This is a genomic window from Halomonas sp. I5-271120, assembly GCF_030553075.1.
GTDB classification, from domain to species: domain Bacteria; phylum Pseudomonadota; class Gammaproteobacteria; order Pseudomonadales; family Halomonadaceae; genus Onishia; species Onishia taeanensis_A.
On record NZ_CP130701.1, the window covers coordinates 3,718,750 to 3,776,420 of the forward strand.

The window sequence follows — 57,671 nt, forward strand, 5'->3', positions numbered from 1 at the left end:
TGATGCACGCCTGCTGGAGCGCCATGGAATCGGCCTCGCGCAACCAGCCATACTTGCGCGACCTCTTGGCCACCGGCAGCAGCTTTTTCATGTCGTGCTTGGCATTAAGCGACTGGCCATGGACACGATAGCGGTGAGAGAGGATATGCAGCGCCTTGTTGTACACAAATCGCACCGCCCCGAACTGCCGATTCAGAAAATCGGCCTGTTCGGCGGTGGGGTAAAGACGAACCTTGGTGGCCTGTCGCATGGCTATCTCGCCGCTCATGACTGTATATGCATACACTACTATAGAGGGTGGGCATCAGGCCCGCAACCCGGCAACGCTATCGCACTGCCCGCTTTCCCCCCCGCCCGAATGGGCGAGGGTTCTCGCGGTTTTATTGCTGAAGGCTTTCAACAGCGAACGACAGTTGAGGCTCCCATTCATCCTCCCCCTGGTTCTGGTCCACTCGCAATGTGAGCCACCGCATTGGGTGTTTGGCGATGCGATCATCCGGGACCCAGTAACTGTTGGGTCCCGGATGATTGATTAAACGCTTGGCAAACAGCTCTGGCCGCTTGGTCTGCCCTACTTTCATCGCTGCAATTGGTGATTGATGGTTCAGCGCCTAAACACCCCATATTCCAGTCGCATGATAAGGTCGTAAACGCGTTGAGGGTCTTCAACCACCACATCTGCCGGCGTGCGGCCTCGGAGAGCAATTTCTGGGCTCGTCATCCAGCGTTCGGCGCCTTCTCGACTTTCAAACAAGCGCTCGGCGGCTTGCCAGATATCTGTCTCGGTAGGCGCCTCCAGGATTTCGCGTCCAACATCGGGCATGTCCTGCCAGGCTTTTAGCTCATCAGGGTTTGGAGCCTGAGGATTGCACTGTGCCAGTAGCTGATCGAGTGAGTAAGGTCGCTCTTCCGCGGGAACACCCTTAGTGGTGTCTACATCACGTCGCGTGAGCGTTTTCCTCAGCCAGGCCTGCACTTTCGCGCACACCGCATCATTTTCTTCAAGAGGTACGAGAGTGGCGTCGAGCTCGCAGCCGCGGCGTATGAAAAACTCGTCAGGGATTGTCAGGGAATTACCACCGCGCAGGTATGCAATGATCTCGCCGCTCATCGCGGCCATGTAGGAGCGTTCGCTCTGCAGGCATTCCAGTGCCTCGCGAAAGCTCTCCAGAGGTTGGGGGAAACGGTCACGGAGGTCGATGGCCCTGTAGGCAAAGATCCGGGCTAGCGGGTCTTTGGGAGGATGTGAGGACGGTGTCATGGGGAGGCTGCCCAGCTGATGATATGACTATCAGGGTAGCCCACGGTGATACTCGATCGCTTACCAACAAAAAAGCCGCCTCGATGGGCGGCTGTAGAAAGGATTCTGGAGAAGAGGAGGATCAGGTGCTCTTTGCATGGCGCGGAGGCTTGATCAAGCTCTCTGCCGGGATCCCGAACATTTCGTGGAGCTTCCAGACCATGGCCAGGGTCAGGTTGCGCTTACCGTTGAGGATCTCGTAGACGCGGTTGCGCTTGCCGATAGCCGCCTCCAGATCCTTGGCGGTAAGACCTTCCTGCTCCATCCGAAACTTGATGGCCTCGATGGGGTCCGGCAGATCCACGGGGAATTGCTGCGCTTCGTAGTGCTCGATCAGAGTCAGCAGGATGTCGAAGCGATCGCCGTCCTCGGTGCCGGGCTCAGGCTCGTTGTCGAAGTACGCAGATACCTCGCGCAGGGCGGCCTTGTAATCGACATCGGTGCGAATCGGGCGAATATTCATAGATCACTCCATCTCAACTGTCTCGGCGTCCACCTTGTCGTACTCCGCATGGGTGCCGATGAACTTGATATAGACTGCGCCGAACCGATACGCAACGCTCACGATAAGCCGGTAATCGTTGCCCTTGATGTCGAAAACGACGCGCTTGTTACCCAATATGCTGGCTCTTGGGTATCTCGCCTTGATGTCATGCGAGCTCTGCCACTCCGAGTGCTTTACTTCGTCTGCCCAGGCCTCCAGCGGGCCCTTAGCGTCGGGATGCTGCTCCCAGAAATCCCTGAGGTTTTTGATTGCTATTATTCTCATGCCACCTCCTTGTCAAGCATATTGTCCCAATTTGGGACTACTGTCAAACCTTACAGTTCATTCCACCTCAGCGTTCGAACGACAAACGTGACAGCATGCCCGGCCAGGGCTTCGCCGGGGTCGCCTCAGGACAGAACTGTCCTCCGCCTTGGCCGCTCCGCCCTCGACCAGGGTGCGTCCCTTCGGGGTCAGGGTGCCGTCCACCTCGAACAGGCCGCTCTCCGCCCAGCTCTCCAGCGGCGTCGCCAGGTCATCGCGAGCCACAGCCAGACGCCACGCTGCCACGCGCTCGCCATCTTCCAGTCGGGCCAAGGCCTCCTCGCGTTTGCGAGCCTCTTCGGCCTCACGACGTTGCCAGCGGCACTTGCGGGCGTTGGCGGGCCACGCGTTCTAGAACCAGAACGATGGACCCGACCAACCGTGGCTGGCATTTGCCCTCACTCTGGGAATAAGCGTGAAAGTAGTGGGCGAGAGTTATCGTCAAATCTGGTGTACGGCGGTCAGGCCGCATTCCTGTCGGATTGATCGGTTACCTGCTCCCCGTCCTGGAACTTGACGTTGCTGACGACCAGTTCCAGCTTCTGGAAGTTGATGCGCCTCCATCGCTTTTGGGCGCTCTGAAGCAGCTTGAAGACCATCGCCAGAGTCATCGCCCGAGAGCCGCAGTTTCGGCTTCGCTTACTGCGTAGGCGGACCGTGGCGAAGGTCGATTCGATCGGGTGGGTGGTGCGGATATGCACCCAATGTTCGGCCGGGTAGCCATAGAACGCCAGCATCTCTTCCTGATCCTTGGCCAGGCACTCCATCGCTTTTGGGTACTTGGCTTCGAAGCGTTTTAGCGTGCGATCAAAGGCCTTGAGGGCCTCGTCGCGGGTCTCGGCCATCCAGATGTCATGCAGGTCGGCCTTGACCTTGGGCTGAACGGATTTCGGCAGCTTGTTCAGCACGTTAGCGGTCTTATGGACCTAGCAGCGCTGATGGTCAGTTTCTGGGCAGATCTTGCTCAGCGCCGCCCAGAACCCCATGGCGCCGTCACCTACTGCTAGCTTTGGGGCTTGCGTCAGGCCACGCTCTCGCAGCCCCGTCAGCAGCGTCTTCCAACTATCCGCCGACTCCCGGAAGCCATCCTCGACCGCCACCAGTTCCTTGCGGCCCTGCTCGGTGACGCCGATGATCACCAACAAGCAGAGGCGATCATCCATTCTGACGTTGCTGTAAACACCATCGGCCCACCAGTAGACGTAGTGCTGGTGGGCCAGGTCCCGCTGTCGCCACTCAGCATGTTCGTCTTCCCACCGCTTCTTGAGCCGTGACACCGTATTGGCCGACAGGCCCTTGGCCTGGTCGCCCAGCAACGCTGCCAAGGCTTCCTGATAGTCGCCGGTGGAGATCCCTTTCAGATAGAGCCACGGGATCAGCTCCTCGATGCTGCGAGCGCGCTTCAGGTAGGGCGGCAGCAGGCTACTGTTGAAGCGAACCCCGTCACCGCTGCGATCCCGAACCTTGGGCACCTTGACGGCGACATCACCGATACCTGTCTGAACGGTACGCTCCGGCAAATAGCCGTTGCGCACCACCGCCCGTCGGCCGTCTGCCATATTCGTGTCGGCATATTGGTCAAGGAAGGTAGCCAGCTCGGCCTCCACCGCCTTGGCAATCAGGTCTTGTGCCCCTTGGCGCAACAGCTCGTGCAACGGGCCGGAGATCTCGGCTTCTGGCTGTGACAAAGCTCGGAGGGTAGAATCGGTCATGGCGTATCCGCTTTTGTTGATTGAGATCTTGGTCGTGATCAATCAACAGGATACGCCACCCTTCCTATCTCCTCCCGTACACCAGAAATCACCATAGCTCCCGCCTGATCCCGAAAGACTACGTGCTAGGCATCTACGAGGCGGCGTCGAGCGCCATTGAAACCATAGCGCTTGATGCACTGCCGGAAGGCTCGGATCGTCACCCTCCGAGGCATGATACGCGACGGATGGGAACGAATTTTCTGAAGGCCGGCAAACCCCTGATTCTCCTTGTACCCAGTACCGCGGCCGCAGGCCTCGATCAAATCGCCGTAGTGAATCCGCACCACCCCGACATCGGAAAGATATGCCTCATCAGCACCCAAAACCGGGTCTATAGCCCGAGGTTATTCCAAGGGATCAAATGAAGGGTTGGACGTAGGCTACCTGTATGGCCATGATGCATTTATGTAGCACTTTCGCTGCATTCCTGTGGGGAGGTTAGGCTATGAGTGCTGAAGCAATCATCGAACCGTCCGACTATGATGCTCCCGACACCTTCGATCAGTTCATTTCTGATCTGAAAGCTCGCGCACGTCATGACAAGAGCCCTATCATCAGCCCTAGGATGTTTTGCCGTGCCATGGGCATGGACGTTCAGACGCTTGCTGCTCGTGCCCACGTCCACCGCGTAACAGTGAACCGTGCCCAAGGGTCTGAGAAGCTGCAGACCTATCTACGGGACGCAGTACGAGTCATGGGCGCCGCGGCTGCTGTGAATGACAATTTACAGGATGCCGCGTTCTGGTTCCGCAATGAGCCGTTGAGCGCGTTCGATTTCAAGACACCTGAGCAGTTGGTAAGTGATGGACGAGCCGATGACCTATTGGGCTACGTCCAATCGCTTAGCGCTGGCGCTGCCGGATAATCCTTATCAATTTGCCAGATCAATCAGCATATTGTGTTCATGCCCCTCGTTGGGCGATCGCGCCAACCAGTGCATCCGGATTAGAGCTTCTGCGAGCCCCTTGCGCTGCTGGTAGTACAACGAAGAGATCAAAACGCTACACACGATAAGTGATTGTTATCGAAAAGCCCCAATCCGCCTACAGGCCCCGTGATAGAGCCTTCCGTGGATTTTGGCGCCGGTAACGGCGTTTTGAGACCAAAACAAGACATTCGATTTCAAACCCCATCACGCGCCATTGACATGTCTTTGAAACCGAAGCCCGCCAGGTGCTCGCCTTTCAGAATCAAAGCCGCAGATTCAGTTCCAAAGCTTCTGCCGCCCTATTGCCCTATTTTCGGTTTCAAAAAACAAGCCGGTTTGCCGGCAACGTTCGTATGCCATCAGGCATCTCCCACAAGCATAATCTCGAGATATTTATAACTAACCAGTATGAATGCGCGCCTTGCCACTTAATGTTAACCTGAATCAACCCCTAACGCGGCAATCGACAGATGCAGAGTTCCGTGTCGTCATTGGGAATATAGGGGGCATACCGAGACAATATAATAGGCCGGAGCATACTAAGGCATCTCGCCAACTGTAATAAATGAGCGACTTATCCTTCATATACATAGTGCTGCTTCCGTCCAGAATGCAGAACATTACGCGCCGGATGATTTCCACGACATCGTAGTCACTGGTTTTGGCGTCGAGCACCTGTGCGACATAATGCAAGATTGCCGCTTTATATTTATGCTCGTCATAAGTAACCAAGATATACGCACAATATTTGATGCCTTTCATTTTCTTGGCGAATACAGAACCAGATAAATAGACACCGTGGTGGCCAAGAAGCACGTCACGTTTCCATTGCCCTATTCGCTAAATCGCATGCCGGCATGCCTCAACCTGCAATCAGCGTAGCGAGAGTGCTCTCAGTACTTAACTCTCAGCACGCATAGGCGTTGGCACTCATCATGCATCACCTTGCTGCGCACTATATTGGGTAGATGATACATACAGCTCGCTATGTGCCAGATGCATCATGGCAAGAAGTAACGATGTGTCTCACCGAGAATAACGGTACAAGTGTGGGCGTAATGGCCGAGGCCATCCCATCGCATAATGTGTACACCGGTAGTCTTTATCAAGACGGTCGTCTGGCAAGGCTTTACCTGGGCGCACTCAAGCAGGCGATCAATGCTCTTTTAGCTGATCGAGATGTATTTGTTCGTCTTCTCGTTGTTTAGTCCCGGCGTCCTGCCCCGGCAACGAGAATGGTATTACAGGCGCTTGACGGAAGTGCGTGCACCCGAGAGATCTCTGACTACGGACTCCTCCACTTCCATCAGCACGACAGCCACGAGGCGTTTTACTCCACAACGCCCGATGCCTGCCAAGCTTGTTGGCACTTTGAATAAGGCAACTTCTAATCCTTGATCGCGTTAATCAACGGGTCTTCCTGGTTCGGATACAGCCAGACCGCCCGGGGCAGCAATTAATGGCAGGTGTCACTGCTCCAACGCCCAGGGTGCTACCGACAGTCATTGGAGACCCGAGGGCGTCTGTATGACGGGGTGATATTCAGTCGCTGCAGTGTCGCCCGGCGCATCGACCCCTTCATGGCGGAGCCGTTATCTGCGTGCAATACCAGTGGCTGGTTAATGCAGCTGCGCAGCACGGCACGCTGGATCACTTCGCTGCTGTTGGGCATGGACTGCTGGTCGAACACCTCGGCCTCAACAATCTTGCGGCTGTAGATGTCGACGGTCATCAAGCAGCATCCGAGGAGGCGTAATGGTTGAGGTCAGGAGTAGCAAACTATCGTGTAGCACGAGGCCGCCATCCACAGTTTCGGCGCCAGTGTGCAAAACCGCCCTCACTCGAATGCCATGGCCTTTCACTACCCTTCAGCGTGGCACCGCCTGACAGGGCCCGACGTTAATGTCACGGCAATGTTCCATGCCACGGCGTTGACCTTACCGCTGAAATAGGTCTGCCATCGATGTGAACACGCTTTCCTTATTGCACACCGCTGGGCATAGGCAACGAGTAGCAGATAGCCCAGCAAGCCGTAGGCCTGACATCATTGTGGTGGGCGCCCCGTTGGTCGATTTCCTGCCTTGCACCGGCAAGGCTCAGAAACCCGTCCTGGTTGGGACAACCGTAACGGCACGTGACGTTGAATCTGTCGATGGAAGCATTCTGAGTAGATGTTGCCGGGTAGAGAAGGTCCCGCGTGACCTTTCATTCGCGTGACAAAACGCTGCCCGGTAGGGATGTCTCTTCCCGTGATCCGACGCGTTGCCGCTCGACGTCATACGCAATATTCAGCACACGCAACCGGTGACCTACGGCTCGCTGATCCAAGACAACGTCCTTCGACAGCACTGGTTGGGCCTCGTCGTTCTCGACCGCCCCCTAACTTGCGTCACTGGGCGCAGTTCTGCCGCCTTACCTCACCATAACGACAGTCAGTTCGTCGCCGATTGATCGCCAAGCCCTCCCTCCGCAACAGAAAACACCATCACGTCAAGACCGTTCCAGCGCAGATATAACGCCTTGGGTTAATGCTGAGCGGGCGTATGGAGTCCAGTATTTGACGAAAGATTCGTTGTTCACTTCATCTTCTTGATCGCGCTACTGCCTCCTCTTCCAGCTGAAAGGGACCACTCAGACTGGTCCGGTAAACGCCGTCCGCAAAAAAATTCGCTCCCATTAGCGCAAAGATACCCGACTAGGCCCCTGTAAATAATCCGACGGCGGATGAACCGTCGATACATACAGGAAAAGCGAAATGAAAACATCTGACCCACGCCTAGTATCACTGACACCAGAGAGCAATCTTTTGATTCCTATGCAGTCCACTACCCTCCACCTACGAGACCTCAACCAGGGTGACGCATCAGGCCTCCTCGATGACACACCGATCGATATCGGCGCACTCCGACCCACAGGATTTCTGCATCAGAGTGGGGAGATTGAGATCATCAATAGCGCGTTGTTGAACGACTGGGCGGACCGCCTGCATAGCGAACAGCAGGTGTGCTGTGACCTGATTGACCACAGCCGTCTGGATGCCTCTCTAGTGCTAGTGCTGAGGTTTTGGTTCGGAGAACGTGCCTGGTGCCAGCATCATCGCCACTCCCGTTACAATGCGAAGGGCAAAAGCTGGCACGAGGTGGTCGACGTGCTGCTAGAGAATAGCGAGCTGGAACAGTCGGTTGCTCGTTGTCTGTTCGGTGTGAGCACCCTGACGCTGCATCACTATCGTTTTCTCTGCGCCGAGCGGGTCGTGGAGGGGACAATCTGTTCATACAGAAAATCACCTAACGCATAGCCATGCTAAGCAAGCTGCTGTGAGGCCAGCCTCAGAGCAGCTTGACTTGAGAGGACCACTGACCATGAGCCTGACCACAACCAAGCGCCATCGACTCCCAAACGAGATCATCAACGATTGGGATACGACACTAGACCAAGCCACGACATTGTCAGAAGGCCAGCGAAATTTGGTACGAGCTAGCATTAGCTATGCGCTGCCACCCCTCAGTCGATCGGATGTGCTGCAGGCACTGCAGTTTTATCTGAACGACCAAAACGTCCCTACGACATGGTCCGTCGAGACCCTTGTCGAACAACTGCCCGTCCAGGCCGAACAACGCCGTTACATCGCCACATCTCACCCGCTATACCTGGCGATGACGAAGATCACAGGAAGCCACACGCTACATCACAGCTTCCGAAAGGCATGCCGACGCATGATGAGTACCTATTTCGCTCGCGTTTCTCAGGATGCTCACCCGCAAACACTGTACACCGACGTCGTGCAAACGCGGGATGTCCTGTCGAAAATCGCCAATCAGGATGATAACCAACCTGAAGAGGGTGAGGCGGAGGATCACTTCCTTATGGGGCGGATCAACTGGTATCTCGCCAACGCAGCTTCGGTACCTCAGAACTGGCGAGACAAGGCAGGCAGGTTCCAACGATTATTCCGTGGCATGAACCGTATCGTGGGTGATGGCACTGCATGCAAACCTGGTGTTCGCCAGCAGAATCGCGCTGCCCAGCGTCGTCGTCGGCGAGGGGGGCAGCGTGATGACGCCCTCGATAAGGAAATGCAGGAAAGCGTGCGCAAACGAGCGGCACGCCACCAGCAGCCAACATCTCGCCCGTCAATGGATCGACAGGACCAGCAGGAAGGAACGAGATCCAGTAGCGAATATAGTGGGCTCGTCGAACAGGGGCCCTATCGCCAGGTCCCATCCGCCAGGGCTTCGAACCATGGCGGGGAGGCAGATGAACAAGAAGATCTTCTGCAGCGGACCACGCCAAGCACCATGAGTGTTGACGATGATCGACACGTCGTCCAATACGCTCAGCGGATGTCCTTGGTCGATACCCTGACATCGATGACCGACATTCATCGCCTGACCACTGGCCAGTTGATTGAAGCACTGACCAGTTGTCGACATGATCCCGCACAGTGGGCACTGAGTATTCTGCTGCTGTGCACCGGGATGCCCCTCGAGAGGCTGCAGTCGCTCACGGTCGATACGACACCGACATGGGAAAAAAGCGCGGATGCAGACGCCCCTCAGGTGGTCGCGGATAACACGTTATTGACTTATTGTCTGCTGGACGGTCCCAGCAGCACTCCAATGAGCCACGACCACCGCTGGGTCACGCTGGCACTGCCCGACGTGCTAATACAAGCCATGCGGCAGGCTGTTGTTGAACAGGGGCGTCAGCCATTTAGGCGTACTGCAAAAACACTCAAACGCCACTGGACGCCAATGTCACGCCGTACGGCTGGCCTACCACCGACGCCGAACCGACTGGCGGCTACCAGCTGGATGTTGAAACGCCCCGCGGCACAGGACGATGTGGCGGCCAGGGCGCTCAGCGGACGTTTCGGCATGGCCCTATCAGCACCGGCAGCTTACCGTGCTCTCGCCCCCGGCGAACTCGATGCCCTCTTCCACAAGGTAGTGTCATACCTCCTGCCCAGCCTGTCGCCTCGCCCTAGCTGGCTGACAGGGCCTCCCGTTGCCTGGGCTGACACACCGAACCCACGCGCGGCGAACTGGCAGACAGGTTCTCCACATGCCGTGCCTGTCGCCGAGTTCCGCCCATGGTTCCAGTGGCTACAAAAAGGGATGGGCCGAGCAGCACGGCAGTTCATCAATCCTCTGAACCCTCGTGAGCGTTCTCCGCAAGCCCTGCTCGAGGTCATTGCCATCTCCGCAGCGCACAGCTACCTCTTGATGTTGCTGACAACGGGTTGCCGTCCCCATGGGACTCGGGTTCGTTGTGAGCGAGTCGGTGACTACCTGTGGCTAGCTGACAAGAATTCGCCGCGGGCTCTTGAGAGTCGCTGGATTCCCGCAGCCAAAGAGCTACAGGCAAGCCTGGATGCGCATCAGCGCCTCGTGGCGGACGCCACCGGCTGGTTAGAGCGCCAAGGTTATACAGTGAATGAGCACCGTCTCGCCGGGGAATTCTCCCTCTGCGCTGAGATCAATGAGACCCGCCGCACACAGATGGCGGTGGCTCCCATCACTCACCGGCGCTTTATTCAGCAGTTGACCACCCTACAGCCAAGCGACGCTGAACCACGTCTGGTGCCTGACGACGCCGTCCGCAATATCACCCGCCATAGTATGGCCACTTACTGTAGAGGGCTGTTATCAGAGACGCAGCTAGCGGCGTTGTTGGGCCATGTCAGCGGATTTCGCCAACAGGGGCCCGGGAGCGCCGCGGCAGGTCCCGCTCGTAGTGCTTGGCAAACCGTTATATCAGACCTGCTGAAAGAAGCGGGACATCAAACACTGACCCGGAGCTCACTTCAGCATGCCCTCCGCCACTGAAAACATGTCACACCATATCTGGAGCTATCTGGAGGGCAACCACGTGAACCAAGACCGCCCTGATGACAGCGTTGCCTCCCCTCAGTCCGATCTGTGTCGAAAGGATCGCACGAGCCGTTCAGCATTGGTCTGGCAGATCAGCCAGCGCTTGCCTGCCCATGTCAACGCCGACGGCGTGGTAACGGATAAAGGGGTCCGCCAGATTACGGATGAGCTATACGAATGGCTGAAGGAGACCCAGCCTACACCGCCAAGGCGTCGCCACCACCAGCGCCGAGTCGAGGCGATAGTCGCCTCACTCAACGCCCTCCCCGAACTGACGATCCTGCTGCCTACCCGGGCAGTGCCGATGCCTCGCCCCAGCCACGCGCCGACGTCAATACAGGAAACACAAGGACTGGCCGCCATGCAGGTGGTAGATCGGCACCTCGATGCCTGGCGTAAACAGACCCATCACCCAGACCGCTGGTTGCTGACCTTGGCGATCCGGATGGGCTGCCGGCTAGGGATGGGACCGAAGGTGCTGGTGGGTACCCTGGCCTTGCTGGGTACGCGTCATGTCGATAAGGCCAATCGCAGGGTTAAGCTACCGTCACAGTTCCAGAATAACCAACCGCTCCAGGAGGCATGGGAGAACACGGGGACCCCTGGCGCCCCTACGGGAGGCAAGCAAGGAAGCAGGGGCCTCGAGAATGATCCGGCTCATCAATCGATGGGCTATTATACCCTCCAGCTGCCGCGGGCGGTGATGGACCCCCTCACCCATCTGCTGCATGTCGCATCAGGCCAGCGATGTGAGTGGTTGGCGCTGGAGCGCCCCGGCAAGACAGTGCCCAAGCCCCATACGCGTCAACAGCAGCTTCAAAAGCGACTGGATCACGCTGCGAAGACCTTGCTCAAAGAGATGAAACAGGCATACCCTCAGCACCGCTCAACGCTCAACCGGCTGTCGAGTTGGTCCACCATGGGCCGCTACGCGGCGCTTGTTGCGCAACACAAGGGAATCGCCTCTGTATGGCTGGACATCCTGTCAGACTATCCTCTGCCGACCGACTCAGGCGAACCGATCACCTGCGGGAATGGCCGAGACCGCTACGCACCTGGCGGCCGGGGCCACAGGCATGAGACAAGTCACCAGCCCGAGGCATTGAATCACCATGTCAGCGACGCTGCTTTGCTCAGGCCGAAGGGGCGGGACAGTAGGCTCAAGACAGATGATCTCGCCGTCACGACGCCAGGCGGAACCGATGGAGACGTGCAGCCTTTGTCCATCGATCAAAGCTATGCGCTTCGTCATGCCGTCTTAAGGTTTTCAGGTCAGCTACAGAGTCTCACGACCGTCAACAAGCTGAAGGCTCAAAGGTACCAGGCTCCCCTTCGGCAACTGCGCCATGACACGATGAAAAAGCTCACCGAGATCGTGGGAACCGAAGATAGCTTCGGGCACTGGCTGGTGGCTTTCGCCTGCAGCCAACTGGTCCACCATGAGAGTAAGATTTCGAGCGTTCGAACCTATCTGTCGCGCCTGATGCCGCCGCCTCTGCTGCTCCATGATGCCATTGCCGATGTCCCCGGTTGGGACCAGGACAGCGTTGATGAACTCTGCAATGAGGGACAATCCTATAAGCGCTGGGGGCATAACACTCGCCAGCATTTTTTGCGCACGATGGGAATGTTTATCCAATTCTGCCAGGACTACCACATCCTCGAGGACGTTAACCCCCCTTCTTCCTCAGAGGCACACCTCTCTACTCGTCGGACACGGATGGTCAATCCTTTGCAGATGGATCAGGCCTGGCGGTCATTGGTCGGACATACACATCCCAGCCAGACCAACACCCAGTTTGCCTTGAGCCTTGCCCTGGGCTATTACGCGGGCCTGCGTGCCTCGGAAGTCTGTCAGCTGACACTGCGTGATATTCGGATCGAGCAACCGGACCTGCATGGTGAATGGGCAGCACTTCATCAACACTTCGCCAAGGGATTACAGGCGTCAGCGACGCCCGACAGCAAGGTGATGCTTGAGTGCTGGGTCTATATCCGTTGCGGAAAGACGTCCTCGGCCCGCCGGCGGCTGCCACTCCACCTGTTGGCGCCACCCGAGGTCACGCAATGCCTGGTCCGCTGGTGGGACACCCGCCGCGACGTCGCCCCGACACACGACCTGAAAGATATTGGGCTCTTTGGCCCGTTGTTCAGCCCACTGGCTTACCAACGTCAGGGCTTGATTGATCCGCTGCTGGATTGGCTCCGTCAACGCTGGGGGAGCGGTATTGATTTCCACGGGCTCCGCCATAGCGCGGCTTCCTGGTGGCAATTGCGCCTGCATGCCGCCCAACATGCAGACTTTCGCGAATCACTGCACTATCGGTTCCACTGGATGTTCCAACCGGAAGCCCTGGAGCATTTCCTGGTCTATCTGTGTGGTGCCGAGGGAAGCGAGTCGATCGAGAAAGGCTCGCTGATCGGCCAGCTAGCCAAGTTGATCGGTCACCGGCACGTCAACACCTTGTTGCATACCTACAGCCATTCGCTGGGCTTGATTCACAGTCATGCCTTGGACATGACGTGGTCTAACCGACGTGCGACCTCTTGATGCCGCTCGACGGGCCGCCATGCCGGCATCGCCAAGGCACGCAAGAAAGGTATCTGACGCGGGATGACCAGAAAAGCATGACAGGCATGGCGCCTGTCACCAAAATGCCATCAGCCTCACCGGAACTGAAGATGGGGTGATATCTGAATGACATACCTGATTACCCCCTTTAATCGACAAAGCGATAAAAGGGAATAATCTTTATGAATCATTCAGCTTACCCCAAGCCCAGGGCGTCCCAGCTCCCTGCAGCACGCCCACTCCTTTCCTTGTTAGTCGCACTGACAACAGCCTGAGAAAACGAGACAGCCAGCATGGTCGGCGGGTAGACCGATATATGTGCCATATCCCATTTACCGGGAAACAGCAATCTGCTAACTTATCTGTGTCGAGTCAAATTACTCGATCGGGTTTGGCGACCCGATTCAGGAAGGCGCACAAGCGCCCTACCATGGTTGGCGCTTTTTTTGTGTCTGCCATGCGTTATGGCGGTCGTGCGTGGGAGACCTTCGGGTCTGCCGGTGTCCTTTCTGACCGGTTCGCCAACCTGCGTACGGCCGCCCCCATCACTGTTTGGCGACAGCGGGGACGGCTCCATCAGAAAGGAGCTTTACCCATGGTCAAGTTGACTGTGTCCCCTCATCGCAGCGATCGCCGTGCGCGTGCTGCCGCCCATCGCGCCATGGCCATGTCGGCCCTGGCTTCCAACTGCAGTGAATCCGTCCGCTACCGGCGCTATCACGCTCATATGCGCAAGGCCCATACGCTGGCCCTGCTCGCCGACCAGGAAGGCAATGATGCCCTCTGGGAGGTGACATCATGAGCACGCTGCCTCCCTCTGTGCCCCAGGCATCACAAGCGCAATACGCCACCTCGATTGGCACGCGTATCAGTGTGCAGATGGACTGGCTCATCGCTGACTATGCCGCAAGCGGCGAGCGTTTCACGGTCTGTGAATGGCGTGACCGCTTGATCAAACTTCCAGAGCTGGCTCGCGCCTGTCCCAAGTCCTTGCGCTACCGCATCCGTGACCGGATTAAGGCACTGCAACAGCAGGGGCTGGCCCATCAGGTGGACTTTCAGGGCAAGCGTCGCCCCGTCTTCGTGCTCGAGCCTGCGGCCTGTCCCGAGGATCATGTGCCTGCCTCTGGTGATCTCGAGACACAGGCGTCGGTTGATGCCGCCCATCCTGCATCAGCGCTGCCCTTTGCCGAGTTTCTGAACCAGGAATGCCATCGCCTCAAGCTTGATATGCAAGCCGCGCTGGGTGAAGCAAGCCACTACGCCTACATCCTGCAGCAGTATCCCGACCAACGCACGGTGATCGAGCCGCTGCATCAAGCGGCCTGCCAACGTGGCAGCGAGGCAAAAGGGGCGCTGGACGCTGTGGTGACCCTACGTCAGCAGATCGTTGAGGAGGCAACATCATGACCATCAGAAAAACCAACCGGTTGCTGCCATTGACCGATTGCCCAGCACTGCGGCCTTGGCAAGCTCGTTGTATCGAACAGGCCTTGCAGACCTTGTCGGATACGCACCCCCACTTTCTGTGTCAGGCGACGCCGGGGGCCGGCAAGATGCTGATGGCGGCGGTGCTCGCCGATGAACTCATGCAAAGCGATGCCATCGACCTGGTGATTTACCTGGGGCCCACCACCGCAGTGGTCGAGCGCGCCCAAATCATCTTCGAGCAGATAACAGGCCGGGCCATGCACGGACGTCTGGGCGCGGCCGGGGCGGCCTTTACCTACCATGCCTTGCATCATCGCCTGGCTGAACTTCAACAGCTCAGCCAGCAGGGACGCGTGCTGTTGGTCTGGGATGAAAGTCACCATGCGGCCAGTCATACGGGCAACATGGCCGGTGCCAACCAGTGGGGATTGGGATTGCTGGCACTGGAACGGCTGGTACGTTTTACCTTGGCGCTCTCGGGTACCCCATGGCGCTCGGATGGTAGCTGCCTGCCGTTGCTTCGCTATATGGAGAGCACCCGAGACGATGGCCCTTCAGAAGATGACCAGGATACAGCCACGCAGCAACATCAGCTGGTGCCGGATTTTGTCTACTCGTTACAAGAAGCAATTGTGGATCGGGTTTGCCGCTACCCACGTGTCCATTTGATCGACAATCGCGATATTCAGCTATCGACGTTTCAGCCCAAAGAGCAGCAACGGGCGACGCATCACTACGCCAGCATCCCTCACCTGCTGCGTCACCCAGCCGTCAGTTACTCGGCACTGCTCAGGCACACCGAGCCACTGGCGCATGTGCTGTCTTTGGGTTGCCAGCGGCTGGCGCAGCTGCGTCAGCACGATCCCGATGCGGCGGGGTTGGTGGTCGCGTCAGACATTGCGCATGCCGAAGACCTCGCGGAGCACCTGGAAGACCTTGGCCACACCGTGTGCCTGGTCACCAGCAAGTCACCGAATGCCCATGCACGACTCAATGCCTTTCGAGACGCCCAGACCCCTTGGATTGTATCGGTTGGCATGGTCAGCGAGGGCGTCGACATACCCCGCCTTCGCGTCTGCTGCTACTTGAGCCACGTCCGCACTGAGCAATATTTCCGTCAGGTGCTGGGACGCATCATTCGCCGAGAGGACACCGATGATGCCGACTGCTACCTCTATGCGCTCAACGAACCTTACCTACGCCGTTATGCCCGTCGCATCACGGATGACCTGCCAGACGATCTGGCCTCGGTCACGCTTGGTCAGGCGTCTCACGGGGCGGATGCAAGGCGGGACTATCCTGGCCATCTCCCTGACGATGAGCCCGATGCCTCGCACCTCCCACCCGTGGGTGAAAACGATGACGTCTACGCCAACCCCGAGATAGAGGCCAATCCGAGCTCACCCGAGGTGCAGCTGAGTATGGGTGGTGATGGCAACCACTCCATCGCGACAGATCCCGACTTGGCCTTCTCGCAGGCGTTTATCGCTCGGCTCGTTGCCCTCCGATTGCCCTCGTCTTAGCAAGGGCCATCCCGTGCCGCGTTCGACCTGGTACCTCCTGATGTAGTCAGCAGCAGGTATCCGTCATGGGCGTCAGGCGCACGGGAATCAGCCGGGCTAAAGGTTAATCCCCATGCCTGCCATGCATGAGGGAGAAGCGACGTCATCGAATAAGCAGGTAGTAGCAACAGGGGTCAATATGAAACGGACATCACCGCAACATCAGACGACTAACCCGTACACAGCCAGCGACAGGAAAAGCGTAACCGCCCATCCTGAAGGGCTGACGTCGGAAGCACGACGGTTGCTGGCGGAAAGTGTGTCGCCCAACACCGTACGTGCCATGCGCGCCGACCTGCGGGTTTATCGTCAATCGGGGGGCCAACTGCCGGCCACCGAGACGCAAATTGCCAACTATCTCTCCAGCCAGAATGCATTGGGCAAAAAGCCGGCCACTCTTTCGCGCTATGCCAACTCGTTGCATATGTGGCACCGGTATATGAACCTGCCGTCTCCGGTTAAGACCATGGCCGTGAGAAGCGTCTTGCGGGGAATCAACAAAACACGCGATCGCCGACAGGCTTCAGCGCCTGCCCTGCGGCTACGCGAGCTTCATACACTTCTCGATGCACTCGACCGGGGTACGCTACATGGTCTGAGAGACAGCGCCCTGTTCGCCCTTTGCTTCTATGGTGCCTTTCGCCGCAGCGAGATCGTTGCCATGGAACTTGACGATATTGAGTGGCGCCCGCAAGGCATTACCATCACGCTTCATCAGAGCAAGACCAACCAAGGGGGCAGAGTCGAGACCAAAAGCATCATGCGAGCACCGAGTGGCACTCGCTATTGCGCCGTCGCCCTGCTCGAGAAATGGCTCAGGGCATCAGGTATCAAACGCAAGGCTGTCTTTCGAGGTATTAGCAGCAAGGGCCGACTGTCCTCGGGGCGCTTGTCCGATCATACCGTATACCTGCGGATGAAACAGGGGCTTGAGAAGGCTGGCCTGTCGGAGATTGGCTATACACCCCACAGCTTTCGCGCTGGGTTTATCACGGAAGCGCATTTGAGGGGCAAAAGCGATATACAAATCAAGCGGGTCAGCGGGCATCGTAGCCAGAATACCTTCGAACGCTATATTCGCATTGCCGATGAATTCGAAGACAGTGCCGGTGATTTCTTTTAACTGGAGTGGTTAAGCTCCAAAACGCAGTAGCCCGGCGCCAAGGCCGGGCTACTGAAATGATGGTATGAACTCAAGGCTCACTATGAGCTGTAACCCTGCGGGTTCTGCTCCTGCCATCGCCATGTATCCTTCATCATGGCATCAAGGTCTCTTTGTGCTTTCCATCCTAATTCACGCTCAGCCTTGGAGGGATCAGCCCAGCACTCAGCAATATCACCTTCCCGACGAGGAGCAATGCGATATGGAACGTTACGACCTGAAGCCACCTCAAAAGCCTGAACCATGTTGAGTACGGAATATCCTTGCCCTGTTCCCAAGTTCCAGATGCCGATCCCAGACTGCCGCGCAATGGCCTGCATGGCACATAGATGACCATCCACCAAATCACTCACATGAATATAATCACGAACGCCAGTACCATCCGGCGTTGAGTAGTCGTTGCCATAAACAGAAAGCTCATCACGTCGACCGATAGCGACCTGAGAAATGAACGGAACAAGGTTGTTGGGAATATCGTTAGGATCTTCTCCGATCAAGCCACTCTCATGAGCTCCAACTGGATTAAAGTAACGCAACAAAGCAATCGACCAACGAGAATCTGCCTTGGCAAGATCCTTCAGCACCTCTTCCACCATTAGCTTGGAACGGCCATAGGGGTTGGTTGGGGTGCCGGTGGGCAATCCCTCGTGTATGGGCATCGTTGCCACCTCGCCATACACGGTGGCCGAAGAACTGAAGACCAGTCGTCTAACCCCCGCAGCGTCCATGGCCTGGCATAAGGTCAAGGTACCACTGACATTATTTTCGAAGTAACGGAGAGGTTGCTCTACGCTTTGCCCAACCGCTTTCAGGCCAGCGAAGTGCAGTACATCTGAGATGTCATGCTCAGAAAATAGCTGATCGAGCAATGCGCGATCACGGATATCGCCTTCGACAAAAATCACAGAATTGCCAGTAATACTTTCTACTCGACGTAGTGCCTCAAGAGAAGAATTCGCCAGATTATCCAGCACCATTACATCATGCTGATGCTCCAGTAGTGAAAGCACCATATGGGAGCCAATATAGCCAGCACCCCCAGTCACCAAAATGGACATACAAACCGTCCTTGTTTAATTACATTGAGAATCACTTGGCCCCGAAGCCAGTAACAATAGTTTTAATCGTTTTCAAAACAATCAAAATATCTATCCACAACGAAAAGTGCTTGATGTAATAAAAATCATGCTGAATTTTTATTCGCGTATCATCAGCATCGCTAGCATAGCCTTGTACAACTTGGGCCCAGCCAGTGATCCCCGGCTTAACAACATGGCGGTATATATAGAACGGTATCTCTTGATCAAACTGCTCAACGAAGGAACGCTGCTCCGGTCTCGGCCCAATCAGGCTCATATCGCCCTTGACGACATTGAAGAACTGAGGGAGCTCATCCAACCGTGTTTTGCGAATAATCTTGCCTACCCGGGTAACACGCATATCGCCGGATTGGGCCAGTTTTGCCCCATCTTTTTCAGAATCCTTGCACATGCTACGGAACTTGTAAATCTTATAATCCCGATTACCTTGCCCCACACGATTCTGAATAAACAAAGCTGGACCGGGGCTGTCCAGTTTGACGGCAATGGCGGTTAGCGCCATGACAGGCATGGTAATCGGTGCCGTTATCAATATTGCCGCGATATCAAAGAAGCGCTTGAAAAAGCCGTAAACACCAGAAGGCAGCAACGAACCAAAGTCGTTTTCAGCCAGGTGCTCTATTTGCACCCTGCCCGTGATTGACTCGCTAATTTGCTTAACGTGGTAGACAGGAATATGGCAAAGAGTACATCGGGCCAAGAACCGCTCCCACTCAGGTGTTAGTTCATCGGAACGCAGATCAGCCACGATGCCATCAAAGCGAACCCCGCTAAGGTCAGGCGAACTCAGCATTCGTAATTCAGTACCCTCGGCTGACAGAAGATCTTTTGCGGCTCCAAATGGTACGATGGCGAGCTTCAAACGGCGATACCGTATGCCGATAAAATAACCCGCGAAGCACCAAGCCAGCGTTAACAGATAACCAACAAATAACACTTGGCGAGAATAGCCTTCCCGTGTAAAGAACAACAAAGCAATCGCAACCAGAAAAACACTGGTCACGGTTGGCACAATGTACGAAACAATATGAGCACCCGGAAAACGGAGCAACCGTCTCTGGGTTAAAATAATGGTAATAAATGAAAGGGCGATCGCAAGCAGTGTATTACTACGAACCTCGTTCATTTCATACCAAAAGCCCCACCCCCAACGCTCAAGGCTGGGCAAAAGCAATACAAATAACAGCCCTACCAACAGGTGGAAGGGAAGCGCTAGTAGGGCCTTTTCGTACCACCGCGAGTGGCGACGTTCGTATGAGTATGTCACTTCCATGCCTTTATCGATTCTCCGCGTCCAATTGCATAATACATGAGGCCAGCATCCTTGACGGCCTTCGGCGAGAACAGGTTGCGACCATCGACCACCACCGGCATGGCGAGCTGCACCTTGAGCCAATCGAAATCAAGAACACGAAACTCCTTCCACTCGGTGCAGATGACCAACGCATCGGCGCCCTTCACTGCTTGAATCCGGTCGGCCACCAGCACCAGGTCATCGCGATCGCCATAGATGCGCCGACACTCCTTCATGGCCTCAGGATCATAGGCCTGAACCCTGGCACCAGCGGCCCACAGCGCTTCCATGACGTCGCGGCTCGGCGCGTCGCGCATGTCATCGGTGTTGGGCTTAAATGATAGTCCCCATAGGGCGATGGTCTTGCCGGCCAGGTCGCCGTCAAAGGCCTGATTGAGTTTGGCAAACAGCGTGCTCTTCTGGCGACGGTTGACGGTCTCGACGGCATGGAGAAGATCCGCGGGGTAGTCGACTTCACTGGCGGTACGCGCCAGCGCCTGGACGTCCTTGGGGAAGCAGGAGCCGCCGTAACCACACCCCGGGTAGATGAAGTGATAACCAATGCGCGGATCGCTACCGATGCCCTGGCGTACCTGTTCGACATCGGCGCCCAGCCGCTCGGCCAGATTGGCGATCTCGTTCATGAAGCTGATCTTGGTTGCCAGCATGGCGTTAGCGGCGTACTTGGTCAGTTCGGCGGCCCGCACATCCATGAATATCATCTTTTCATGATTACGGTTGTAAGGGGCGTAGCATTCACGCATCCGCGTCTTGACGTGTTCGGCGTCGGTCCCCACCACGATGCGGGCGCCGCCGCTAAAGTCCTCAATGGCCGCGCCTTCCTTGAGAAACTCCGGATTCGAGCAGACATCAAAGTCGATCTCCACGCCTCGCTCAGCCAAGGTATGGGCGACAGCGTCGCGGACACGGTCGGCGGTACCCACCGGCACGGTGGACTTATCGATGATGATCTTGGACTCGTTCATGTGCTCGCCGATGGTCTTGGCCACCGACAGCACATACTTAAGATCGGCGCTGCCATCTTCGTCCGGCGGCGTGCCAACGGCAATGAACTGCAATTCCCCATGCGTCACAGCCGTCGCCGCGTCCGTGGTGAAGCGCAGCCGACCCGATGCCACGTTGGTTGATACCATCGCCTCAAGACCCGGCTCATAGATCGGAATGTCACCTTGATGGAGGCGCGCGATCTTGTCGGCATCCACGTCCATGCACATGACGTCATGGCCCACATCGGCCAGGCAGGTGCCGGTAACCAGGCCTACGTATCCTGTGCCAAATATAGTGATATTCACGCTATCCCTCTTCCTATTCCTTACGATGAGCTTGTGTCGTATCAAATGCTCTTGTTCTCAAGGTGGCCACATGCTGCTGGGGAGGATCTACACTCGACCACATGATTAAAGTCTACTACACCTTAGGTAGCCATACGATCGCTAGACAACTTAAACTTTATACATGTCGCACTATATACTTCATTGATAACGACGCCTACAAATGAAATCGCACGACTGCTCTCCACATGGAGCAACTGCATCCACTTATTAACCGAGCAGAATATCACGAAAACCTTCTATTTTCTGCAGAAAACCGTATTATTAAGCAAGCTATGCAAGCTCCCGCGCTGTCAGCAAATGAAATATACAATATCATGACAAGCTAAAGGAAAGTCAAAAACAATCAAACAGCTAAGTCCCGGAGGAATGGAAGGCAAAGAGACTAACATATTCAGTAAGCGAGTAGCCCATCACTCGAAACCATGGTGCGGAATTCAAAGACCTCTTCCGCTCAACCCAGAGCTCAAAGCATTTTTTAATCTTGTACGTCGGGAAGCACACCTACTCTCCGTGCAACGCTAGGCATCTTACTTCGCAAGAGGCCGCGAACGGCATAGTTAGAAAAGAAATATAGAGACGAAAAAAAACTAAAACCCTCAATATTTCTGTAGACATGCCAATTGCCAACTGACATTAAAATTTTATTAGAACTACCTTGGCCTTTATAAACCCTATAACAAGCAAGGCACTCATTTAGCCCATAAGAAAAATCTATTTCCTTAAGGATACTCAACCATGTAACAAAGTCTTCGCGAGAAGTATTGGTAGGCATTTTAACTTTTCCCAGCATTAAAGAATCATACATGGCTGTTAAGCAGCCAATATGGCAGGTTTTCAAAAGATCATTGTACGAGACCTTTTCTGGGACCCCTACCTCACCAGAAAAATTATCCCACTCATCAATTTTAGAATATGCAGAATAACATAAATACACGCCATTATTTTTCATGAAAAATACTTGCTTTTCCAACTTGCAAGGAAGCCATACATCATCACTATCTAAAAAAGCTATATATCTTCCAGATGCAGCTTCTATCGCAGTGTTCCGTGCTGTAGCCACGCCTGAATTTCTCTTTAGCTTTATCAAATTAATTCGACTGTCTTTAGCTAAAAAATCAGCCAAAAACTCAGCAGATCTATCAGTAGAACAGTCATCTACAACAATTAACTCCCAATCATGAAAACTTTGATCTATAACTGAACTAACGGCTGAAGAAATATATTCTTGCGAATTATATACCGGCATTATAACTGAAACTTCAGGGGAGCTCATAAAAACCTACCAAAATAAATTAATTAACAATCAATAGCTAAAGGGTTGTAACAATATGTCATAGCATAGGTGGAGGTGATCCCTTAGCAAACACCTTGTACGTCATAGTTGTCATCTCTAAATTTCCCCGGTCTGGTCAGGATCCACTTGCGACTGGCTGCTAACAGAGGATAACTTCTATAGGCGATCTGATCTTGCCCAGCAACAGTGGACATCCCGTTAAGGAAGTACACTGAACGAGGTGTCCTATGGCTAGGCAAGCTACTCCGATGAAGAAACAACGTACCCATTACTCCGATGCCTATCGCGAGGAGGCGCTTTCCCTCGCTGATCGCGTAGGCGTCACCGCCGCTGCTCGTGAGCTGGGTTTACAGCCCAGCCAGCTTTACCAGTGGCGCGCTAAGGTTCAGCAGAAAAAGAGCTCGTCTGAGCGTGAGCAATCACTGGCGGATGAAAACGCCCGGTTGAAGCGACAACTCGCTGAAATGTCGGAGGAAATGGCCATCATAAAAAAAGCGGCGGTGTACTTCGCGAAAAACCTGAAGTGAAGTACACCTTCATCCACGGCCATCGCCAGACGTTCCACATCCAGCTTATGTGCAAGGCGCTTGGCGTCGTGCGCAGTGGCTACTACGCCTGGTGTAAACGTGGTGGCACACCCTCCCTGAGGCGCCGTCAGCAGGCCATTCTCGACCAGCGAGTGGCGCAGGCTTTCCAGCGGCGGAGGGGGCGCTCAGGCGCTCCCAGGTTGGTACTGGATCTCATCGACGATGGTCTGTCGGTGAATCGCAAGACAGTCGCCGCTAGCTTGCAACGCCAGGGACTTCGCGCCAAGGCGGCACGCAAGTTCAAGGCGACGACGAACTCGAGGCACTCTCTGCCGGTGGCACCCAACCTGCTGAAACAAGACTTTACCGCCAAGGCGCCCAACCAGAAATGGGTCGGCGACATCACGTACTTGGCGACCTCTGAGGGATGGCTCTACTTGGCGGTGCTGATTGATCTCTACTCGCGCAAAGTGATCGGGTGGGCCATGAGTGAACGGATGACGGCGGATCTGGCGAGTGATGCCCTCAAAATGGCGTTGTCGCGCCGAAAGTCGCCCCAGGGAGTGATTACCCATTCCGATCGTGGCAGCCAATATTGCTCAACTCTGTACCAGACACTGCTCATGAAATATGAGCTCATGTGCAGCATGAGCGCCAAAGGCAATTGCTATGATAACGCCTGTGCCGAGAGCTTCTTCCATAGCCTGAAGGTTGAGGCGATCCATGGTGAGCGTTTCGAAACCCGGAATGCCATGCGGCGGCAAGTGTTCGAGTACATCGAGATAGACTACAACCGGCAGCGCCGGCACAGTGCAATTGGGATGATCAGCCCAGAGGCCTTCGAGGCCCGAATGATCGCTTAGATCGGTGTCCACGATTGCTGGGTAAGATCAATCTGATCATCCGGGACCCTACACCTAGCCACTCGTAGCTAAACTGCTGAGAGTCTTCAGTAATTTCACTCACGATGTGGTAGCGAGTCTCTTACCACACCCAGCTCTTTTCATCTGTGACATAGGCATTTCCATCGATGTTGACCACCTTGGCCATGGGGAACGCCGCCTCAAAGGCATCTGCCAGGGCTGGCTGATTTTCCTTCACCGAGAGTAGGTAATCCGCACCTTTCTGCAGGACCTGAGTGGCGATCTTCTTCTGGCAGCCCATGGCATCGATGGTCACCAGGCACCCTTGCAGGTTCAGTAGCTTGAGCAGCTCCGGAATGGCCGTTATCTCGTTGGACTTCTCCGCTGTCTTGACCTGACCCAAGACCACCCCATTTGCCGCGCTGAAGGCGCTGACCATATGGATGGCGCCCTTCCCCTTACCTCGGCAGTACGAGCCGCGCAGTGTCTTGCCATCAATGGCCACCACCGCCCCATCGGTGACGTCATGGCAGGCCTTCATCCACTCGGCAAAGGCTGACTGCAACTGCTCGGCACTCACCAGGGACATCACCCGAGCCAACGTGTCGTGACTAGGAACTCCGGCACCAAAATCACCGTACTGGCTAAGAAAATCCAGTTTTGCATGGCCAAAATCCTCGATTTCGCCCCAGCCCTCGGCACCACAGATCACCGCACAGACGGTCAGAAACAAGATATCCGACAGCTGATGCTGCACTTTCCAAGCCTGGCGGAAGTCGGGAACGATCGATAAATGGTGCATGAGAGACGGTGTCAGCATGGGTCATCCATGAGCAAAAGGCGTTAGATGACCACATTAGCTCCTACTGGTAAAGCGCTACGAAGCCCGTCGTAGAGCGGTTTTTCATGCGTTTTCCCTGCCTTACACATTAGCTGGATGTGGAACGTATGACGATGGCCGTGGATGAAGGTGTACTTCACTTCAGGTTTTTCGCGAAGTACACCGCCGCTTTTTTATGATGGCCATTTCCTCCGACATTTCAGCGAGTTGCCGCTTCAGCCGGGCGTTTTCATCCGCTAGTGATTGCTCACGCTCAGACGAGCTCTTTTTCTGCTGAACCTTAGCGCGCCACTGGTAAAGCTGGCTGGGTTGTAAACCCAGCTCACGAGCAGCGGCGGTGACGCCTACGCGATCAGCGAGGGAAAGTGCCTCCTCGCGATAGGCATCGGAGTAATGGGTACGCTGTTTCTTCATCGGAGTATTTGCCTAGCCATAGGACACCTCGTTCAGTGTACTTCCTTAACGGGATGTTCACTGTTGCTGGGCAAGATCAGTACAATGAACCATTACACTCCGAGACTAAACACCTAGGATACTCAGCAACGACCATACCGATCATCAAAACGCACGACATCATCTTCACCCAGATAAGGACCGCTCTGCACTTCAATGAGTTCCAGCGGAATCTTGCCAGGGTTTTCCAGCGCGTGAACGCTACCCACCGAAATGTAGATTGACTGGTTCTCGGTGAGCATTTGCGTCTTATCGTTTATCGTGACATTTGCAGTACCGGAGACCACAACCCAATGTTCAGCCCGGTGGTGGTGCATCTGGACAGAAAGCTTTTCTCCTGGCTTGACCGTGATGCGCTTAACCTGATAGCGCTTGCCGTTGTCAATGGAGTCATACTTGCCCCAAGGCCGATAGACTTCGCGATGCAGACGGCATTCTTCCCTGCCTTGCGACTTGAGTTCACTCACAATGCGTTTGACGTCCTGTACTTGATGGATGTCAGCGACCAGAACAGCATCTTTGGTCTGGACAATCACGAGATCTTTCACGCCCACCGTGGTTACTAAGGCATTTTCAGCGAGCACATAGGTGTTTTCAGTCTTGTAGTGGATTACATCCCCTTCACAGACGTTTCCGTATTCATCTTTTTCACCCAGTTCCCAAAGGGCCGACCAAGATCCGACATCATTCCATCCAGCATCCAAAGGTATCACCAGAGCCCGGCTAGTTTTTTCCATTACAGCGTAATCAACCGATTCCGAAGGGCACTGTTCAAACGCAACAGCATCGACGCGAATAAAGTCCAGGTCCGATTGGGTTGTCTTCATGGCAGTCTGGCATGCATCGAAGATATCCGGCCGATAAGCCTTCAGTTCTTCCAAGTAACGGTCAGCTCGGAAAAGGAACATGCCGCTGTTCCAGTAATATCCGCCACTCGCCACATAATCGTTCGCTGTGACAATATTGGGCTTCTCGACAAACTGAGCCACCTTGAACAAAGTATCTACGGCCTCCCCACGGCGGATATAGCCATAACCAGTCTCCGCATGGGTAGGTACGATACCAAAGGTAACCAGTTCACCAGCTTCAGCAAAGGGTTCTGCCTGGCGCACGGCTGCCCGAAAGGCTTCAGCATCGGCGATGGCATGATCAGCCGCCAAGACCAGCAAGAGTGCATCAGCGTCAGACTCCAAGGCCGTTTGGGCGGCCAACGCAATAGCAGGTGCCGTATTGCGACCCACTGGCTCCAAGATGATGTTATGATCGAGAAGCCCAATCTGACGCAACTGCTCGGCAGCCAGAAAACGGTGATCTTCATTACAAATGAGCACAGGCGATGCCGTGCCTATGCCATTTAGGCGCTTAAGTGTTTCTTGCAGGAGCGTTTTCTCTCCTACCAAACTTAAAAATTGTTTAGGATATAGCTCGCGGGACATCGGCCACAACCTTGACCCAGTACCCCCTGCCATCACTACAGGATAAATCATGGTTTAGTTGCCACATTCAGTAAGAGAGTGAAGATAATCTTTAGTGTATGAATGAACATCCAGAGATTCAAGAGTCTGATGGATAGACTACCAAGAAAAAGGGCATGCTGATCCTGGGGTAATTCATCAATAGATATAGACAGCTCCATCAACAGACCAATGGGGATATAATGCGTAGAAGGCGTTGGACCAAATACACTGTCGCCGTAGAAGTGTTCGTACATACCCAGATGCTGGGTATCCTTATACTGCATTGCACGTCCTAGTTCAGCCATCACCAGGCGCATAAACGCTTGGCCGCAGAATCTGAGTGCAACACCTGATCTTTTAGGTAAGATGTTGTATCCATGTCCTATTCTAAACTCAGCATTGAAGAGCGCGCCACGATCCACGTCAGCCTTGCTCAAGGCATGAGCATGCGACAGATCGCTCGAATGATAGAGCGCTCCCCCTCGCCGATCAGTCGAGAAATAAAACACAATCAAGAACTTGGTGGACGTTACGTTGTTCATCATGCCCAACGTCTCCGAAAGGCACGGCGAGTCGGGTGTCGTCCGAAGCACAAGTTGGTGCCCGGTAGCGGACGGTTTGAGCTGTTTCTTCACATGCTGCGGCAGCGCTTGTCACCTGAGCAGATCGCCGGCAAGCTCAAGAGGATGACGATACCAAGCCTCAGAGACGCCTACGTCTGCCGTGAAACGATCTACAACGCCATCTATGCACTGCCTGTCGGTTAGCTGCGAAAACAGCTGATTCATTGCCTACGACAGGGAAAATCGATCCGTAAGCCTCGAAAAGGGCAAGTCGGCAGGCGCAATCAGATCCCCGATATGGTCAGCATCCACCTCCGTCCTCCTGAAGTTGATAAACGTGAGGTGCCCGGCCACTGGGAAGGTGATCTGATCAAGGGCAACGCCTCTGCTGTCGGCACCATTGTGGAACTCAAAAGTGGTTACCTGATCTTGGCAAAGATGAATGATGCTACCGCGACGTCAGCCGTGGAGGGCTTCAGTTCTGCTCTCAACCAGATGCCTCTGGCGGCACGCAAAAGCATGACGTATGACCAGGGTAGAGAAATGGCTAAGCATGCGAAGATCACTCAGGAAACGGGGGTGGCCATCTACTTATGTGACCCACACAGACCGTGGCAGCAGGGTGCCAAGAGGATGGCCGCACCCTCAATATCAATGGCTTAATCCGCCAGTATCTACCCAAAGGGACGGATTTATCCGTGCATAGTCAGGAAGAACTGGATGCCATTGCCTTGGAGCTGAATATGCGCCCACGTAAGCGTTTTGATTTCAAGTCCCCGATAGAGGTGATGGGTGAACTGCTGGCAAAATATCAAGAAGATCTATCATCTCTCCAATGCCGCTGTTGCACTCAGAGACTGCATCCGCCGGGTAATATCGGCTATCTGCGAAAACTGTTCATCAGGCACATATGAAGTACCCTTATATTTTACAGACAAAGCACTCATCGCCTAGCGCCTAGTTCGTCAACAACAGATTTCAAATGTCGGATTTCATCTTCCAATGGAACTTGATGATTACCGACAAAAAGGCCGTGCTGGTCAATATAATCCGCAGCCTCAATATCACCAGAAACCTCATAATCAAAAAACTTCAGCACTTCTTCATTTTTCAGAAAATTACCTGTAACGATTGGCCGGCACTCAATCTCCGCCTCACGCAGTGCTGCCACCAGTTCTTGCCGACTAAACGGAGCATTCTCTTTGACAACTAAAGAGAAGCCAAACCAACTGCTCTTACCAACTTCTATTTGAATATTCAGGTAAGGATGGCCATCAAAAAGATCATTAAAAATGGTGGCATTACGGCGCCGTTGCTCAATAAAACCAGGCAATTTCTTCAGCTGCTCAATACCAATCGCGCCGCTCATTTCAAGCGGCCTAACATTGTAGCCGGGCAACACAAACTTGAACGATTCTTCAAAGGGATCGTCGCTTTTCTTACCAGTCACCTGATTGTCGCTGGGTAAGTTTCGGGTCCACCCATGCGCTCGAATGCAAAGAAGTATGTGGTAAAGTTCTTCATCGTCTGTAATTACACAACCGCCTTCCATCGTGGCAATATGATGAGAGAAAAATGAGCTAAACGTGCCCATCAATCCAAACGTACCGGTTTTTTTAGAACCAAACTCGGCACCCATGGATTCACAATTATCCTCGAGCACCACGATATCCTTTCCTGCTACCATCTCTTGGATAGCATAAAAATCGTTAGAATTTCCGAGTAGATTAACTAGTAGAATAGCTTTTGTTTTATCTGTAATGGCTGCTTCTAGCTTACCCAAATCAACATTAAGAGTCTCGGGATCAATATCAACAAACTTTACTTTTAGACCGTATTGCTGAAGGGGAAAGTAGGTAGTTGACCAAGATACTACTGGCACAACCACCTCATCCCCACGCTGCAGGCGTGGTAGTTTGGTAAAAAAAAGAGCGGCAATCATCAACAAGTTCGCCGTTGAGCCAGAACTTGTCATGACGGCATATTTAGTCTCAAAAAAACTGGCAAATTGCCGCTCGTACTCAGCGACATTTTCCCCCATGCTATACATGTCAGAGTCAACCACGCGCTGAATAGCGTCTATCTCATGCTGATCCCATGTGCTGGAAGCAAGGGAATATTTAGCCATTAGTAACTTCCTCTAAAAAAAAGCGATATGTCTTTTCGATACCCACTGAAAGCTCAGTACTAGGCATCCATCCAAGCTGGTTTATCTTCGTACTATCAATCAATTTTTGACGCATACCTACCGGCTTAGACAAATTATGCACAAACTCACCTTCGAACCCGATAACGCTTGCTACAGCCTGATAATATTCATTGACGCTATAATCACGCCCAATCCCAACATTCATCACGTCAGGCACTTCATCACCAATGCGCATTTTTTCGGCAACGGAAAAGACACAATCAGCTAGATCCTCAACGTACATAAATTCACGCTGAGCTTCTCCATCTCCCCAGATTTCAACACTAGATGCGTTTGACTGGCGGGCTTCATGAATTTTTCGGATCACCGCAGGAATCATGTGCGAATTGGCAGGATCAAATTTGTCGTGACGTCCATACAAATTGCAGGGAATGAGCGTTGTATAATGCGCACTTCCACTGATCTGTGAAATGTATTGACATAAGCGCATAGCAGTTATCTTGGCAAGAGCATAACCTTCATTTGTCGGCTCAAGCTCCCCCGTCAATATCTGATCTTCGCTTAAAGGGTTAGGGGCATTGCGCGGGTATACGCATGAACTTGACAGATTGATACAGTGGCTTATACCTGCCCGGTAGGCTTCATTGATGACATGGACACCCATTTGGGTATTTTCCACTAAGAAGCCGACCGGATCAGCCATGTTAGCTTGGATGCCACCGACCCGACCTGCTGCATGAATTAGCAAGTCTGGCTTATTCTCTCGAAGATATTCCGCGACAGCCTCTCTATCGAGCAAGTTTAATTCTCGACTGCGAGGTGCCAGTATCTCATACTCTCTTGCAGAAGCATGGTCCAGAAGGTTTCTACCAACCATACCGGAACCACCCGTTAATAGAATGCGCATGCCTTTACTCACTCCGTGGATACAGGTACATGATGGCCATGTTCCTTGAGAAGCGCATAACGCTGAGCGACTTTCAAATCCTCAGCCACCATTTCTGCACACATATCTTGCGTGGAAATTTCCGGCTCCCAACCCAGCTGCTTTTTAGCGTAAGAAGGATCGCCCAGCAACGTTTCTACTTCCGCAGGGCGGAAGTAGCGCGGATCAACACGGACAAGCACATCCCCCACGCTGACGGCAGGGGCTTTATCTCCTTCCACTGCCTTTACAATCGCCACTTCATCGGTGCCCTTCCCTTCAAACTTCAAGGTGATTCCTAACTCACGAGCTGTCCATTCAATGAACTGACGCACCGAATACTGCTTTCCGGTAGCAATCACAAAATCTTCAGGCTTGTCTTGTTGTAGCATCATCCACTGCATGCACACATAGTCCTTAGCATGGCCCCAATCGCGAAGAGCATCCATGTTACCCATGTAAATGCAGTCTTCGAGACCCTGAGCAATATTAGAAAAACCACGGGTTATCTTGCGGGTAACAAAGGTTTCCCCGCGCCGGGGGCTTTCATGATTGAAAAGAATGCCATTACAGGCATACATGCCATACGCTTCACGGTAGTTCACTGTGATCCAGTAAGCATAAAGCTTAGCTACAGCATAAGGGGAGCGCGGATAAAAAGGCGTAATTTCTTTTTGAGGGGTTTCTTGAACTAAGCCATACAGTTCTGATGTAGAAGCCTGATAAAAGCGAACTTTGTTCTCCAGACCACAAATCCGAATAGCCTCTAACAGGCGTAGTGCCCCCATAGCATCCACATCGGCGGTGTACTCAGGCGACTCGAATGAAACGGCAACGTGAGACTGGGCACCAAGATTATAGACCTCATCAGGCTTTACCTCCTGAATGATACGAATCAGGTTGGTTGAGTCTGTCAAGTCGCCATAATGTAGAATAAATCTCTGGTTATCAACGTGGGGGTCTTCATAAATGTGGTCTATACGCTGAGTATTAAAAAGAGAGCTTCGACGCTTTAACCCGTGGACTTCATAGCCCTTTTCGAGAAGAAACTCAGCCAAATAAGATCCATCTTGACCGGTAACACCAGTAATTAATGCTTTTTTCATTTCGACTCCACTTCTTGCATAAGAATTTTTGGGAGAATATGACGCTCAGTGATTCGAATCTAAACTATCATCGGTGATCTCAACAACCAAGTGCAACACGTAACCCATCATAGTACTGCCATGATCATATCGGTTGAATACAGGATTTGTGGGAGCAAAAAAGATACAATATCAAATTTTATTATCAATCATCCTAATAAATGCATCTTGAGAAAATTTCTCGCTTACATAATCCATCCTTCTCTTCTTGCACGATGAGGATGAAAGCTGGCGAAAGTCAAAATTTTTCAAAATATAATAAAGATGCTCTTCACCTTCGCCAAAATAATCTTCATCATATTGCATAGAAAGATCGGGGACTGGGAACAAAGCTCCGTTTGAATTATAGGAAAAATCAGAGGCACCAACAGATCCCGAAATTATTTCAGATGGACCAGTATTACAGTTGCTTGAAATAACATATATACCATGGAATAGAGCTTCAACCAAAACAGAAGGAAAACCTTCAAAACCACTACATAGAAGTAAAGCATCTGGTGAAACTGGAAACTCATCTTCTATAAATGGATTTTCAGAGTACCCCATAAAAAAAACCTGGCTTTCAACTCCAAGCTTTTTGCTATAATCTTTCAACTCTCCAAGCTCCGGCCCGCTCCCATAAACATATAAAAAACATTGTTCTTCTGAGGATTTTAGTTTTTTTATAACTTTCAAAATAACACCCACACCCTTACCCTGATGCAACCTCCCAATGTATACAAAAATCTTAATGTTATTGTTTTTATTATTTATAAATACAGGCGAGTAATGCTTCGAATAATTGCACACCACTGGATTATAAATGTATCCAGACCTAGACTCGCTTTTAGCATATCTCAAAAGTGCAGACTTTGAGACAAACGTAGCGTCTTGTTCACGCACAAAATAAAGTAGGGACCTTATAAGAATTCTTTTTTTTGAATTTATGTTTTCTAGGTATCCATGCAAATCTGTATGAAAAACAAACAAAACCTTTCTAGCAGAAACCAACCTTGCAATGAAATAATAAGGGAAAGATTCAAAATGATTTAATATTATTACTCCTTTCCTATGACTAAAAATATCCCACCCAATGGAAAGGAAATTTTTCAACAAGAAGGTAAGCTTTGCTAAAACCCCACCCTTCTCAGAAATTAATACATGCTTAACCTTATAAGTCTTATTTGATAAAGCGATACCGTATGCTTCAGATGAGCTCTTAACACCCCCAAGTGGGGTATAAATTATTAAAACACTATCAACCATCATGCACACTCTGCTTTATAATTAACACGATTAAAATTGCTTTTCTAATCTATTAATAGGAAGGTGAAGTTATCCACTACTAGTCAAGGCTTTGTAATGACCCCCTGTTTTCTGCACATGGCGGATGCAGCTTCTGAGTGCAACACCGTCAATGCGTTGATGCCGGAGCTTCATGGTACTGCGCCATCAGTTCGCTCATCATTTCAATGGGGCACTTGAAATCGAAGCGCTTTCGCGGGCGCATGTTCAGCTCAAGCGCGATTTCATCTAGTTCTTGCTGGCTATAGACCGATAGGTCCGTTCCCTTGGGCAGATATTGCCGTATGAGCCCATTGATATTTTCGTTGGCACCTCTCTGCCACGGGCTATGCGGGTCACAGAAATAGATGGCAACACCGGTATTCTGGGTGATCTGGGCATGCTGCGTCATCTCGCGTCCCTGGTCATATGTCATGCTCTTCCGTGCAGCCAATGGCATTCGGTTCAGCGCAGCGCTAAAGCCTTCCACGGCAGCGGTCGCGGTTGCATCGTTCATCTTCGCCAGAATCAGGTAACCGCTTTTCAATTCGACGAGGGTGCCGACAGCTGATGCATTGCCCTTGCCTTCGATCAGGTCGCCTTCCCAGTGCCCGGGGAGTTCACGCTTTTGCACCTCGGGAGGACGGAGGTGAATGCTGACCATATCAGGGATCTGGTTGCGCCGATCGACTTGCCCTCGCCGCGGCTTGCGAGTCGCTTTTCCTTGCCGCAAGCAGTGGATCAGCTCTTTTCGTAGCTCTCCGACGGGCAACGCATAGATAGCGCTGTAGCTCGTTTCACGGCTGACAGAGGGGGCAGCCGGAAAATCGTTGGATATGAGGTCTATGAAGCCGAGACGGGCGAGCTGGCGGCAGAGCTGATTCAGAAGACCTGTTGGCGAGAGCGTCTGACGGATCGCCACAAGCCTTTGATATTGCACTCAGATAACGGCAGTCCGATGAGAGCATCGACCTTCCTGGAAAAACTGTACGACCTGGGTATTACTTCATCGTACAGCCGACCGCGCGTTAGCAACGACAACGCCTTTGCAGAGTCGGCCTTCAAGACGATGAAATACCGGCCGGGGTTCCCCGCCGACGGCTTTGCCACCTTGGTTGAGGCCCAAGCGTGGGTTCAGCAATTCATCGTATGGTACAACCACGAACACCGGCACAGCGCCCTTCGTTATGTCACGCCTGGTCAGCGTCACAACGGTGAAGCAAGGGAAATTCTGGCACAGCGCCGGGAGATCTTCGAAGCAGCAAAGCAGCGTCACCCAGAGCGTTGGTCGGGTGGCATCCGCAACCTCAGCCTGCCAGAGGTGGTGCACCTGAATCCCGAGAGAAATCAGGTGTCGCGGGCTGAAGGATTTTAAAGAATCAGCGCCATGTCATACGACATCTATGTTGACAGGCTCCGTTGCCGACACAATGCAATTGGGATAATCAGCCCTGAGGCCTTTAAGGCCCAACGATCGCTTAGATAGATGTCGACGATTACTGGATAAGATCAGGATCTTCTTCTTGTTTTGGAGCTCTACTTGGGCGGACGATATCTGCTTCATCAGATGGCTCTGTCAGGAGGCGGTAGGATTATTCAGCATTTCCTTCTTCAGAGCCTCACTAACCGAGACTTATATAGAAGCCTGAAAATAAGTAAAAAGCTGCCATCACGCCAATCAAAAGGTATGTAGAAGAAATAATTTTCATACATATGTTACTCAACATCATAAGGATAGGAAAAAAAATACAAAAGGAAAGGTATGAAAAATGCATAATCCTGAATGAATCTTGATAGTTTCTTGCACCTAATATTGAGACTATCAAACTAAACAAGAAAAACATTAATATAGAAAATAAAAAACTATATAGATAGTTAGAGAAACTAGATCTCAAAGAACTCAGCATTAAATAGTAAACAACCACCCCGAAAAAGAAATAAAGCAAAATAATATAGCGGAGATAATAATCACCGCCCCACTTAGCAGATCCTGAAGACACATATTGCTTGATAAAAACATAAAGAAAAGAGATGCAAATTGAAAACACAACCACAACTAAAGCCTTGACGCCAGAAGAACCATTTTTAAAGTGAAAGACAAATATATGAAAAAACAATATGACCGCTATTATTGGAAAGCTCGAATAATGGGTTAAGGTTGCAGCTATAGAAAAAAACGCAGAGTAATATAATCTACCACTTAAAAACAAAAACAAACTTAACAGTGCGAAGGTGTAGGCGATATCAGCGCGCCACAACCACAACATATTCAAATAAGATGGAAACCAAAAAAAAGAAAGAAGTATGGAAAAAAAAATGGCCATGTGTTTTTTGGAAGGAACAAACATCTTAGAGAATAGCGAGATAATGCAAACTGTTAAAAGCCCAATCACCACATAATTGTAAAAAACAAACCAGTAGAACTTATCCGTATGAACCAGCGAACCAAATAAAATAGCATACAATTTGTAAAAAACTAGAATTACAGGCTCAAATTTACCACTGCCATCATAATTCTTCCAGGCAGAGCTAATAAAACCATTGTCTAGAATATCATTGTAATAGTAGAAGTAATTTCTTGCATCAACAATAGTCTCATTACTACTAACTAAAAAAGAATAAAAAAGCACCACGCCTAACAAAAAAAACAAGCTGAGTAAATTCCATGCAAGGTGCTTCCTGTTAAGAAAAAGTCTCATATTACACCAGCGCAAGTTGACGACATGCTAAACAAACTTCCTTATTAGCTTTATAAGCTTACTTGGGGTCATGGCTTTTATTATTATTATCAACCCATGCTTATTAAAAACTCGCTCTTTAAACACTAGCTTAAAAGGCTCTTTGAATTCCTCGCTAGCTATTGCTTTAGCGCCTAAAACAATGGCATTTTTCCTAGCTTCGCCATATTCCGAGCTAGTGCAAAATAAATCTAGAACCTTAACCCTTTGCTCGTGCATAAATTTAAATTTTTTTATCGTGTTGCTTGGATGATCTCTATACTTAACAACAACTTCTGGAAAGGAGTACATCTTCTCTCCACATGAAGTAATTTTAAGCCAAAGATAAAGATCCTCCAAAGCAATATCCTCTTTAAAACCACCCATTCCGCGTATAACATCAGTTCTGATCATGCTAGCAGGTGCAAAAGGAATATTCTTAATAAACAAAAGGTCTTTAAACAAATGCTCACAGTTCAAGATTAAATCTTGACTTTCCGCATTGCTTTTGATTTTTTTTACGGACCCAAAAATCACCGCAGCACTAAGCTGGTGATGCTTACTGATTAGAAAGCTAGTTTTATGCGGCAAAGCCATATCATCTGAAGCTAAAGGAGAAAAGTACTCCCCCTTACACCACGCTAGTGCTTCATTTAAAGTAGCACTCAACCCTTTATTGGGCCGACTTCTGAAGTCAAATCGTTGAAACCTCTTTTCACACAACGGTATCATCTCTTTGACAATTTCTACCGTTTTATCTTTTGACCCGTCGTCGATTATTATTAGCTCTATATTATCATAGTCTTGACATATAACACTTTGGATAGAGTCTTTTACAAACTGGGCGTGGTTGTAACAAGGTATTACTACGCTAACTAAAGGTTTTTCATGGCTTATGCTTTTCACTGCCTTACTCCGAAGTGCATCTTGTTACTGTGATTCGTTTCAAGAAAAACAAGAAATTCGTCACATGGCGAGAATCCTTGACCGCAAATTCTGAGTGCAACACCTGATCAAATCGGTAAGGTGTTGTATCCATGTCATATTCAGAACTCTGCATCGAAGAACGTGCAACGATCCAGGTCAGCCTCCAGCAAGGCCTGAGCATCAGGAAGGTGGCGGCTCTGCTTGAGCGGTCACCGTCGACAATCAGTCGAGAGATACGGCGCAATGGATCCCCTGGTAGCAGATACCGAGTATCACACGCGCAACAGCGTCGCCTTGGCCGTCGAGCCGTCTGTCGGCCAAGGCGCAAGCTGCTTCCTGGCAGTCCTCAGTTTGCCTTGATTCAGCATATGCTGCGTCGGCGCTTGTCCCCCGAGCAGATCAGCGGCAAGCTCAAGCATATGAATATTCCTGACCTTCGAGACGCCTACGTCTGCCGTGAAACGATCTACAGTGCCATCTACGCATTGCCCGTCGGTGAGCTGCGAAAAGAGTTGATACACTGCTTACGGCAAGGAAAATCCACTCGAAAGCCCCGGCGTGGGCAAGTTGATCGGCGCGGTCAGATCCCTGATATGGTCAGCATTCATCTCCGCCCTCCCGAGGTGGAAAAACGGGAATTTCCCGGGCACTGGGAAGGCGACCTGATCAAAGGCAAGGGCAACGCATCGGCTGTCGGTACCCTCGTTGAACTGAAAAGCGGTTACCTGATCCTGGCGAAGAAGAACGATGCGACCGCCACCTCGGCAGTGGAAGGCTTTAGCGCTGCGCTAAACCGCATGCCGTTGGCCGCGCGGAAGAGTATGACGTATGACCAAGGGCGCGAGATGACGCAGCACGCCAAGATTACCCAGAATACCGGTGTTGCCATCTACTTTTGTGATCCGCATAGCCCGTGGCAGAGAGGCGCCAATGAAAATATCAATGGCCTGATACGGCAATACTTGCCCAAAGGAACGGACCTATCGGTCTACAGCCAGAAGGAACTGGATGACATAGCGTTTGAGTTGAACATGCGCCCGCGAAAGCGCTTCGACTTCAAGTGTACCATTGAGGTGATGAGCGAACTGATGGCGAAGTACCATGAAGCTCCGTCATCGATTCATTGACCGTGTTGCACTCAGAAGCTGCATCCGCCGAGGGATAACACAATTTTCTCTTTACCTATAGTGTCTTCATCACATATAATTCCATTTTTTTGGCAGCATCTTTAATTGATTAGTATTGGCGCTTTCATTTAAAAACCAATTTGATGGACTAAAAACATTAAACTCTGGAACCTGACTCAACCAAGCAGCAAAACCACTAAAACCACTATTAGCAATCACATGAAAAGAACAGTGCGTCATCAGCGAAAAGTCTTCATGCGCATTATTACCTTCGACAAAATATGAATTATCAGGAATAAAAGAGGAAAATTCTTTTTTGACCCATTCTATATCGTCAGAGAAAAATAAATATAAACCATCTATATTTCTATCCTCCAACTCCCTCATACACTTCCTATAGTACTCTACATTACATGTGCCATGGAAGTCATTTGTAGATGCGTTATCAACATAGTCGCCTCTTCTCACATGAACGGCGACTGAATTATTTTTATTCTGCTTTATTAAGTTAAGAATCTCTCCAGCTTGCTTAGAAATTTTGCAACTTTTGACACGAGCTGAAACCTCATCTCTAACATCTTCAATAATGTCAAAATTCATCCCAAACTCACCCGAAATGTATATACTGTCCTCATATTTAGATATTAAGTCATCCCTCCACTCCTTACTTTTAACGTCCGAAATATCTACATTATAAACACCCTTATCAAGCATCCCGGATACATAGAGCTTTCTTTCATAATAGCTAAAAAGTCGCTTCAGACTTCCCTGTGAAATACTATCAAGACAAGTAGAGTTACTGATCTTATAAATGCAGCTATTAAATGTGCTGTATCCTTTTGCCTTACATATATCATCATCGCTTGCGATACTTGGCTCAAAGCCCAAGCTAGGCAAATTATAATACATTATGGGGTTAAATCTCAACTGCCTCTTATCAAAGAAAGAGCAATCAACTTTTAAATCACATCCAATTTCTTTGCTGATAGAAAGTGCTACTGAATATTTATGTAACTGGCTTGCCAGCCCACCAACTAGTTTGATAACCAACATTACGCAAAAACCTTTTAATATATTTTGCCCGCCTGTAAAAACCGAACAACATAATGAAACACGTCTTTGTTTGAAAATAAACCATGTTTACATGGCGTTATTCCTGGAATTTTAGATCATATAATCAACCGATTACTATAAATATTTACTCGCTTTTTCCTTTCGCACTTTTCCCTGTCAGTGACTCTAGCTGTACCACTTACGCTCCCCAATGCTCAGCCCAGGGAAAACGCATGAAAAAATTCACACCGCGAGAACATCTGCAAGGTACGTCTCATCCAGCGCCGCTTTCTTCTGTTTTCGCCGAATTCCGCCCTTGAAACGCTTCTTCCCTTTCAGGTAATTCAGCAATATGCCGGACCCTCGCAAGGTTTTCCGCCGCCTGTCCGCGGTGGATTTTCAGGCATCTTCACGGAGAGCAACGTCCAGGGACCAGTGAAGCTTGTTCTCGACAAACCAGTGCTGGCGAGCCGCTTCCGCCAGCTTTTTGGCGCTAAGCTCGGCTGAGCTGATGTAGTAACAGATCATCGGCATCTCTGGCGTTTCGTCACCTTCCTGACGGAAACTCATGACCATGCCTACCGTTTTTAACCCTGGCCACTCATATCTAAGCTCATGAAATTCTTCAGTAAGATCGCTCACAATGTGATAACACGTCGCTTGCCTGCCCCGGTTCTTCTCATCCGTGACATAGGCATCCCCTTCGAAGTTGACCACCTCCAGCTTCTACCTGGTGACACTCAACTCGCAGGGCAAGCGTGAAGGAAAGACCAAACTCACTCGTCCCAAGCTACTGAATTTCATGGTTCAACAACCCGCGTGCACGGTAGCCATGGAAGCCTGTGCTTCCTCTCACCACTGGGCTCGCGAGATTCAAAAGCTCGGCCATCGTGTCCAGCTCCTACCGGCTCAACATGTCAAGGGGTACCTTCGCGGCCAGAAAAACGATTACAACGATGCTCAAGCGATAGCCGAAGCCTGCCAGCACGGCGCCATCCGGCCCGTGGCTATCAAGTCTATCGAGCATCAAGATGAGCAGACCTTTTTGCAGATGCGCAGGCACCTGTCGGCAGAGCGCACGCGATTGATCAATCACGTGCGCGGGCTACTCGCAGAATATGGCTTGGTGCTGAAACAAGGACATAGCGTCTTGAGAAAGGCACTACCCGATATCCTGGAAGATACGCGCAATGATTTGACCGATAGAATGCGCACCTTGCTGCATCGCCAGCATTCACGGCTGATCGCTGTGGACGAGGAGTTAGCTTGGTATGATGATCAACTGAAGCATGACACCCGACAGGACGCCGTCTGCCAGCGATTACTAAAAATTCCCGGATTTGGCCCCATTGTAAGCAAAGCGGTCAAAAGCTGGATGGGCGATGGCAAACAGTTTGCTCGCGGACGTGATGCATCGGCCGCCTTGGGGTTGGTGCCCAAGCAATTCAGTACGGGCGGCCGGAATGTACTACTAGGCATCACGAAACGGGGCGACTCTTACGTTCGAGGCCTAGTTATTCATGGCGCCAGGGCTGCTGTCAGGTGTGCTGCAGGAAAAGACGACGCTCTTCATCAGTGGATCAATCGTCTCGTGGCTACCCGCGGCGTTAACAAGGCCACTGTCGCCTTGGCCAACAAGTTAATTCGGATCGCTTGGGTGATCATCACTCGTGGTGAGAATTACTGTGTGAGACCATCCAGCGCAGCATAAAACCAAACTAGATCGGAGCATTAGCTGGTCATGGTGAGGTAAGACTCACCAATCTCAAGGTTGCGAAGTCACCAGGCACGATGAAAAACAGGTCAGACCGGCATACTGAAAACCTGGCAAGTGCAGTGGCAGCCAATGCCGAAGTGTTGATAAGGACGGTATGCGCGAATGTCTCATCAAGGCCAGAAGCCTCGGGCTTCAACAACAGGCCGGATATATGAAAGCCAACCTGTCCCTTTCTTCAGCCTGAGGCCTTGCAAGCCGGGAGGAGACCATATATGCACTTGGTAGACCGCCCACCCTGAGTTATTTACCAAGTGGGTGGTCAATCACACGGGACACGACACCTACTGCTAATTCGCTACGAAGTCCGTCGTAGAGCGGTTTTTCATGCGTTTTCCTACCCCCTCAATAGCTTTGCACTTGGAACTTGAGACCATCCTTTCAGTATATGCAATTCTTTCTGTTTACGATATTAAATACATCAACAGGAAAAAATCATAAACCCCTCCCCCTACACCGAGAGAATGCCTTCCAGATATATTTCATCCAGAGCCGTTTTTCTGCTCCTGCCAAATTCAGCCTTTAAGAGCTGGATACCATCGCCTTGGAGCTGATCATGCGCCCACGCAAACGCTTTGATTTCAAATATCCAATAGAGGTGATGGATGAACTATATCAAGAAGGTCCATCATCTATACAATGACACTGCTGCACTCAGAATCTGCAACAGCCGGTATTATTCGTATATATCTCTATTTTTATAAAATGAATACTTATTGCTTAAAAAGAAAATATACACCATTGAAATGAGATAAATCAGACCAGAAAACGCATATGACATTGCCGCACCAACAAGACCATAGCTATCAACAAAGACAATCGTCAAAACAAAATAAAGCGCATTGAATATCACTTCCGTTTTTATAAAGATCATTAACATTGATTTGCTTATCATCACAAAAGCCAAGATCCATGCTGTAAGTCTAAGCACCTCGCCTGCAAAATGCCAAATAAACAAATCCCCCATCTTCATAAAATCATCACTGAAAAGAAGAAGAATCAAATTGTCGCGTATTAAGTATACAAAAACTGCAGCACCAACCGAGACAGGGACCAGCAGATACCAGGCATTCACCACCTCATTAACAATCAACTTAACATTCTTTGTCTCGGAAAGCTTTGGCAAAAGATAAACTGAAAGTACAGAGGTGAAAAACATTATATATGCACCACCAAGCCTCTGCATGGCCTCCCACAAACCTGCGCTATCAACGCCAACATTTTCAAAAATATAAGTGCGGATTAAAAAGTTCACAGCTGGCCCTACAGCCACACTAACCAATGACATCAAGGAGTATCGAAAGAGATTTTTTAATACAAAACTGTCAATAGTACCAATGAAATTTCTTAAGCTAAACCAGCTTGATTTATATGTTATCGCCAGAGTGGCGAAGAACGTCAGTGACTGGTAGATCGCCAAGGCAACCAGCGCTCCATAAAGACCTAATTTGACAGTCATAACGGTGGTGACCGCCAGCGCAAATAGGCTACCGGATATGTTGGCCATCACATAGCGGTGAATTTCTTTTTTTCCGTTAAGAATAGCAAGTAACAAGGTGTTGAATACAAATAGGACAAGTGTTGTGGCAAACCAGATAAATATACTGCCGAGACTTTCATCTTTGAGGAACCAGCCCGCCAAGAATTTGTTAAACGTGATTAAGCCAATAGCAACTATAACTGACCCGATTATCGAAATCGTTCCTGCTGTGCGCCAGACTGCATATTGCTTAACTTCGTCTCCGTGATATTCGGCCGTATATTTAGTTACACCTTTGCCGATTGCACCACTGGCCAGAGCTGTGCAAATTTGTACGGCATTTTGAAAATTACCAATAGCTGCATAACCTGATGGACCAACATAAATAGCGAGTATTTTATTAATACTCAACATTGTTAGCATTTTGATTATGACTGCAATCCCATTCAGAAAGCTGGTTTTTAGCAGCGTCACAGATTAACCCTTTCGTGCATGTAAGTGCTTATTCTTAAGTTTTGCGTATTATCTGTATAAAACCTAGTGGATCGGATAATAACATTGCATAGCGTCGCTTCTTTTCAGAGGAAACGCATAAAGCTTTCACACACGGGACCCGACACATAGGAAATTAAGCTGAGCGCTTGACCGCCTCGACCACTTGCTTGGCCTGTTCCGGGTACAAATGAGGGCCCATCGGCAGGCTAAGGACCTCGCCGGCAAGTTGGTCGGCCAGAGGCAGCACCTCCTGAGCGACGCTATGGCCGGCATAGGCCCGCTGGCGGTGTGGCGGAATCGGATAGTGAATCAGCGTCGCGACCCCCGACTCCTTGAGGTCGGCCTGAAGCGCATCGCGCCGCTGACTGCGCACCACATAGAGATGCCATGCCGGGTCTGCCCATTTGGGTACATAGGGGAGTACCAAACCGGTGCCGGAAAGCGCATCAGAATACACAGCGGCGATAGCACGGCGGCGTTCGGTCCATTCATCCAGCACCTGCAGCTTAACGCGCAACACAGCAGCCTGAAGCGGATCGAGGCGAGAATTGAGTCCCTGCACTTCGTGGACATATTTCTCCCGCGAGCCGTAGTTGCGCAACATTGCCACGCGGTCGGCTAGCTCGGCAACATGGGTAGTGATGGCGCCGGCATCGCCCATGCCACCCAGGTTCTTGCCGGGGTAGAAGCTCCAGCAAACGATATCGCCATGGCCCCCGATGCGTTGCCCTTTGTAGCGAGCACCGTGAGCCTGGGCGGCGTCCTCCACCACCCTTACGTCATGGCGTTTTGCTAGAGCAAGGATGGGATCCAGGTCAGCCGGCTGACCGTAAAGATGCACCGGCAATAGCACCTTCGTGCGAGAGGTGATCGCCGCTTCAATGCGGGCAGGGTCGATATTATGAGTGGCGGGGTCTGGTTCTACAGGCACCGGGGTGGCACCCACGGTGGATACCGCCAGCCAAGTAGCGATGTAGGTGTTCGAGGGGACGATCACTTCGTCATCCGGGCCCACCTCTAGGGAGCGCAACGCCAGTATCAGCGCATCCAAGCCGTTGGCCACGCCCACACAGTGATCGACGCCGCAGTAGTCGGCAAACTCGGCCTCAAAGGCTTCGACCTCAGGGCCGAGCACATACCACCCGCTAGTGAGCACTCGAGAAACAGCATCGTTGATAGGTTGTTTCAAGTCCAGGTAAGGGGCCTGGAGATCAAGAAAAGGAATCATATTTCAATATACCGAATCACTTTGGCGGGATTGCCCACGACAAGCGCGCGCTCGGGAACATCTTTAATCACAACAGCACCAGCCCCAACCATGGCATTAGCGCCGATGGTGATACCAGGGAGCAGCGTCACATTGGCACCAATGCTAGCCCCCTGTTTTATTGTTATGCCGCTGAATGAGTCAGGGTACTCTTTTGACCGAGGAAACGGATCGTTGGTAAACGTAGCATTGGGCCCAACAAACACATGATTCTCGAGTCGGGTCCCGTCCCAGAGAAATACGCCAGACTTGACCGTCACATAGTCACCAATAATGACGTCGGCTTCAATAAGTGTGTGCGCACAAATGTTGCAATTCTTGCCAATTCGCGCACCTGACAACACGATGCTGTATTGCCAAATACGTGTATGACTGCCAATTTCTGTAGTATGTACGTCAGCGAGAGGGTGTATGGTGGACATTGCGGCTCAGCTTAAGGAAGTCTTCATAATTACGGATATAGTCGCGTTCATCATAATGCTCGCTTGCCAGCACCAGCAGCACGCAGTCCCCGCTGAAGTCATGCATTTCTCGCCAGATCATGCTTTCTATCTGCAAGCCTTTGGTTGGGCGGTCGAGCCAAGTCTCTTCACGGGTATCGCCATCGTCGAGCACCATGCGGCAACGCCCTGCCAAACAAATGGCCACCTGCTTAAGATCCTTATGGGCATGATAGCCACGACTCACATTCTGCCCAGTGTGATAAATGTAGTACACCCTCTTGATCTCGAACGGGACCGTCTTATTGGCTTCCAACGCAATCAGGGAGCCACGTTCGTCACCTAAATGAGGAAAATCAACCCACTGAACTAGACTCATAACTTTTCCTCAGCAATCGCCAGTAAATACTGCCCATATCCATTCTTCTTTAACTTCCCCCCCAAGCGCTGTAGAACTTCAGTGTTTAGCCACCCCTTGCTAAAGGCAATTTCTTCCAAACAGGCGATTTTATATCCCTGCCGCTTTTCAATGGTTTCGACAAACTGAGCAGCTTCTAGCAGGCTCTCATGGGTCCCAGTATCCAGCCAGGCAAACCCGCGCCCCAGCAGCTCCACATTGAGATCACCGCGCTCCAGGTACGCTTGGTTGACGCTGGTAATCTCCAGTTCTCCACGATGGGATGGTTCGACCTGCTTGGCGATCTCCACCACGTCATTGTCGTAGAAGTAGAGCCCCGTCACCGCGAAGTGCGACTTAGGTTTGGATGGTTTTTCATCGATAGAAATGGCCCGGTGGTTGGCGTCGAACTCCACCACACCGAAACGTTCTGGATCCTTGACCTGATAGCCGAATACTGTAGCACCGCTGTGCTGTGCCGCCGCCTGCAGCAGTTTCGGGGTAAAACCTTGACCATAGAAGATGTTATCACCCAGCACCAAGCAGACACTGTCGGTACCGATAAAGTCCTGACCAATGATAAAGGCCTGGGCCAGGCCATCAGGGCTGGGTTGCTCGGCATAACTCAGCTCGATCCCAAACTGACTGCCGTCACCCAGCAAACGCTCGAAGCTGGGCCTGTCTTCCGGGGTCGTGATGATCAGCACCTCACGAATCCCGGCCAGCATCAGTACCGACAGCGGGTAATAGATCATCGGCTTGTCGTAGATGGGCAGGAGTTGCTTGGAGACGCCCATGGTGATGGGGTACAGGCGCGTGCCAGAGCCGCCAGCGAGGATGATGCCTTTGCGTGTCATGTGGAATCCTTGTCTGAATCTGCGATGGCTGCGTGGAGCTTCTCGCAGTGAAGAAGGCTGCGCTCCCATATTTTTTAAGCTGTGGTGACACCCAGGCGTTCACGCTGGTAGCTGCCATCCTGCACTCGGCGACACCATTCGAAGTTGTCGAGGTACCACTTCACGGTCTTGCGGATGCCGGATTCGAAGGTTTCTTGCGGGTGCCAGCCGAGTTCGCGTTCGATCTTGCCCGCGTCGATGGCGTACCGGAGGTCGTGGCCCGGGCGGTCGGGGACGTAGGTTATGAGTGAGGCATGAGAAGTGAAGTGTGAAGGGGCCAGTTCGTCCAGCAGCGAACAGATGGCCTCTACGACTTCGATGTTCTGCTTCTCGTTACGACCGCCGATGTTGTAGGTCTCCCCCACCCTACCCTCGGTCGCCACCTTGTAGAGCGCGCGAGCATGATCCTCAACATGAAGCCAATCGCGAATCTGCTCGCCCTTGCCGTAGACCGGCAGCGCCTTGCCTTCCAACGCATTAAGGATCACCAGCGGGATCAGCTTCTCGGGGAAGTGATAGGGCCCGTAGTTGTTGGAGCAATTAGAGATCAGGGTGGGCAGGCCATAGGTCCGGTGCCAAGCGCGTACAAGATGATCTGAGCTAGCCTTGCTGGCGGAGTATGGGGAGCTTGGTGCGTAGGAGGTCTCTTCCGTAAATAATCCCTCTGGCCCCTCCAGATCACCATAGACCTCGTCGGTGGAAATATGGTGCAAGCGAAAGGCTTGCTGACCTTCGCTATCCAAGTCGTTCCAGTAGGAGCGCGTCACTTCCAGCAACGTGTAGGTGCCGATGATATTGGTTTCGATAAACGCTGCCGGGCCATCGATGGAACGGTCAACATGGCTCTCTGCTGCCAGGTGCATCACCGCATCTGGCTGATGCACACTGAAAACCCGCTCGAGCTCATTTCGGTCACAGATATCCACCCGCTCAAAGGCATAGCGATCACTGTCGCTCACCTCGGCCAACGACTCCAAATTTCCGGCGTAGGTCAGCTTATCAACGTTAACCACGCTGTCGGCAGTGTTAGCGATGATATGGCGAATCACTGCTGAGCCGATGAAGCCCGCGCCACCGGTAACCAATAACTTCATAGGTTTCCTATTCATTAAAGATGCTGTTTGGCTAATCAAAAAAATCACAAAAATGTGAGCAGACACCTGCGGCACTTCACATTTTTGTGAGCTTTAGCATTTCGCTGAATCAGCCACATTTCTATAAAAAAGCCCAACATCTCTGTGAGGCATCATCCATAACCTACTGATTTCATTGGCCACGACTGATAAGGGAGCGGTTATCAGTGACATTAGGATTCCTGTTCTTTGAGGCTGCTGCAGACAAGACCCGCAAACTGCAGAAGAAACACGCCCATCACAGAAAGCATGCCCCCCAACACCACGGCCAGCGCCATGATCAGCGTACGGCTCGTACCCGCTTTTTCCAAGCTCTGGACAGCCGTCTGAGCGATTCGACCATCCTGGAGTAGGCCAAGCCGGTCTTTGGTCATCGCAATCTGCTCGGTATAGCTGGCCAGAAGATCTGCTGCACCAGACGATGTGGATTGCTCGGCGGCAGCGAGTGAGGCTTGTAGGCTTTCCAGGCGACTCTCGAGGCTCGCCCGCTGCCGATCGACCAAGGCTTGTTGGTTGCTGGCAATGCTCGTCAACAGAGCACTGTGCATTTTCTCCACCAAAGACGCCCTGTCTTCCGAGGCCTCAGAGGTAATTTTCACCAGCTGGGTATCTTCAGGCGTAGATAGATTCACAGAAAATGGTAAGGACTCAAGCCCTCCCTGTTTGAGAAGCTCACGCGTGGTGGGAGCAATATAAAGGCTCTGCGCCTTGGCGATGACGGTATTTGCCGACTCTAGAGCTCGGTCGGCATTGCCCTCCCCTCCCGGCGCTTGTTCAGCGACTTCATACACTGACACATAGCTATAGGTCGGCGTCATCGTAAGCACATAGGCTAGTGCAGCCAGTACCACCACGGCGAATATAATGGCCAGGGCCTTCCAGCGGCGCACCAGAATGGCCGCGAGGTCGACCAGGGAAATTTCGTCATCGTAGGAGGAGCGCTGCTCGGTCATTGAATCTGTTATCCGTTGATTAGCTTTTTATTCACGCGGCGAGCAGGCACGCTACCGCCCGGGGATTACCTGGGCGTGTTCCCTAACCCTATGTTTCGCATTGGCTTACGCAAAACTGCCGCAGCCCTCGCATTGTATGCCCATTGTCCACGAAGCTCTAGCCGTCAATGGTGAGAAAAGGTAGCGGATGGGGTTGCTAATCGGCGACATATGGTTGAAACATCAATCAGTTATGATTGTTATGTTACCTCTTGCCCTTCTACCACGATTCCTGGCTAGAGCTTGCCGGCCCATGCCTTAGCGGCATGCCACAGCTGTTGATGAACGTGCTGATAGGCTTCCTCGCTCTTGCGGTAGGGGTCAGGGATCTCCGTCGCATTGCTGTCTAGCCAGTGCCCGAACAGCATCGTCTTGCCGAGTGCTGCCAGTGACAGCTCGCCCACGGCTAGTCGCTGGCCATGGCTCATCACCAGCACCAAATCCGCCTGCTGCAGCATTTCATGGCTTAGCTGGCGTGCCATATGGCCCGTCACGTCTAGCCCTTCGGCCTCCGCCAGGCGCCTTGCCACGGGGTCGACTCCTTGACCGGTCATTGCTCCCAACCCTGCCGATTCTACCCGCTTGCCTGGGCATAGCTGCTTGAGCATGGCGGCGGCCACCGGGCTACGGCAGATATTGCCGCGGCATACCACCAGAACCTGCTCGATCATGACCTGAGCTCCCGGGCAGTGTTAGACGATGCTATCAACATTCACGGCACTCCCGTCAGCAATGCGCCAGATGGCGGCTGTCTCGTAACTGGATTATAGCGAGCCCAATGGGCGGCCATGTCTGCTTGAGGGCGGGCGAAAATGGAGACACTTGGAGCACGAAACCCAACTTGCGCTTTACCCCTGAACATGACGCATAAACCCCGGCTCTTGGGCCGGGGTTTATGCCTGAGGGCAATTAGAGGCCTCGCCCTTGAGGTTCGCTCAAAACAGGCGGTTCAGGCCGTTCTGGGCAGCTACCCGGTAGGCTTCGGCCATGGTCGGATAGTTGAAGGTGGTATTGATGAAGTACTTGAGGGTGTTGGCCCCGCCTTCCTGCTGCATGATCGCCTGGCCGATGTGCACGATCTCGGAGGCCTGGTCGCCGAAGCAGTGGATGCCGAGAATCTCGAGGCTCTCGCGGTGGAAGAGGATCTTGAGCATACCAACGGTGTCGCCGGTGATCTGCGCGCGGGCGGTGTCCTTGAAGAAGGCCTGCGCCACTTCGTAGGGTACCTTGGCGCCGGTCAGCTCGCGCTCGGTCTTGCCCACCGAGCTGATCTCGGGAATGGTGTAGATGCCGGTCGGGACATCATCAACGAAGCGGAAGTCCTCATCGAGCAGGTCGTCGCTTGCGTTGCGCCCCTGGTCGTAGGCGGCACTGGCGAGGCTCGGCCAGCCAATCACGTCGCCCACCGCATAAATATGCGGAATCGCGGTACGGTAGTGGTTGTCGACCTGCAGCTGGCCGCGGCCATTGGCCTCCAGGCCGATGTTCTCAAGCCCCAGCTGGTCGGTATTGCCGGTGCGGCCGTTGGCCCACAGGAAGGCATCGGCGCGCAGCTTCTTGCCGGACTTGAGATGCACGACGACGCCAGACTCGTCGCCCTCTACCCGTTCATAGTCTTCGTTGTGACGGATCAACGCCCCGTGGTGGCGCAGGTGATAGGACAGCGCGTCGCTGATTTCGTCATCGAGGAAGGACAGCAGGCGGTCACGGGAGTCGAGCAGGTCGACCTTGACGCCGAGGCCGGAGAAGATCGAGGCATACTCGCTGCCGATCACGCCGGCACCGAAGATGATCAGGGTCCGCGGCGTGTGTGACAGCCCGAGAACGGTGTCAGAGCAGTAGATACGCGGGTGACGGAAGTCGATATCTGCCGGGCGATATGGGCGCGAGCCGGTCGCGATGACGATCTTCTGGGCGTTGATTTCTTCGACGCCTTCGTGGTTATCGCGCACCAACAGGGTGTGCTCATCCTTGAAGCGGGCCACGCCGAAGAACACGTCGATACGATTACGGGCATAGAAGGTGGTGCGCATTTCGACCTGCTGGTCGATGGTTACCTGAGAACGCTGCAGCACCTTGGGAAACGAGAACCACCGTGGCTCGCCGATATCGCGAAACATGCGGTTGGTGTTGAAGGCCATGATCTGCTTGACCTGATGGCGCAGCGCCTTGGAGGGGATGGTCCCCCAGTGGGTGCAGTTGCCACCCACGGACTGCTGCTTCTCGATGATTGCCACTCGTTTGCCATGCTTCGCGGCGTTGATCGCGGCGCTTTCGCCGGAGGGACCGGTACCGATCACCACCACGTCGTAATTATGAACTGCCATCGTTTCTCCTAGTGCTATGGGTCCCGTCTATGTCTGTCTTGTGCGGCTGAATGCGGCCGTGGCTCAGCGCCGGGTGGCGTCATAGCCAAGGTCCGCGCCACGGCTCTCGTCGCTGGCACGGCGGGCACTGGTGGCCTTTTTGTTCTCTTCTTCGCAGGTCTTGTCGTTGCCGCCGCAGATATCGCAGCCATTCTTGAGGCCCAGGTTATTGAGCCCGCCACAGGAACCGGCAATAGGCTTGCGACCGAGTATAACGCCGACAGCCATGGCGGCCATCAGCAGCAGCATGAAACCAAATACCAAAAACCAGATAGTCATGGGAGTCTCCTGGACTGCCTCTTCTCTCTTCTAACGTGAGGCAGGCGATGGGGAGTGAATGGATGTCACTATCACTGCGACCTCGGCTGGCGGCATATAATTCCTGCTGTCGACAGGCGAGGTAACAGTTGATCAAAGAGCGGCTGATAAAAAGGAGCAGGGCCGGCCCAGTGGGCCAGCCCTGTATCGCAATGGCCTGTTTCGTTAGCGGGCCTCTTTATTGAAGAGTCTTAGCCACCGAAATCATCCAAGGCGATGTTCTCGGGTTCGACGCCCATATCCAGCAGCATCTTGATCACCGAGGCGTTCATCATGGGCGGCCCGCACATGTAGAACTCGCAGTCCTCGGGAGCCGGATGGTCCTTGAGGTACTTGTCAAAGAGCACGTTGTGGATGAAGCCGGTCGGGCCTTCCCAGTTGTCTTCGGGCAGCGGATCCGACAGCGCCAGATGCCACTCGAAGTTGTCGTTTTCTTCGGCAAGCTGGTCGAACTCTTCATTGTAGAAGGTCTCGCGCCAGGAGCGCGCACCGTACCAGAACGAGATCTTGCGTTTGGAGTTCAGACGCTTGAGCTGGTCGAAGATATGGCTGCGCATCGGCGCCATGCCGGCACCACCGCCGACGAAGACCATTTCGGCATCGGTGTCTTTGGCGAAGAACTCACCGAAGGGACCCATCACCTGCACCTTGTCGCCCGGCTTCAGGTTGAAGACGTAGGTCGACATCAGGCCCGGAGGATGATCGGTGCCGGGCGGCGGCGTAGCGATACGAATGTTGAACTTGAGCAGGCCGTACTCTTCCGGGTAGTTGGCCATCGAGTAGGCACGGATGACCTCCTCTTCGCTCTTGTGGGAGACGTTGAACAGCTCGAACTTCTCCCAGTCGCCCCGGTACTCTTCTTCGATATCGAAGTCGGAGAACTTGATGTCATAGGGCGGCGCCACCAGCTGCACATAACCGCCAGCGCGGAAGTCGACTTCCTCGCCGTCGGGCAGCTTGAGGTTGAGCTCCTTGATGAAGGTCGCGACGTTGGGGTTGGAGGTGACCTCGCACTCCCACTGCTTGACGCCGAAAACCTCTTCGGGAACTTCGATCTTCATGTCCTGCTTCACCGGCACCTGGCAAGAAAGGCGCCAGCCTTCCTTCTTTTCACGCATGGTGAAAGCGGATTCCTCGGTCGGCAGGATCCCCCCGCCGCCGTCGGCGACACGGCACTTGCACTGAGCACAGGAGCCGCCGCCGCCACAGGCGGAAGACAGGAAAATGCCGTTGGCCGCCAGGGTCTGCAGCAGTTTGCCGCCTGCCTGTGTGCTCAGGGTGTAATCGGGATCGCCATTGATCTCGATGGTCACGTCGCCGCTGCTGACGAGGCGGCTACGCGCGGCCAGGATGATCCCCACCAGGCCGATAACGACCACGGTGAACATGACCACGCCGAGCAAGATGATATTTGTATCAACCATGTCGGTTTCCTATTGGTGTTCGTTGCCTGAGGCGGGCCTCAGAGCTGGATACCGGAGAAGGACATGAAGCCAAGCGACATCAGACCCACGGTGATGAAGGTGATGCCCAGGCCCTGAAGACCGGCCGGCACATCGCTGTACTTGAGCTTCTCGCGAATCCCGGCCAGCGCCGCAATCGCCAGCGCCCAGCCGAAACCAGCGCCTACGCCATACACCACGGATTCACCGAAGTTGTAGTTACGCTCGGACATGAACAGTGTGGCGCCGAGGATTGCGCAGTTCACCGTGATCAGCGGCAGGAACACGCCGAGGGCGTTGTAAAGAGCCGGCACGTACTTGTCGAGAAACATCTCGAGAATCTGCACGATAGCCGCGATCACCCCGATGTAGCTCAGGTAACCGAGGAACGACAGGTCGATGTTCTCGGCCCCACTGACACCGGTCCAGGACAGCGCCCCTTCGTCGAGCAGATAGGTGAGGATCAGGTTATTGACCGGCACGGTGATCGCGAGCACCGCGATAACGGCAATGCCCAGGCCCAGCGCAGATGAGACCTTCTTGGAAACCGCCATGAAGGTGCACATGCCCAGGAAGAAGGCCAGGGCCATGTTTTCGACAAAGACCGAGGCAACGAACAGGCTGAGATAATGTTCGATCATTTACACGGCCTCCTTCGGCTGTGTGTTGTGCTTCATCTGGAACTGATTCTCTTCAATCTGTTCCGGCTGCAAGCTACGCATCACCCAGATGATCAGGCCGATGACGAAGAACGCCGACGGCGGCAGCAGCATCAGGCCGTTGGGCACGTACCAGCCGCCGTCCTGAACGGGCGTCAGTACAGTCATACCGAACAGGCTGCCCGAACCGAGCAGTTCGCGGAAGAAGGCCACCACCATCAGGATGAAGCCATAGCCCAGACCGTTACCCACGCCGTCGAGGAACGACAGCACCGGGCCATTCTGCATGGCAAAGCCCTCGGCACGGCCCATCACGATGCAGTTGGTGATGATCAGGCCAACGAACACCGACAGCTGCTTGGACATCTCATAGGCGTAAGCCTTCAGCACCTGATCGACCACGATCACCAGCGAGGCGATGATGGTCATCTGCACGATGATGCGGATCGAGGACGGAATGTGATTGCGGATCAGTGAAACGAACATGCTCGAAAATGCCGTGACCGCGATCACTGCCAATGCCATGACCAGCGACACGCTCATGCTGCTGGTCACCGCCAGCGCCGAGCAGATCCCGAGGATCTGCAGCGCGATCGGGTTATTCTTGAAGATCGGCGTGATCAGCACGCCTTTGGGGGTTGCAGCTGACATGCTCAGGCTCCTTCTTCAGAAGAATCGCGGTACTTGGCGAGATACTGGCCGAAGCCTTGCTCGCTAAGCCAGAACTGCACCAGGTTGGTCACGCCCTTGCTGGTCAGGGAAGCCCCTGACAGCGCATCGACCTCGGTGGGTTTGCTGGCACCACCTTTGACGAGTGCGATTTCCGGGCGGCCCTGGCCCACTTCACCATCGGCGTAGACTTGCTTGCCATCCCACTGGGCCTTCCATTTCGGGTTATCGACTTCGCCGCCCAGCCCCGGTGTCTCGGAGTGAGAATAGAAGGTGATTCCCTCGATGGTGTTGCCATCGCCTTTCAGCGCCAGATAACCGCGCATCAGCCCCCAAAGGCCCTGGCCACGAATGGGCAGGATAATCTTCTCGGGATCGGCCGGATCCCCGACCAGGTAAACCACCGAAAAGTTTTCCTGACGCGACAGACCGGCGATATCCTTCTCGCCAGACAGGGTCCGCGACTGAGCAGGATCACGAGCGGCACTGAAGCCGTCGTAACGCTCAGGGTCAACCTCATCGGTATATTCACCGGTGCGCAGATCGACAGCACGCGCGGTCACCTGTTCGAACTGCTTGGTGATCGACTCGCCTTCCTCATAGAGGCCCGCTACCTGGAGGATATTCGACTTGCGGTCGGCCTCCTGGTTGAACGCTTGCAGCGGACGCAGTGCAACCGCGGCAGTAGACACGATTACCGAGCAGACGATGCACAGCGCGAAGGCGACGATCAGCGTCTTCTTGATGGAGTTGTTACTCGCCATCAGGCACTCTCCTCAGCCATGGCACCAGTACGCTGCTGGCGGCGCTTGATGTTGGCCTGGACAAAGAAATGGTCAATCAGCGGGGCGAACAGGTTGGCGAACAGAATGGCCAGCATGATGCCCTCGGGGAAGGCCGGGTTCACGACACGGATCAGTACCGTCATCACGCCGATCAGCGCGCCGAAGGCGAAGCGACCCTTGTTGGTCATGGAGGCGGAGACCGGGTCGGTCGCCATGAACACCATGCCGAAGGCGAAGCCGCCCACTACCAGGTGCCAGTACCAGGGCATGGCGAACATGGCATTGGTATCGGAGCCGATGGCATTGAACAGGAAACTGGTGGCTACCATGCCGAGAAATACGCCCAGCATGATTCGCCAGGAGGCGATGCGAGTCCATAGCAGCACCGCGGCACCAATGAGGATCGCCAGCGTCGACGTCTCACCGATGGAGCCCGGGATGTAACCGAGGAAGGCATCCCACCAGCTGAACTGACTCGTCAGTGCCGACATGCCGCTCTGGAAAGCGGTGGACAGCGCCGTGGCACCTGTATAACCGTCAGCCGCGACCCAGACGTTTTCGCCCGAGATCTGCGCCGGATAGGCGAAATACAGGAAAGCACGGGCGGTAAGTGCCGGGTTCAGGAAGTTCTTGCCGGTGCCGCCGAAGATCTCCTTGCCGATCACGATGCCGAAGGTGATACCCAGCGCGACCTGCCACAGCGGAATGGTCGCCGGCAGAATCAACGCGAACAGCACCGAGGAGACGAAGAAGCCTTCGTTGACCTCATGACCGCGCTTGATGGCGAACAATACTTCCCAGAAACCGCCAACCACGAAGGTTACCAGATAGATCGGCAGGAAGTAGGTCGCGCCCAGCACGAAGTTGGACCAGACGTTGCTTACATCATGGCCACCGGCCAGCAGCATCAGGATGGCTTCGCGCCAGCCGCCCATGGAAGCATAACCATCGGCGATGGCGGCATTGGCCTGCCAGCCGGCGTTCCACATACCGAAGAACATCGCCGGGAAGGTACACATCCAGACGGTGATCATGATGCGTTTGAGATCGACACCATCACGGATGTGAGCCGTGGTCTTGGTGACGCTGGGCGGCGCATAGAAGATCGTGTCGACGGCTTCGAAGAGCGGATAGAACTGCTCGTACTTACCACCCTTGTGAAAGTGCGGCTCGAGATTATCGAGTGTCTGTCGGATTCCCATCATCAGGCCTCTTTCTCGATGGTAGTGAGGTTGTCACGCAGGATGGGACCGTACTCATATTTGCCCGGGCACACGTAGGTGCACAGCGCCAGGTCCTCTTCATCCAACTCCAGACACCCCAACTGCATGGCGGACTCAATGTCGCCGACGATCAGCGAACGCAGCAGCTGGGTAGGCAGGATATCCAGCGGCATGACGGTCTCGTAGTTGCCAACCGGCACCATGGCACGCTCGGAGCCGTTGGTAGAGGTGTCGGGGGCGTACTTCTTGAGGCCGAGGATCTTCGACAGATAGATACCCATGACCGAGTGCCGGTTGGCACCGGGCGACAGCCAGCCCATGAAGGCGCGCTTGTTGCCCTCTTCCAACAGGCTCAGCTGGTTGTGGAAGCGACCCACATAACGCAGCGCGCCTTCGGCGATCGCGCCAGCGAATACTGAGCCAGAGATCACGCGCGTATCGTCAGGCGCCTTGACCTCGCCGGCCAGCAGCTCATCGGTGCTGGCACCGATGCGAGTGCGCAGCAGGCGCGGATTCTCGGCCCGCGGCCCGCCAATCGCGATCACGCGGCTGACGTCCAGCGTGCCCTCTGCGAACATCTTGCCGAAGGCGATCACATCCTGATAGCCGATGTGCCAGACCTTCTTGTTCAGCGCCACCGGTGACAGGTAATGGATATGGGTCCCCACCAGGCCGGCCGGATGCGGGCCGCCAAAGCTCTCGACCTGGACCTGGTCCACGTTGCTGCCCGGAAGCTTGGCGTCAGGTGCCTGGCAAAGGAAGACCTTACCTTCGGTGAGCCTTGACAGCACCTTGAGACCGTTCTCGAACGCCTCGGGTGCCTCATTGATAATGACGGCAGGATCCGGGCTGAGCGGATGGGTGTCGACGGCAGTGACAAAAATGCTTTCCGGCACGGCGTCGAGTGCTGGCGTGCGAGAGAACGGGCGCGTGCGCAGTGCCGTCCAGAGACCCGACTCGACGAGCTGGTCAACCACCACCTGACGGTCGAGGCTGGCGAGCTTACCGGCGTCATGGGCGGTGAACTCGACGGCCTCTTCGGTTTTTTCATCAACCTTGATCACCACAGACAGCAGCTTGCGCTTCTCCCCGCGGTTGATCGCTACGACTTCACCTGCCGCCGGCGCAGTAAAACGCACGCCGTCGATTTTCTTATCGGTGAAGAGCAGCTGGCCTAGTTTGACGCTATCCCCCTCCCGGACCTCCATGGTCGGCTTCATGCCAACATAGTCGGTGCCCAGGATGGCCACGTGACGAACCGGGCGCGCATCCTCGATGCGCTGCTCGGGCGCCCCCGCGATGGGGAGATCCAGGCCTCGTTTGACTTCGATCATAGACTCGCCCAGTTATCGGCTCTGATGTGTCAGGAAAGAGGTTCGAAACACGCGTTAGCCCCGGGCCAGTGGATTGGCGCCAAGGATTACGGTCACGGCGTTCGAATTCTTTTCTTATCAGAAGGTTGTCAGTTCGGCCCGCGACGCACGGACCGCCCCTAAAATCTCGGTCATTATAATGACATGCGAAACGAAAGGCCACACGACCTAAGGTAGCAGCCAGACAGGGGGCAGCAACGCAGACGGCCTTCAAGGCAGGGAAAAAGGCTTCTGTGTCAGATAGTTAGGCGAAATAGCTAGAGGAGAAAAATCAGGCAAGATAGCGAATTGAGCAAGACAGTCGATCAAAACAGGCGAGCAAAGCAGGCGAACGAGAGAGGCGCTATAGCCAGTGGTGGTTGCCGGGCGACGCAGAAGCCACCGGCATATGCGTCGATGAAGAAAGCGCCCGAGCGCTGGGCTCGGGCGCAGGGTGCTCTTAACCCCGTTTCACTCAGTTCCGGTGCGCTTAATCCCGGTTCGTTTAATCTCGGTTCGTTTAATCCCGGTTCATCGGAAAAGCCAGGAAGCTGACGTTGGACATGTGCTGCAGAATGCGCACCACCTGGCAGCTGTAGCCGAACTCGTTGTCGTACCACACGTAGACCACGGCATTCTTGCCATCGGCGATGGTGGCCTTGGCGTCGACGATACCGGCGTGACGATTGCCCACGAAGTCGGACGAGACCACTTCCGTGGAGTCAACGAAGTCGATCTGCTTCTGCATCGGCGAGTGAATCGCCATGCGCCGCAGGTAATCGTTGAGTGCCTGAGCGTCGGTTTCCTGATGAAGATTCAGATTGAGAATCGCCATCGAGACGTTGGGGGTCGGAACACGAATGGCATTGCCGGTCAGCTTGCCCGTCAGCTCCGGCAGCGCCTTGGCCACGGCCTTGGCGGCACCGGTCTCGGTAAGCACCATGTTGAGCGGTGCACTGCGGCCGCGACGATCACCCTTGTGATAATTGTCGATCAGGTTCTGATCGTTGGTGTAGGAGTGCACCGTCTCGACATGGCCATGCTCGATGCCAAACTTGTCATTGAGCGCCTTGAGCACCGGCACGATGGCGTTGGTGGTACAGGACGCCGCAGACACGATGCGATCTTCACGCGCGATATCGGTATGGTTGATGCCATATACCACGTTCTTGACATCACCCTTGCCCGGCGCGGTCAGCAGCGCCTTGGACACACCCTTGCAGGCCAGGTGCTGCCCCAGGCCTTCTTCGTCGCGCCACATGCCGGTGTTATCCACCACGATGGCATTGTCGATGCCGTAGGTGGTGTAATCGATTTCGCTGGGCTCGTTGGCGTAAATCACCTTGATGTAGTTGCCATTGACGATCATGGCGCTGTTGTCGTGATCGACGCTGATGGTGCCGGAGAAAGGCCCGTGCACGGAGTCACGGCGCAGCAGACTGGCGCGTTTCTCCAGATCCTTGGCCAGATCACCCCGACCCCGTACCACGATGGCCCGCAGCCTCAGCAGGTTACCGCCGCCGGCCTTCTCGACCAGGAT

General features: G+C 53.2%; 50 protein-coding genes and 5 pseudogenes (2 of these 55 only partly in view). 15 read left to right on the forward strand and 40 right to left on the reverse strand.

Annotated features, from left to right (window positions below):
* From Q2K57_RS16755 to Q2K57_RS16785, 6 genes and pseudogenes are all read right to left on the reverse strand, one after another.
* On the reverse strand, positions 1–250 hold the beginning of the coding sequence (locus tag Q2K57_RS16755; RefSeq protein WP_304525763.1) for a transposase. Its footprint begins 911 nt before the window's first position; the window shows 250 of its 1,161 coding nt (coding positions 1–250); it begins with the start codon at positions 248–250; its stop codon lies beyond the left edge, outside the window.
* A 354-nt stretch (positions 251–604) separates the two neighbouring features.
* Entirely contained in the window at positions 605–1,261 is a 657-nt protein-coding gene (locus tag Q2K57_RS18400; RefSeq protein ID WP_369700277.1) for an antitoxin Xre/MbcA/ParS toxin-binding domain-containing protein, read from the reverse strand.
* A gap of 121 nt (positions 1,262–1,382) precedes the next feature.
* Positions 1,383–1,763, reverse strand: a complete 381-nt coding sequence (locus tag Q2K57_RS16770) for a type II toxin-antitoxin system HigA family antitoxin (protein ID WP_304525764.1) — start codon at positions 1,761–1,763, stop codon at positions 1,383–1,385.
* Between the two features lie 3 nt (positions 1,764–1,766).
* Entirely contained in the window at positions 1,767–2,069 is a 303-nt protein-coding gene (locus Q2K57_RS16775) for a type II toxin-antitoxin system HigB family toxin (protein ID WP_089715580.1), read from the reverse strand.
* A gap of 57 nt (positions 2,070–2,126) precedes the next feature.
* The gene (locus Q2K57_RS16780; RefSeq protein ID WP_304525765.1) at positions 2,127–2,381 is read right to left on the reverse strand and encodes a hypothetical protein; all 255 of its coding nucleotides are present in this window, start codon (positions 2,379–2,381) and stop codon (positions 2,127–2,129) included.
* Between the two features lie 188 nt (positions 2,382–2,569).
* Positions 2,570–3,820 (reverse strand): annotated as a pseudogene (locus tag Q2K57_RS16785) (IS256 family transposase).
* A 487-nt stretch (positions 3,821–4,307) separates the two neighbouring features.
* On the opposite strand from Q2K57_RS16785, the gene Q2K57_RS16790 reads away from it, so the two are divergent.
* Together Q2K57_RS16790 and Q2K57_RS16795 are read left to right on the forward strand one after the other, a co-directional pair.
* Positions 4,308–4,727: a DUF2384 domain-containing protein gene (locus Q2K57_RS16790; RefSeq protein WP_304525766.1), complete on the forward strand. Its 420-nt coding sequence runs from the start codon at positions 4,308–4,310 to the stop codon at positions 4,725–4,727.
* 1,121 nt (positions 4,728–5,848) lie between these two features.
* Positions 5,849–5,998: a hypothetical protein gene (locus Q2K57_RS16795; protein WP_304525767.1), complete on the forward strand. Its 150-nt coding sequence runs from the start codon at positions 5,849–5,851 to the stop codon at positions 5,996–5,998.
* A gap of 284 nt (positions 5,999–6,282) precedes the next feature.
* Here Q2K57_RS16795 and Q2K57_RS16800 read toward each other — a convergent pair whose 3' ends face one another.
* Complete coding sequence (locus Q2K57_RS16800) at positions 6,283–6,522, reverse strand: transposase family protein (RefSeq protein ID WP_304525768.1); 240 nt, start codon at positions 6,520–6,522, stop codon at positions 6,283–6,285.
* Positions 6,523–6,770: 248 nt separating this feature from the next.
* The gene (locus tag Q2K57_RS18405; RefSeq protein WP_369700316.1) at positions 6,771–6,944 is read right to left on the reverse strand and encodes a hypothetical protein; all 174 of its coding nucleotides are present in this window, start codon (positions 6,942–6,944) and stop codon (positions 6,771–6,773) included.
* A gap of 601 nt (positions 6,945–7,545) precedes the next feature.
* Between Q2K57_RS18405 and Q2K57_RS16805 the strand changes: the two genes are divergently transcribed.
* From Q2K57_RS16805 to Q2K57_RS16835, 7 genes are all read left to right on the forward strand, one after another.
* The gene (locus Q2K57_RS16805) at positions 7,546–8,088 is read left to right on the forward strand and encodes a hypothetical protein (protein ID WP_304525769.1); all 543 of its coding nucleotides are present in this window, start codon (positions 7,546–7,548) and stop codon (positions 8,086–8,088) included.
* 64 nt (positions 8,089–8,152) lie between these two features.
* Entirely contained in the window at positions 8,153–10,618 is a 2,466-nt protein-coding gene (locus Q2K57_RS16810) for a hypothetical protein (protein ID WP_304525770.1), read from the forward strand.
* Complete coding sequence (locus tag Q2K57_RS16815; protein WP_304525771.1) at positions 10,602–13,214, forward strand: hypothetical protein; 2,613 nt, start codon at positions 10,602–10,604, stop codon at positions 13,212–13,214. Before Q2K57_RS16810 ends, Q2K57_RS16815 begins: the two co-directional genes overlap by 17 nt.
* A gap of 616 nt (positions 13,215–13,830) precedes the next feature.
* The gene (locus tag Q2K57_RS16820) at positions 13,831–14,037 is read left to right on the forward strand and encodes a hypothetical protein (protein WP_304525772.1); all 207 of its coding nucleotides are present in this window, start codon (positions 13,831–13,833) and stop codon (positions 14,035–14,037) included.
* Entirely contained in the window at positions 14,034–14,645 is a 612-nt protein-coding gene (locus tag Q2K57_RS16825; RefSeq protein WP_304525773.1) for a hypothetical protein, read from the forward strand. The genes Q2K57_RS16820 and Q2K57_RS16825 overlap by 4 nt, the downstream gene beginning before the upstream one ends.
* Entirely contained in the window at positions 14,642–16,189 is a 1,548-nt protein-coding gene (locus tag Q2K57_RS16830; RefSeq protein WP_304525774.1) for a DEAD/DEAH box helicase, read from the forward strand. Before Q2K57_RS16825 ends, Q2K57_RS16830 begins: the two co-directional genes overlap by 4 nt.
* Positions 16,190–16,301: 112 nt before the next feature.
* Positions 16,302–17,351, forward strand: coding sequence for a site-specific integrase (locus Q2K57_RS16835; RefSeq protein WP_304525775.1), 1,050 nt, complete (start codon positions 16,302–16,304; stop codon positions 17,349–17,351).
* Between the two features lie 80 nt (positions 17,352–17,431).
* On the opposite strand, the gene galE is transcribed toward Q2K57_RS16835, so the two are convergent.
* From galE to Q2K57_RS16855, 4 genes are all read right to left on the reverse strand, one after another.
* On the reverse strand, positions 17,432–18,448 hold the full coding sequence (gene galE, locus Q2K57_RS16840) for a UDP-glucose 4-epimerase GalE (RefSeq protein ID WP_304525776.1): 1,017 nt from the start codon (positions 18,446–18,448) through the stop codon (positions 17,432–17,434).
* 31 nt (positions 18,449–18,479) lie between these two features.
* The gene (locus tag Q2K57_RS16845; RefSeq protein ID WP_304525777.1) at positions 18,480–19,763 is read right to left on the reverse strand and encodes a sugar transferase; all 1,284 of its coding nucleotides are present in this window, start codon (positions 19,761–19,763) and stop codon (positions 18,480–18,482) included.
* Positions 19,754–21,097, reverse strand: coding sequence for a UDP-glucose/GDP-mannose dehydrogenase family protein (locus tag Q2K57_RS16850; RefSeq protein WP_304525778.1), 1,344 nt, complete (start codon positions 21,095–21,097; stop codon positions 19,754–19,756). The genes Q2K57_RS16845 and Q2K57_RS16850 overlap by 10 nt, the downstream gene beginning before the upstream one ends.
* A 517-nt stretch (positions 21,098–21,614) precedes the next feature.
* Positions 21,615–22,412 carry a glycosyltransferase family 2 protein gene (locus Q2K57_RS16855; RefSeq protein WP_304525779.1) on the reverse strand — a complete coding sequence of 266 codons (798 nt, stop codon included), beginning with the start codon at positions 22,410–22,412 and terminating at the stop codon, positions 21,615–21,617.
* 248 nt (positions 22,413–22,660) lie between these two features.
* On the opposite strand from Q2K57_RS16855, the gene Q2K57_RS16860 reads away from it, so the two are divergent.
* A protein-coding gene (locus Q2K57_RS16860; RefSeq protein ID WP_304525780.1) for an IS3 family transposase occupies positions 22,661–23,823 on the forward strand; the annotation gives its coding sequence in 2 pieces (ribosomal slippage) (positions 22,661–22,931 and positions 22,931–23,823; 1,164 coding nt in all).
* Positions 23,824–23,944: 121 nt separating this feature from the next.
* Here the strand turns inward: Q2K57_RS16860 and Q2K57_RS16865 are convergent.
* The 3 genes and pseudogenes from Q2K57_RS16865 to Q2K57_RS16875 form a co-directional block, all read right to left on the reverse strand.
* Positions 23,945–24,643 carry an ISAs1 family transposase gene (locus tag Q2K57_RS16865; RefSeq protein ID WP_304525781.1) on the reverse strand — a complete coding sequence of 233 codons (699 nt, stop codon included), beginning with the start codon at positions 24,641–24,643 and terminating at the stop codon, positions 23,945–23,947.
* A gap of 142 nt (positions 24,644–24,785) precedes the next feature.
* A pseudogene (locus Q2K57_RS16870) lies at positions 24,786–25,078 on the reverse strand (transposase); the annotation flags it as partial.
* 122 nt (positions 25,079–25,200) lie between these two features.
* Positions 25,201–26,604 (reverse strand): mannose-1-phosphate guanylyltransferase/mannose-6-phosphate isomerase, encoded by a 1,404-nt coding sequence (locus Q2K57_RS16875; RefSeq protein ID WP_304525782.1) that lies wholly within the window; start codon positions 26,602–26,604, stop codon positions 25,201–25,203.
* A 347-nt stretch (positions 26,605–26,951) separates the two neighbouring features.
* On the opposite strand from Q2K57_RS16875, the pseudogene Q2K57_RS16880 reads away from it, so the two are divergent.
* Positions 26,952–27,946 (forward strand): annotated as a pseudogene (locus tag Q2K57_RS16880) (IS30 family transposase); the annotation flags it as partial.
* A 134-nt stretch (positions 27,947–28,080) separates the two neighbouring features.
* On the opposite strand, the gene Q2K57_RS16885 reads toward Q2K57_RS16880, so the two are convergent.
* From Q2K57_RS16885 to Q2K57_RS16905, 5 genes and pseudogenes are all read right to left on the reverse strand, one after another.
* Entirely contained in the window at positions 28,081–29,265 is a 1,185-nt protein-coding gene (locus Q2K57_RS16885; protein WP_304525783.1) for a DegT/DnrJ/EryC1/StrS aminotransferase family protein, read from the reverse strand.
* The gene (locus Q2K57_RS16890) at positions 29,258–30,193 is read right to left on the reverse strand and encodes a GDP-L-fucose synthase (protein ID WP_304525784.1); all 936 of its coding nucleotides are present in this window, start codon (positions 30,191–30,193) and stop codon (positions 29,258–29,260) included. Before Q2K57_RS16890 ends, Q2K57_RS16885 begins: the two co-directional genes overlap by 8 nt.
* A gap of 8 nt (positions 30,194–30,201) precedes the next feature.
* The gene (gene gmd, locus Q2K57_RS16895) at positions 30,202–31,317 is read right to left on the reverse strand and encodes a GDP-mannose 4,6-dehydratase (RefSeq protein ID WP_304525785.1); all 1,116 of its coding nucleotides are present in this window, start codon (positions 31,315–31,317) and stop codon (positions 30,202–30,204) included.
* A 171-nt stretch (positions 31,318–31,488) separates the two neighbouring features.
* Positions 31,489–32,604: a glycosyltransferase gene (locus Q2K57_RS16900; protein ID WP_304525786.1), complete on the reverse strand. Its 1,116-nt coding sequence runs from the start codon at positions 32,602–32,604 to the stop codon at positions 31,489–31,491.
* Positions 32,605–32,749: 145 nt separating this feature from the next.
* A pseudogene (locus tag Q2K57_RS16905) lies at positions 32,750–33,427 on the reverse strand (IS30 family transposase); the annotation flags it as partial.
* Positions 33,428–33,577: 150 nt separating this feature from the next.
* Here Q2K57_RS16905 and Q2K57_RS16910 point away from each other — a divergent pair.
* Positions 33,578–33,994 carry an integrase core domain-containing protein gene (locus Q2K57_RS16910; protein ID WP_369700278.1) on the forward strand — a complete coding sequence of 139 codons (417 nt, stop codon included), beginning with the start codon at positions 33,578–33,580 and terminating at the stop codon, positions 33,992–33,994.
* Between the two features lie 1,351 nt (positions 33,995–35,345).
* Here the strand turns inward: Q2K57_RS16910 and Q2K57_RS16915 are convergent.
* Positions 35,346–36,242 carry a glycosyltransferase gene (locus tag Q2K57_RS16915; protein WP_304525787.1) on the reverse strand — a complete coding sequence of 299 codons (897 nt, stop codon included), beginning with the start codon at positions 36,240–36,242 and terminating at the stop codon, positions 35,346–35,348.
* Between the two features lie 131 nt (positions 36,243–36,373).
* Here Q2K57_RS16915 and Q2K57_RS16920 point away from each other — a divergent pair, with 131 nt between their 5' ends.
* Positions 36,374–37,390 (forward strand): IS30 family transposase, encoded by a 1,017-nt coding sequence (locus tag Q2K57_RS16920; protein ID WP_304525788.1) that lies wholly within the window; start codon positions 36,374–36,376, stop codon positions 37,388–37,390.
* 69 nt (positions 37,391–37,459) lie between these two features.
* On the opposite strand, the gene Q2K57_RS16925 is transcribed toward Q2K57_RS16920, so the two are convergent.
* Positions 37,460–38,443: an alpha-1,2-fucosyltransferase gene (locus tag Q2K57_RS16925; RefSeq protein WP_304525789.1), complete on the reverse strand. Its 984-nt coding sequence runs from the start codon at positions 38,441–38,443 to the stop codon at positions 37,460–37,462.
* 399 nt (positions 38,444–38,842) lie between these two features.
* Positions 38,843–39,160 carry an ISAs1 family transposase gene (locus Q2K57_RS16930; RefSeq protein ID WP_304525790.1) on the reverse strand — a complete coding sequence of 106 codons (318 nt, stop codon included), beginning with the start codon at positions 39,158–39,160 and terminating at the stop codon, positions 38,843–38,845.
* Between Q2K57_RS16930 and Q2K57_RS16935 the strand changes: the two genes are divergently transcribed.
* Together Q2K57_RS16935 and Q2K57_RS18410 are read left to right on the forward strand one after the other, a co-directional pair.
* Positions 39,153–40,154, forward strand: coding sequence for an IS110 family transposase (locus tag Q2K57_RS16935; RefSeq protein WP_304525791.1), 1,002 nt, complete (start codon positions 39,153–39,155; stop codon positions 40,152–40,154). The genes Q2K57_RS16930 and Q2K57_RS16935 overlap by 8 nt on opposite strands.
* A gap of 589 nt (positions 40,155–40,743) precedes the next feature.
* Positions 40,744–40,860: pseudogene (locus Q2K57_RS18410) on the forward strand (IS30 family transposase); the annotation flags it as partial.
* 33 nt (positions 40,861–40,893) lie between these two features.
* On the opposite strand, the gene Q2K57_RS16940 reads toward Q2K57_RS18410, so the two are convergent.
* The 17 genes from Q2K57_RS16940 to Q2K57_RS17020 all read right to left on the reverse strand — a co-directional run.
* Entirely contained in the window at positions 40,894–42,171 is a 1,278-nt protein-coding gene (locus tag Q2K57_RS16940; RefSeq protein ID WP_304525792.1) for an O-antigen translocase, read from the reverse strand.
* A gap of 154 nt (positions 42,172–42,325) precedes the next feature.
* Positions 42,326–43,381 (reverse strand): DegT/DnrJ/EryC1/StrS aminotransferase family protein, encoded by a 1,056-nt coding sequence (locus Q2K57_RS16945; RefSeq protein ID WP_304525793.1) that lies wholly within the window; start codon positions 43,379–43,381, stop codon positions 42,326–42,328.
* A gap of 35 nt (positions 43,382–43,416) precedes the next feature.
* A complete protein-coding gene (locus Q2K57_RS16950; RefSeq protein WP_304525794.1) occupies positions 43,417–43,881 on the reverse strand; it encodes an acyltransferase in 465 nt (154 codons plus the stop codon).
* A complete protein-coding gene (locus Q2K57_RS16955; RefSeq protein ID WP_304525795.1) occupies positions 43,856–44,278 on the reverse strand; it encodes an FdtA/QdtA family cupin domain-containing protein in 423 nt (140 codons plus the stop codon). Before Q2K57_RS16955 ends, Q2K57_RS16950 begins: the two co-directional genes overlap by 26 nt.
* Positions 44,275–45,153, reverse strand: a complete 879-nt coding sequence (gene rfbA, locus Q2K57_RS16960) for a glucose-1-phosphate thymidylyltransferase RfbA (protein ID WP_304525796.1) — start codon at positions 45,151–45,153, stop codon at positions 44,275–44,277. The genes Q2K57_RS16955 and rfbA overlap by 4 nt, the downstream gene beginning before the upstream one ends.
* A gap of 74 nt (positions 45,154–45,227) precedes the next feature.
* Entirely contained in the window at positions 45,228–46,286 is a 1,059-nt protein-coding gene (gene rfbB / locus Q2K57_RS16965) for a dTDP-glucose 4,6-dehydratase (RefSeq protein ID WP_304525797.1), read from the reverse strand.
* A gap of 212 nt (positions 46,287–46,498) precedes the next feature.
* Complete coding sequence (locus Q2K57_RS16970; protein ID WP_304525798.1) at positions 46,499–47,278, reverse strand: Wzz/FepE/Etk N-terminal domain-containing protein; 780 nt, start codon at positions 47,276–47,278, stop codon at positions 46,499–46,501.
* 275 nt (positions 47,279–47,553) lie between these two features.
* Positions 47,554–47,988 carry a low molecular weight protein-tyrosine-phosphatase gene (locus Q2K57_RS16975; protein ID WP_304525799.1) on the reverse strand — a complete coding sequence of 145 codons (435 nt, stop codon included), beginning with the start codon at positions 47,986–47,988 and terminating at the stop codon, positions 47,554–47,556.
* 264 nt (positions 47,989–48,252) lie between these two features.
* Complete coding sequence (gene sthA / locus Q2K57_RS16980; RefSeq protein ID WP_304525800.1) at positions 48,253–49,644, reverse strand: Si-specific NAD(P)(+) transhydrogenase; 1,392 nt, start codon at positions 49,642–49,644, stop codon at positions 48,253–48,255.
* 63 nt (positions 49,645–49,707) lie between these two features.
* Entirely contained in the window at positions 49,708–49,962 is a 255-nt protein-coding gene (nqrM, locus tag Q2K57_RS16985) for a (Na+)-NQR maturation NqrM (protein ID WP_304525801.1), read from the reverse strand.
* Between the two features lie 230 nt (positions 49,963–50,192).
* Entirely contained in the window at positions 50,193–51,425 is a 1,233-nt protein-coding gene (gene nqrF, locus Q2K57_RS16990; protein ID WP_304525802.1) for an NADH:ubiquinone reductase (Na(+)-transporting) subunit F, read from the reverse strand.
* A gap of 38 nt (positions 51,426–51,463) precedes the next feature.
* Entirely contained in the window at positions 51,464–52,081 is a 618-nt protein-coding gene (nqrE, locus tag Q2K57_RS16995) for an NADH:ubiquinone reductase (Na(+)-transporting) subunit E (protein WP_112054974.1), read from the reverse strand.
* Positions 52,082–52,084: 3 nt separating this feature from the next.
* Positions 52,085–52,753 carry an NADH:ubiquinone reductase (Na(+)-transporting) subunit D gene (locus tag Q2K57_RS17000; protein WP_304525803.1) on the reverse strand — a complete coding sequence of 223 codons (669 nt, stop codon included), beginning with the start codon at positions 52,751–52,753 and terminating at the stop codon, positions 52,085–52,087.
* Positions 52,754–52,755: 2 nt separating this feature from the next.
* The gene (locus Q2K57_RS17005) at positions 52,756–53,538 is read right to left on the reverse strand and encodes a Na(+)-translocating NADH-quinone reductase subunit C (RefSeq protein ID WP_304526722.1); all 783 of its coding nucleotides are present in this window, start codon (positions 53,536–53,538) and stop codon (positions 52,756–52,758) included.
* On the reverse strand, positions 53,535–54,761 hold the full coding sequence (locus tag Q2K57_RS17010; protein ID WP_304525804.1) for an NADH:ubiquinone reductase (Na(+)-transporting) subunit B: 1,227 nt from the start codon (positions 54,759–54,761) through the stop codon (positions 53,535–53,537). The genes Q2K57_RS17005 and Q2K57_RS17010 overlap by 4 nt, the downstream gene beginning before the upstream one ends.
* Positions 54,761–56,113, reverse strand: coding sequence for a Na(+)-translocating NADH-quinone reductase subunit A (locus Q2K57_RS17015; protein ID WP_304525805.1), 1,353 nt, complete (start codon positions 56,111–56,113; stop codon positions 54,761–54,763). The genes Q2K57_RS17010 and Q2K57_RS17015 overlap by 1 nt, the downstream gene beginning before the upstream one ends.
* A 538-nt stretch (positions 56,114–56,651) precedes the next feature.
* Positions 56,652–57,671, reverse strand: partial view of a glyceraldehyde-3-phosphate dehydrogenase gene (locus tag Q2K57_RS17020; protein ID WP_304525806.1) — the 3' portion only. It continues 444 nt past the right edge of the window; the window shows 1,020 of its 1,464 coding nt (coding positions 445–1,464); the start codon falls outside the window, past its right edge; its stop codon occupies positions 56,652–56,654.

Coding starts and splice junctions, on each gene's coding strand:
- Q2K57_RS16855 (WP_304525779.1), bottom strand. CDS start 22,412: ATGAGCTCCCCTGAAGTTTCAGTTATAATGCCGGTATATAATTCGCAA.
- rfbB (WP_304525797.1), bottom strand. CDS start 46,286: ATGAAGTTATTGGTTACCGGTGGCGCGGGCTTCATCGGCTCAGCAGTG.
- Q2K57_RS16970 (WP_304525798.1), bottom strand. CDS start 47,278: ATGACCGAGCAGCGCTCCTCCTACGATGACGAAATTTCCCTGGTCGAC.
- Q2K57_RS16790 (WP_304525766.1), top strand. CDS start 4,308: ATGAGTGCTGAAGCAATCATCGAACCGTCCGACTATGATGCTCCCGAC.
- Q2K57_RS18400 (WP_369700277.1), bottom strand. CDS start 1,261: ATGACACCGTCCTCACATCCTCCCAAAGACCCGCTAGCCCGGATCTTT.
- Q2K57_RS16795 (WP_304525767.1), top strand. CDS start 5,849: ATGGCCGAGGCCATCCCATCGCATAATGTGTACACCGGTAGTCTTTAT.
- Q2K57_RS16925 (WP_304525789.1), bottom strand. CDS start 38,443: ATGTTGGTTATCAAACTAGTTGGTGGGCTGGCAAGCCAGTTACATAAA.
- Q2K57_RS16835 (WP_304525775.1), top strand. CDS start 16,302: ATGCCTGCCATGCATGAGGGAGAAGCGACGTCATCGAATAAGCAGGTA.
- nqrM (WP_304525801.1), bottom strand. CDS start 49,962: ATGACTATCTGGTTTTTGGTATTTGGTTTCATGCTGCTGCTGATGGCC.
- rfbA (WP_304525796.1), bottom strand. CDS start 45,153: ATGACACGCAAAGGCATCATCCTCGCTGGCGGCTCTGGCACGCGCCTG.
- Q2K57_RS16885 (WP_304525783.1), bottom strand. CDS start 29,265: ATGGCTAAATATTCCCTTGCTTCCAGCACATGGGATCAGCATGAGATA.
- Q2K57_RS16900 (WP_304525786.1), bottom strand. CDS start 32,604: ATGATGGTTGATAGTGTTTTAATAATTTATACCCCACTTGGGGGTGTT.
- gmd (WP_304525785.1), bottom strand. CDS start 31,317: ATGAAAAAAGCATTAATTACTGGTGTTACCGGTCAAGATGGATCTTAT.
- Q2K57_RS16955 (WP_304525795.1), bottom strand. CDS start 44,278: ATGAGTCTAGTTCAGTGGGTTGATTTTCCTCATTTAGGTGACGAACGT.
- Q2K57_RS16825 (WP_304525773.1), top strand. CDS start 14,034: ATGAGCACGCTGCCTCCCTCTGTGCCCCAGGCATCACAAGCGCAATAC.
- sthA (WP_304525800.1), bottom strand. CDS start 49,644: ATGGCAGTTCATAATTACGACGTGGTGGTGATCGGTACCGGTCCCTCC.
- Q2K57_RS16920 (WP_304525788.1), top strand. CDS start 36,374: ATGTCATATTCAGAACTCTGCATCGAAGAACGTGCAACGATCCAGGTC.
- Q2K57_RS16805 (WP_304525769.1), top strand. CDS start 7,546: ATGAAAACATCTGACCCACGCCTAGTATCACTGACACCAGAGAGCAAT.
- Q2K57_RS16830 (WP_304525774.1), top strand. CDS start 14,642: ATGACCATCAGAAAAACCAACCGGTTGCTGCCATTGACCGATTGCCCA.
- Q2K57_RS16975 (WP_304525799.1), bottom strand. CDS start 47,988: ATGATCGAGCAGGTTCTGGTGGTATGCCGCGGCAATATCTGCCGTAGC.
- Q2K57_RS17015 (WP_304525805.1), bottom strand. CDS start 56,113: ATGATCGAAGTCAAACGAGGCCTGGATCTCCCCATCGCGGGGGCGCCC.
- Q2K57_RS16890 (WP_304525784.1), bottom strand. CDS start 30,193: ATGCGCATTCTATTAACGGGTGGTTCCGGTATGGTTGGTAGAAACCTT.
- Q2K57_RS17010 (WP_304525804.1), bottom strand. CDS start 54,761: ATGATGGGAATCCGACAGACACTCGATAATCTCGAGCCGCACTTTCAC.
- Q2K57_RS16810 (WP_304525770.1), top strand. CDS start 8,153: ATGAGCCTGACCACAACCAAGCGCCATCGACTCCCAAACGAGATCATC.
- Q2K57_RS16820 (WP_304525772.1), top strand. CDS start 13,831: ATGGTCAAGTTGACTGTGTCCCCTCATCGCAGCGATCGCCGTGCGCGT.
- galE (WP_304525776.1), bottom strand. CDS start 18,448: ATGTCCATTTTGGTGACTGGGGGTGCTGGCTATATTGGCTCCCATATG.
- Q2K57_RS16770 (WP_304525764.1), bottom strand. CDS start 1,763: ATGAATATTCGCCCGATTCGCACCGATGTCGATTACAAGGCCGCCCTG.
- Q2K57_RS16845 (WP_304525777.1), bottom strand. CDS start 19,763: ATGGAAGTGACATACTCATACGAACGTCGCCACTCGCGGTGGTACGAA.
- Q2K57_RS16910 (WP_369700278.1), top strand. CDS start 33,578: ATGAGAGCATCGACCTTCCTGGAAAAACTGTACGACCTGGGTATTACT.
- Q2K57_RS16815 (WP_304525771.1), top strand. CDS start 10,602: ATGCCCTCCGCCACTGAAAACATGTCACACCATATCTGGAGCTATCTG.
- nqrF (WP_304525802.1), bottom strand. CDS start 51,425: ATGGTTGATACAAATATCATCTTGCTCGGCGTGGTCATGTTCACCGTG.
- Q2K57_RS16775 (WP_089715580.1), bottom strand. CDS start 2,069: ATGAGAATAATAGCAATCAAAAACCTCAGGGATTTCTGGGAGCAGCAT.
- Q2K57_RS17000 (WP_304525803.1), bottom strand. CDS start 52,753: ATGTCAGCTGCAACCCCCAAAGGCGTGCTGATCACGCCGATCTTCAAG.
- Q2K57_RS16950 (WP_304525794.1), bottom strand. CDS start 43,881: ATGTCCACCATACACCCTCTCGCTGACGTACATACTACAGAAATTGGC.
- Q2K57_RS16875 (WP_304525782.1), bottom strand. CDS start 26,604: ATGATTTATCCTGTAGTGATGGCAGGGGGTACTGGGTCAAGGTTGTGG.
- Q2K57_RS16865 (WP_304525781.1), bottom strand. CDS start 24,643: ATGCTGACACCGTCTCTCATGCACCATTTATCGATCGTTCCCGACTTC.
- Q2K57_RS16800 (WP_304525768.1), bottom strand. CDS start 6,522: ATGACCGTCGACATCTACAGCCGCAAGATTGTTGAGGCCGAGGTGTTC.